We start from the raw sequence: 57,671 nt of genomic DNA on the forward strand, positions 1-57,671 counted from the left end.
CGGACCTTCCGTGACATCGCCGATTGCATAGATGGATGGAACGGATGACTGCATGTTTCCATTCACCTGAATAAAACCTTCATCTGTTTGCTCCACTCCGAACCGGTCGATGCCAAGTTCTTTCACATTCGGCCTTCTGCTGCCTGCGGCAAACAAATGAGTGCCTTCGAGCGATTCCTCTTTTCCGCCGGCACGAACGGTTACATGAACGCCATTCGCTGTTTCTTCAGCGGATTGGATCGAAGCCTCTTTAACTACTTGAATTTTTTTCTTTTTCAACAGGCGGTTCAGTTCTTTATTGACCGATTCATCAAACGGAAAATCGGCTGTGTTTTCAAGCAGCACACTTACTTGTGCACCGAGCGCGGCGAAGCTTGTCGCCACTTCAAGTGAAATATAATCGTTGCCGTAGACGAGTAAATGCTTCGGCATGTCTGTTAAGCTAAAAATTTCATGCGACAACAAGACGCGGCTGCTTCCTGCCAGCATTCCTTTCGGCCATACCGGTGAGCTTCCTGTCGCAATAATCGCCTGTTTAAAAACGTAAATATCAAACTGGTGGCCATTTTCAACGCCGATGCGGTCTTCCGCGATAAAACCGGCTTTTCCTTGGATAACTTCAACTTTATTCGCTTTGCAAAGGGATTCGACGCCTTTTCTGAGCTGCTCGGTCACTTTCGCTTTGTACGAAACAAGCTGTCCTAAATTGAACGTGCCTTCCACAGCAGGCAAACCGAGTTCCTGTAAGTGGCTCATTTCCGACTTTTTCTTGGCCGCGTATGTAAATACTTTGGACGGAATGCACCCTTTATTTAAGCAGACGCCGCCAAGATCGGCCTGTTCAATCAATGTAACCGGCAAGCCGAGCTGCGCGGCCCGGATGGCTGCACTGTAGCCGCCCGGGCCGCCGCCGATGATTACAAGCTCTCTTTCTTGACTGATTTCCCCAACAACCATTTATATCATCTCCAGCATCAGTTTGTTCGGCTGTTCAATTAAACTCGCAAACCGGTTCGTAAACGCGACAGCGGTCGCACCGTCAGCGACGCGGTGGTCAAATGACATCGACAGCGTCATCACATGACCGATGACAATTTCATCGTTTTCATTGACGATCGGCCTTTTTTTCGTTTTATGAAACGCGACGAGCGCCGTTTCTGGATAGTTAATGATCGGTGTCGCGCCGATGCTGCCGAGCGGGCCGACGTTGCTGATCGTGAACGTACTATTTCGAATATCAGCCGGTTTCAGCTCGCCATTTTTTGCTTTTTCATTCAATCGTTTCATGTCGTTATGAATCTCTTTGATCGATTTTTTATCAGCATCATGCACAACCGGTACTATCAAGCCGTCTTCTGTATCTGTCGCAAGGCCGATGTGATACTCTTTCTTCAGTAAAATTTTATCGTTTTCTTCATCGAGTTCCGCATTGAACACCGGAAAGTCTTTCAGCGCAATTACGAGCGCTTTCACGAAAAATGCCGGCACAGAGACAGAGACACCTGCCGCTTTCAATTCTTCACGCAGCTTCAGCAAGTTCGTCATATTTACTTCTTCAAAATGAGTGACGTGTGGAATCGTAAACAAGGATTTCGTCATCTTTTTTGCAATTTGCTTGCGCATGCCTCGGAACGGAATTTCGTCCGGCGCAGCTGTTTGTCTCAAAGCCCGTTCATCACTCACCGCTTGTTTTTCCGGTACGGCTGTGTCTGCCTGCGGCTCTTGTTCACCTCGTAAGAAACGGTACACATCTTCTTCCGTCACTCGTCCGGACGGGTCCATTGGCGTCACATCTTCAATATCGATATTGTTGTCACGGGCAATTTTGCGTGTAAACGGCGTGGCCAGCACGCGGTTAAAAGAAGAAGCAAATGCTCTTTTCACTGTTTTCTTTTCAGCTGCCGCTTCTGTTTTCACTTGTTCATTTCGTTTCGGCTCGTCTTCGCTTGCTGCCGCGCCGCCTTCCGCTTCAATATAAAGCAGCGTCGTACCGACTTGAACAGTTGTACCTGTATCAACGACAATTTCTTTAATCGTCCCAGTGCCCGGCGAAGGCAGCTCGGCGACCATTTTGTCAGTCTGCACTTCTACAAGTGGCTGGTCTGCTGTTACCCGGTCCCCTTTTTTCACAAGGTAATGGAGAATTTCCCCTTCGGTCATTCCTTCCCCGATATCATGCAGCTTCACTTCCAACACATCATTTCCCCCTTTATAGAAAAGCTCAAGCACCTTGATCGGCCTCGACAAGCAAATGTTCTTTCACCAAAGAAGTCGTTCTTTGACTTCATTGGTGAAAGGTTATTTGACCTCGAGAGGCTAGGTGCTGGAGCTAGACATTTAGAAAAGCGCAAGCACCTCGGTCAGCCCCGACAAGCAAATGTTCTTATCCCAATGTCTAGTTGCAGGCGCTAGCGTGTACGCGGATTTCGCTCTCTCTGTCGGAGTCTGAAAAGCGCCTCCTCGTCAAGAGCTATAAATCCGCTATCACGCTAATCGAGCGCCTTCCTCTTTTCTATAAAGAAGTCGTTCTTTGACTTCATTGGGGTAAGGTTATTTGACCTCGAGGGGCTAGGTGCTGGAGCTGGACCTTTAAAAATGAACAACTTTTTCGATGCCTTGCACAACGCGCGCCGGCGTCGGTAAATAGTGATCTTCTAAAGCGAACAGCGGCACTGGCACGTCAAAGCCTGTCACTCTCTCGATCGGCGCCCGCAAGTATAAGAAAGAGGTGTCATTAATAATTGATACGATATCGTTGCCGAGACCGCCTGTGGAATGTGCTTCGTGCACGATGACGGCTCTGCCTGTTTTTTGCACAGATTCAGCGATGATGTCGCGGTCAAGCGGATACAGCGTCCGCAAATCAATGATTTCGCAGCTGATGCCTTTTTTCTCTGCCTGTTCTGCCGCTTTTTCAACGACTGGAATCATCGCGCCCCAGGCAATGAGTGTGACGTCTGTTCCTTCTTTTACTTTTTTCCCTTTACCGATTTCAACAGTGTATTTACCAGCCGGGACATCTTCCCGTTTTGCGCGGTAATTTCTCATCGTTTCTAAAAACAATACTGGATCCGGATCTTCCATCGCCGCGATCAGTAAGCCTTTCGCATCATACGGACTGGACGGGCAAACGACTTTCAGCCCCGGCATATGAGTGAACAATGCTTCTGTGCTGTCGGAGTGTACTTCCGGCGCGCGGATGCCTGCTCCGTACGGCGCCCGGATGACCATCGGCACGGTGAAATGCCCCATCGTTCTCATGCGAATGCGGGACACGTGCGTCATAATTTGCTCGTAAGCGGGATAAATGAAGCCGAGAAACTGCATTTCTGCTACCGGTTTGAAACCGTTAACGGCAAGGCCGATCGACGTGCCAATAATGCCCGCTTCTGAAAGCGGTGTATCAATCACGCGGTCTGCGCCGAATCGTTCCTGCAATCCTTCTGTGGCGCGGAACACTCCGCCGTTTTTCCCGATGTCTTCTCCGAGAATCAGTGTCTTTTCATCTAATTCAAGCATCGTTTTCATGCCGTCATTGACTGCCTGCACCATCGTTAACAATTGAGTGGTTTCTTTTGTTTGCGGTATATCTCTTATTTCCATTGCCATCTTACTCCCCCCTCAAATGCGCAAGATATGATTCTTTCTGGTCAGCGAGCTGAGCCGGCAATTCTGCAAACACGTGATCGAATAAATCTTCGACGTTCGCTTTCGGGAATTTTTCCATCGCTTCGACAGCTGCTTCCACTTCTTCTTTCAATTGTTCCTGGATATCAGCGACCCACGCTTCGTCCCAGCAGCCGTAGTTTTTCATGAATCGTTCCAGACGAAGGAGCGGATCGACTACGTCTTTTCCTTGATCTTCCGGACGGTATTTCGACGGATCGTCCGCTGTCGTGTGTGCGCCTGTGCGCCATGTAACGGCTTCAATAAGCGTCGGGCCGTTGCCGCTGCGGGCATAGTCAAACGCTTTTTTCGTTTCAAAGTACACCGCGAAACAGTCATTGCCATCGATGCGTACACCCGGTATGCCGTAAGCGACTGATTTTTGGGCAATCGTTTCCGAGTTCATTTGTTTTTCAATCGGTACAGAAATCGCATAGCCGTTATTTTGGTTAAAAAAGACAACCGGTGCTTTAAAAATACTCGCGAAGTTTAGTCCTTCGTGAAAATCGCCTTCTGATGTGGCGCCGTCTCCGAAGAAAGCGATCGCTGCATTGTTCGTGCCTTTACGCTTTTCCGCCCAGGCCGCTCCTGCCGCCTGCGGAATTTGTGTCGCAATCGGCACTGCGGGCGGAAAAATCTTTTTCCCTTCCGGCGGCACGCAGCCTTCCACCCGGCCGTTCCAGTACAAATATGTTCTTATCATGTCGGCACCGTATGTCAAAGTTGCACCGTGGTCGCGGTATGTCGGGAACACCCAGTCATCCGCTCCGAGAGAGAGAGCACTGCCAACTTGGGACGCTTCCTGTCCTTCAAACGGTGCATACGTGCCGAGCCGTCCTTGGCGCTGCAGGCTGATTGCTTTTCTGTCGAACGTTCTAATTCTCGTCATATGGTAATAAAAATCACGAACAAGCTGCTCGTCAATTTTGTCTTTATAAGAAGAATCGATTAAATTTCCTTCGTCGTCGATCACTTTTTTCATTGGGTATTGAGTCTTCATGATCTTCCCCCCCAAGCGTAATTAGTTGCGAATATCCCACTTCGGCTTCATTGAAGAAGTATAAAAGCTGTTTCTTCTGCCTCTGTCGGCCATTCTTTTCTCGCACATTTTATTCGCTGCTTCCATCGTCGTCACCCGGTCAAGCTCCGCCTGCTGGTACACTTCTAAAATCGAATCGTAAATATGCTTCGTTTTCGCCAGCACTCTTTCTTTATTCACACCGTATAGTTCATCAGCCACTTGGATGAGCCCGCCGGAATTAATGATGTAATCCGGTGCGTGCAAGATGCCTTTTTCAGACAGCTGTCTGCCGTGGTCTTCCGTTAGAAGCTGGTTGTTCGCTGAACCTGCAATCGCTTTCACTTTAAACTGCTTGATTGTGTCATCGTTGACAACGCCGCCAAAGGCGCACGGGACGAAGATGTCTGCTTCCTGAGAGTAAATGTCATCGCTCGCGACAACTGTCACGGACCCGGACGTTGTTTTTGCTTTTTCCTGGATCGCATGCAAGCTTTCTTCATTAATATCTGTGACGAACAAGTCCGCCCCTTCTTCAAGCAGCCCCTCCGCCACTTTGTAACCAACTTTGCCAAGACCTTGAATCGCGTAAGTGACGCCCGATAAACCATCTTTGCCAAACAGCATTCTGTTCGTTGCTTTAATGCCGTACAGAACGCCCATTGCTGTTGGAATCGAGGAATCTCCACCGCCGCCATAAGCTTCCGGAACACCAACAATACGGTTCGTTTCTTTCATGGCGTGAATAAAATCATCCATCGTTGTCCCCATGTCTGTCCCCGTGTAAAAACGGCCGCCGAGAGAATCAACGAACTGGCCGAACGCGCGGAACAGTTCGGGTGATTTGTCTGTGCGCGGATCACCGATGATAACTGCTTTCCCGCCGCCGAAATCAACATCGGATGCGGCACACTTGTAGCTCATCCCTTTCGATAGGCGAAGTGCGTCCTCCAATGCTTCATCAAGGCTGTTGTAAGGCTGCATACGGCAGCCGCCAAGCGCCGGGCCGAGCGTTGTATCATGAATGGCGATGATCGCCCGCAAACCTGTCGCCGGGTCGTTGCAAAAGACGACTTGTTCATGTTCAGACATTTTATCGAATAGAACGAACTCTTCTGTGATTGATTTTTTTTCTACTAAACTCATTTTTGTTCCCCCTCATTGCTGATCTTCATTTTTGTAAGCCCTTTCAAAAAATAACAAAGACCTTTAAAGCAATTACGTTTAATATCGACCATTCCTTATTTAAAGGGATTTCTTCTACCTTAATTATAAAAGGCTAAACAAAAAATACATATACCAAAGTGGTTGAGTTTTCCGATCTGTCTTTACTTTTTGTATAGATTTTCGCGTGTTGCCTCCACTTTGTAAAGCGCTTTCATTTCTTAGTGTCTGCACTTAATTGCATAAAAAAATAAACCTCTAAACAGAGGTTTATTTATAGTGAAGGCCATTTATGTTTTTCATCGGTTGGCAAAATAATTTTCTCTGAAACAGGGGATTTTAACACGATAGACGTATGAATAATACCGAATTGGATCAAATAATCAATGAGCTTATTTAAGTGTTCCATGTCATTTACGGCTGCTTTCATTAAATAATTAACCGTCCCAGTCAATCGGTGACATTCAATAATATCAGGATGCTCATAAGCCATTTTCTCGAATTCATCATAAGGAACACTTACCTCACTTACTTGAATGAATAAAAGAATATGACGACCAACAGCAGCTGGAGATACTTGTGCACTTACTTTATCTATAATCCCTTTTTCCATAAGTCTAGTGAATCGCTCTGCCACGCTAGGCCGGCTAAGAGATAGTTTTTTTGATAAATCACTTAATGTGATTCTTCCGTCTTCTTGAAGAATTTTTAGCAGTTGAATATCTGTATGATCCATACTCTCACCTTCAAACTCTTTTATTAAGGCTGTTTTTGCAAACTTTGTTGCTATTTACCAAGTAGTGTGGTGTGGTTGATTTCCGCTCCAGTTGCTCGCTTTCCGCGGGGCGGGCGGTGAGCCTCCTCGGCGTAAACGCCTGTGGGGTCTCACCTGTCCAGCTATTCCCGCAGGAGTCTCGCACTTCTGCTTCAATCAACCTTCAACAGTTTTCGTTTTAAAAGCAACAATCTCTTAGAAAAGAGCCTTTATTAATTAACCGATTTACCCATATATTTTCAAAAACCGGGAAGCTTTTCTTTAAAGAAAGGCAATCCCGGACATTTTCAATATATTACTACATTGTATTCGTGAAAAAATAAAGAATACTTCCTGTACCTTAAAGAATACCGAGCACATCTAAGAAAACGATCACGATAATGACTGGCGCGAAATACTTAATTAATAGAAACCAGGCAGCAAAGATCTTTTTGCCAATCGATGACCCTTCGGAAATCTCTTCTATTAATCTTTGCTTGGAAATTTTCATCGGAACGAAAATGGCAATCAACAGTGCGCCAAGCGGCATTAACATATTGCTGACAAGGAAGTCGGCTGCATCAAAAATGGATTTATTAAAGATCGTTACGTCACTTAATACGCCGAATGACAAGGCGGAAGGAACGCCGACAAGAAAGATGAGCAATCCGATGATCCACGAGAATTTCATACGTTTACTGTCGTTTCCTTTGGATAGAACCGCTACGATAATTTCGAGCATCGAGAAAGCCGATGTTAAAGTTGCAAACAGGAACAGTACTAAAAAGGCGATTAAAAATATGACTCCAAATGGGATCTGGTTAAAGACTGTCGGCAAGACGTTGAATAATAATACCGGACCGGCATCTGGCTTTAGGCCATAAGCGAAAACAGCCGGGAAAATCGCCAAGCCAGCCAAAATGGCTACGAGCAGGTTCATTGTCACAATCGAAATAGCCGATTGCGGAATGCTTTCTTTTTTCGATAAGTACGAGCTGTACGTAACCATGACGGACACCCCGACGCTGAGTGCGAAGAAAGACTGCCCCATCGCAAATAGAACCGTTTCAGATGTGATTTTGGCTAAATCAGGCTTTAAGAAAAATTCAATTCCTTCCATTGATCCATCGAGCGTCACGGAGCGGAAAATGATCAAAAGGAATAAAATAAACAGCGCAGGCATCATAAACTGGCTTGCCTTCTCTATTCCTGCCGTTACTCCTTTTGATACGACGTAAATCGTGATGACCATAAAGATAAATTGGGCCAGCACGGAAACCACCGGATCAGTAATCGTCTCTCCGAACAGCGCGCCGTATTCCGCTTCCGACAAGCCGCTTAAATCCCCTGTGAAACTTTTGAAAATATAAATTAAAATCCAGCCGCCAACGACACTATAAAAAGATAATAACACGAAGCATGTAAATATCCCGAGACGGCCGATCAAATGCCACGAAGAGCCGGGGGCTAATTCTTTATAAGATTCAACCGCATCTTTCTGCGTACTTCTTCCAATAATAAATTCCCCAATTAAAAGCGGGAGTCCGACAAGCAGCGTAAACAAAATAAAAATTAAAAGAAAAATGCCTCCTCCGCTTGTCCCGGCCACATATGGAAACTTCCAAATGGCGCCGAGCCCGATCGCTGAACCCGCCGCGGCCAAGATAAAACCGAGTTTCGATGACCACTGTTCTTTTTGTTCCATTTCTTCACCTCACAAGTTTTTCATTAAAGAAAGCGCTTACATTGTTTTTCTTTTCTATTACAAGCTTAATATATAACGTTATTCTTACGTCATTTTATCAATCGGTAATAGTTGAGTCAACCGCGTTTTTAGAAAACTTTCATTTTTTAAAAATGACTGGATTTTGAAAGTAAAAAAAGAGCGCAGCTGAGGCGCCCTTCGTTAAACATTTTCCCAGTAAAATTTTCTTTAAGAAAACTTTTGTCCGAAAGCGGCTCACCGTTGCATAATAGCACAAGCCAGCTCTCTCAGGCAACCGCAAAATACTTCCTTTATTTTGCGGCTTTTGATTTAACCGCTTCCAACTCTGCCGCTGTACGGTTGATCTGCCCGCCCGCTTCTGTGATCATGCTGTCGAGCAATTCTTTCACAGTCGGGATATGGTCAATCAGTCCGGAAATTTGGCCGCTGTTAATGAAGCCATTTTCCATGTCGCCTTCGATGGCGCCTTTGACGTGTTGTTTTTCCGATGTCCATTCTGCATATTGCTCCAATGTCATGCCTGCTTTTTCCCGCTCGTCCAATGTTCTCGCGTACGGCGTGTTTAAAATTCGTCTGACGCGGCCAACGCTGCGGCCGATGATCATCGTTTCCGTGTCACCCGCTTCAACGAGATTTTGCTTGTACCGCTCGTGAAATGGTGCTTCCTGCGTAGCAATTAACCGCGTACCGATTTGCACACCGCTTGCGCCGAGCATGAGCGCGGCCGCAAGACCATGACCATCGCCTATGCCGCCGGCTGCCAACACCGGGACATTGACGTGCTTCACAATTTGTGGAATAAGCGTAAACGTCGTCAGCTCCAAATTGGAATTGATGCCGGCTGCTTCAAATCCTTCCGCCACGAGAATATCCGCACCGGCCGCTTCTGCTTTTTGCGCATGCTTCACAGAAGCGACCAGCGCAATAACAGTGATGCCATGCTCATGAAGCACCGGAATGAGCGGCGCCGGATTGCCGGCTGAAAGAGAAACGACCGGAATGTTATGTTTAATGACGAGTTCGATTAATTCTTTCGTATACGGCGACACACTAATCGCGATATTCACTGCAAAGTTTTTAGTCGTCCGCTGTTTTGTTTCTAAAATAATTTTTTCTACTTCATCCGGCGTCATCGTGCCGCAGCCGATCGTGCCGAGACCGCCCGCTTCTGACACCGCAGCTGTCAGCTGGGCATTGCTGATGTTGCCCATTCCCCCTTGGATGATCGGGTAGTCTATCTGAAGTTTCTCACAAATGTATTTCATGATTTCTCCTCCTCTTAATAAGAATGTTATAATAAATGAAAAAGAAAAACAATTGCGTTAATTTTAATGGAGGGGAAGAAATGATTGTCAATTACAAAGGAAAAAAAGCACAGTTGGATTCATCCGTTTTTGTTGCACCGAGCGCCCAATTAATTGGCGATGTACACGTCGGGGAAGAATCAACAATTTGGTTTAACGCCGTGCTTCGGGGAGATGAAGGCCCGATTACGATCGGGAAAAGATGCAGCATTCAAGACAACTCGACGATCCACTTATATGAAGGCGCACCCGTTGTCGTTGAAGATGAAGTCACCGTCGGGCACAACGTTATTTTGCACGGCTGCAAAGTCGGCAGACGCTCAATTATCGGCATGGGCTCGACGATTCTCGATCATGCGGAGATCGGAGAAGAATGCATCATCGGCGCCAACACATTAATTCCAAACGGCAAAAAAGTCCCGCCCCGCTCGCTCGTCGTCGGCTCGCCGGGAAAAGTCGTCCGCGAATTAACTGAAAAAGACTTGGAACTCATTCAACTGTCCATTGATTCTTACGTTCAAAAAGGATACGAATTCCGCGAAATTTTCGCCGATGAAAACAACTATAAATAAAATAAACAGAGGCTGCCCGACTTTTGGGCAGCCTCTTTCGTTTACTGGCCAGTAAACCAGATTTACGAGCCGAACACCCTTTTTACGGGGCAGCCTTTTGTAGTTCTCTAGTTAATAATCAGCGGATGATCCGCCGCGTCATATGATTTGTCTTTGCGGCGCATGTCGTTGTCTTCGCGGAATACTTCTTCAAAGAACTGGCTCGCCGGTTCAGCGAGCAGCTTGTAATACTGTTCGAACAAGAGCGCCGCATGGTTGCCGTTCCACATATCCGGCAGCAGTTCTTTCGGCAGGCCAGGATCAGTAAAGAGAAACTTGCGGTATTCATGAACGAGGTTCGTCCGTTCGACGAAGCACTCGGCGTCGGTCATTTGTCCGCTTGCCATCGTGCTTTGATGAACGATGTATTTCTTGCTGTAGATAGAAATAAACTCTTCATATTTCCCTTCGATTTCTTCGAGCGGCCAGCTTTTTTCGACGAGCGTTTTGTCAGCTTTCGGGCCTGTGTATTCCGCCAAGAAATAATCGACGTATGAACTGATATCATATCTTTCAACGAGCAGTCTGACTTCTTTTGCAAGATCGTTCGGTGTAATCCAGCAGCCGTTTGAAAAGCTGCCGAAGCCGCTCCATAAAAGTTCTTTACGCAGTTCATCACGAATTTGCCGTTTTTCTTCGGGGATCGCATACATGAGCATACGCCATTTGCCGTCCCATTCGTGCGGCATTAATTTAAAAATCCGGCGGGCCGCTTCTTCCATACGCACCTCTCCGCGCGGGGTCAAGAAATAATAGCTTTTATTCCCCTTTTTTTCGGACTGAATCCATCCTTGCTTTACCATTCTGGAAACGGCCACGCGCACCGACTGCTCGTTGTGGCCAAATTCCTTTAATAACCGGATTAAGCTGCCGATCCAAATTTTGTTGCCGTAATGGCGAATATAATCGCCGTAAATCGTAAAGATCATTGATTGTGTGTTCGCCATTTCTTCCCACTCTTTCTCTGTTCGTTCTTTATCTGTCTATCACGTACTTTCTCTTCTTTTATTATAACGTTAGATTGGAAAAAGCAAACTTATTTTCCTGAAAACTGCGGACTTCTTTTTTCACTGAATGCTTGCAGCGCCTCTAAGCGGTCTTCTGTCGGGATCGTTAATTCGTACGCTTTTGACTCAATCGCAAGCCCCGTCTGCATGTCCGTGTTCATCCCTTGCGTAATCGCGTATTTTGCTTGTTTAATAGCAACCGGGCCGTTTTTCATAATGTCAGCCGCAAGCTGTTCACAAGCAGAAAGGAGCTCTTCCTGCTTCACTACCTTCAAGACAACGCCAAGCTCCTGTCCTTCTTCCGCCGTGAATTTCTTCGCTGTGAAAATCAATTCCTTCGCCTTCATTTCACCGACTAACCGCGGCAAACGCTGCGTGCCGCCAGCGCCTGGAATGATCGCCCAGCTCGTTTCAGTCAGCCCCATTTTCACACCTTCTGCGGCAATTGGAAAGTCGCAGGCAATCATCAGTTCGAATCCGCCGCCAAGCGCATAGCCATTTACTGCGGCAATCGTCGGCTGTGGCAATGCGGCAATGCTGTTGAACACGTCTCTAATCGCTTTTACATTTCGTCTTACTTCTGTTTCCGTCAGCGTCTTCCGTTCTTTTAAATCGGCGCCGGCGCTGAAAGCTTTCTCGCCTGCTCCAGTAAAAATAACGACTTTCACTTCCGGATCCAGTGAAATCGCATCGGTTACTTCCTGCAGCTGCTTCAGTGTATCGTAATTAAAACAGTTTAACGCTTCCTTACGGTTGATTGTAACATAAGCAATATTGTTTTCTTTCGTATACAAAACAGTGGACATGATTCTCTCTCCTTTTATGGCAAAAGGCTGTCCAACACTTGCCGCTGCTCTTCCTCGGAAAAGAGCGCTGGCGCCTGAAGGACAGCCTGTTTTAAATAATTATTCGTTTACATTTTCAATAATAGCCGCAATTCCTTGGCCGACGCCGATACACATCGTCGCCAAACCGTATTTCTCATCGCGCTTTTTCATTTCATAAAGAAGCGTCGTTAAAATACGGGCACCGCTTGCTCCTAGCGGGTGGCCGAAAGCAATCGCTCCGCCGTTGACGTTTACTTTTGCCTGATCAAGCTCCAGTTGGCGCATGCACTCAAGCGCCTGGGAAGCGAACGCTTCATTTAATTCAACGAGGCCAAGATCCTCTGTTGTAAGGTTGGCGCGTTCCATTGCTTTTCTTGAAGCGTAAATCGGTCCAAGTCCCATAACGGCAGGTTCAAGCCCCGCTGTTGCACCCGTTACATATTTCGCTAATGGTTTTAAGTTTAATTCTTTCGCTTTTTCGGCACTCATCAGAAGCAATGCTGAAGCACCATCGTTTACGCCGGATGCGTTACCGGCTGTTACTGTGCCGCCTTCAAACAGCGGTTTCAGTTTGCCGAGCTTCTCAAGAGTCGTATCCGGACGTGGATGTTCATCTTGGTCAACGACGATTTCATTGCCTTTCCGGTCTTTGTATACAACTGGAACGATTTCATCCGCAAAGCGGTTTTCTTCCATTGCTTTTTTCGCGCGCTGCTGGCTTTCAAAAGCAAATTGATCTTGGTCTTCACGGGAGACGTTATGACGCTGGGCAACGTTTTCTGCTGTTTGCGGCATAGAATCTACGCCGTACATTTCTTTCAGCTTTTTATTCGTAAAGCGCCAGCCGATTGTTGTATCTTGCAGTTCCATGTTGCCGCGCGGGAAATCTTTATCAGGCTTGGCCATAACGAGCGGCGCACGTGTCATGCTTTCTGTTCCGCCCGCGATAAAGATATCTCCTTCGCCGACAGCAATCGCTCTTGCCGCGTACATCACTGCATCGAGGCCGGAACCGCACAGACGGTTAATCGTCGTGCCTGCGACTTCAACAGGAAGGCCTGCGAGCAGCCCGGACATTCTCGCTACGTTACGGTTGTCTTCGCCCGCTTGGTTCGCGTTGCCGAATATTACTTCTTCAATTTTTTCTGCCGGAAGATTCGGATTTCTTTCGACGAGTGCTTTAATGACAACTGCGCCAAGATCATCCGGACGTACGTCTTTTAATGCTCCTTTATATCTGCCAATAGGTGTGCGGACAGCATCTACAATGACTACTTCTCTCATTTTTTAATCAACTCGTCTTTCTTCGTATAGTCATACACACCTTTGCCGCTTTTACGTCCAAGCCGTCCTGCTTTAACATATTGTTCAAGAAGCGGGGCCGGGCGGTATTTCTCCCCAAGCTTTTCGTGCAAATATTTTAAGTTGTTCAACCGGGCGTCAAGACCAACAAGGTCGACAAGTTCAAATGGTCCCATCGGATAATTTAAGCCGAGCTTGATGGCTTTATCAATTTCTTCCGGTGTGCCAAGACCCTCTTGCAGCATGTAGAACGCTTCGTTGCCGACAAGTGCACTGATCCGGCTCGTGACGAATCCAGGGAATTCATTGATGACAACTGTTTCTTTGCCCATTTTAATAGCGACTTCTCTAATGATTTCAGCTGTTTCATCGCTCGTTTCCAAGCCGCGGATAATTTCGACGAGAGGCATTTTATGTACCGGATTGAAAAAATGCATCGCGATTGTTTTTTCCGGGCGCTTCGCAAACGAAGCAATTTCTGTTGGACTCATCGTGGATGTATTTGTCGCAAAGAAGCACTCTTCTGACGCATGCTCTTCAATCGTCTCAAATACTTGTTTTTTAATAGCTGCTTTTTCAGGAACGGCTTCAATAATTAAATCAGCGGCACCTGCTGCTTTTGCGAGATCGCTTTCATAATTTAAATTCGCGCGTGCTTTTTCAGCTGCTTCTGCTGAAATTTTGCCGCGTGAAAGGCCTTTTTCAAAGATAACGTCAATCTCTTGCTTTGCATTTTGCAAAGCGGATTCGTTGATGTCCACTACTGTCACTGAATATCCGCCGACTGCTCCGACGTAGGCAATGCCTCTGCCCATAACTCCGGAACCGACGACCACAATGCGGTTGATCATATGGATTCTCCCCCTTATGCGTGTAATGAAGACGGACAGATGGCTTCATGCCGTCTGTCCGTACTCATTTGTCAATTAAAGTCCGAATGGATTGATCGGACGGCTGCCGTAGTAAGACAGGATGCTCTTCGTTTCTGTGTAAAGATCAAGTGTTTCAATGCACAGCTCACGGCCGAATCCGGATTGTTTGTATCCGCCGAATGGTGTGCCCGGGAATGCCGAGAATGGGCAGTTGACCATGACGATACCTGCTTGAATTTGGTTCGCTACACGAGTTGCGCGCGCGCCGTCTTTTGACCAGACAGCAGAACCGAGACCAAATTCTGTATCATTAGCGAGTCTGATCGCTTCTTTTTCATCTTTAAATTTCATGATGACAACAACTGGCCCAAAGATTTCTTCTTTGACAACCGTCATGTCATGGTTGACGTTAGCAATGACAGTTGGCTCATACCAGAAACCATTTTCATGGCCTTCAGGCTTCACTTGTTTACCGCCGGCAAGAATTTCAGCGCCTTCTTTAATGGCAGATTGAACGTAGCCGTCGACAGTATCAAGCTGGCCTTGGTCAATGATCGCACCAACGTGTGTTTCTTTATCGAATGGATTGCCAAGCTTCAATTTTTTCGTTTTTTCAACAAATTTGCTGACGAACTCGTCATAAATGTCTTCATGAACGTACAGACGTGAACGTGCTTCACAAGATTGTCCTGTGTTGTAGAAAATACCGAATAGAGATCCATCTACTGCTGCATCGATATCTGCATCTTCAAATACGAGGTTAGGAGATTTGCCTCCAAGCTCAAGTGTCACACGTTTTAATGTTTGGGATGCTTTAGCCATGATATCTTTACCGATTGGCGTAGAACCTGTGAATGCTACTTTATCTACTTTCGGATGTTCAACTAAATAGTTCCCAACTTCTGAACCTGAACCAGGAATGATATTGACCACTCCGGCAGGAACGCCAGCTTCAAGACAGATTTCACCAAGAACAATGGCTGTAAGTGGTGTGACAGAAGCAGGTTTTACAATGACAGAACAGCCAACAACAATGGCCGGTGCTATTTTCCAAGCAGCCATCATTAACGGATAGTTCCATGGAATGATTTGCGCACATACACCAACTGGCTCTTTTTCTGTGTAGTTATGGAATTGGCCTGGTACATTATTTACTACTCCGCGGTGGCCAACGACCGCACCAGCGTAAAATTCAAAGTCTTCGATCGCTTGTGTAATTTGTCCTTGTGCTGCATGAAGAGATTTACCTGTATCGAGAATTTCTAATTCGACAAGCTCATTGAAACGAGAGCGCATGATGGCAGCAATTTTGTTTAACACTTGCGCACGGCGGCCGACCGGGTACTTTTTCCATTTGCCGTTGTCAAATGCGTCGCGTGCTGCTGCGATGGCGCTTTCTGTATCTTCTTTTGACGCTTTTGCTACTTCAGCTACTAGTTCTCCAGTTGCTGGATTGTACGTTTTAATTGTTGCGCCATTGCTGCTTTTTACTTTTTCACCGTTAATAATTAAATGATAAAAGTCGCGCTTGATCGCTTCTTGTTGAGTTTTCGTTTCTTGAGTTGTTGACATTTTTTCCACTCCCTTTATTTTCCTGAGAAAACAGGTTTTCTTTTTTGCATAAAAGCTTCGACGCCTTCGCGGTGATCAGCTGTTAATCCAGCCGTCCGCTGGCCTTGTGCTTCTAGTTCAAGGTAGTCTTCAAAAGAAAGCACTGAAGCGGCTTTTAATGATCTTTTAATTAAACCGATAGCTTTCGTTGGCATAACAGCCAGACGAGCCGCAAATGTACTCACTTCTTCTTCGAATGTTTCTGCCGGAATCATCCGGTTAGCAAGGCCGATGTCGACTGCTTCAGCAGCCGGCACTTTTTCTCCTAAGATAGATAGTTCCGCTGCTTTTGCCTGGCCGACGAGCTGCGCGAGAAAGTAGAGATTGCCAGAGTCCGGAATCAATCCAACATGGACGAAGGCGTTTACAAAACTAGCTTTCTCTGAAACGAGCCTGAAGTCACAAGCAAGCGCGAGGCTGAACCCTGCACCAGCGGCTACTCCATTGACTGCTGCGACAATCGGTTTTTCACATTGTCTAATTTGTTTGACCATCGGCCCGTAATGGTCTCTTAGCACTTGGCCGTGATCCATGTTTTCATCGACTTCTGACAAATCCTGGCCGGAACAAAACGCCCGTCCTTCGCCGATCATGACGATACAGCGAACTTCGTCGTCGGCTGAAGCAGCTTTCACCGCATCTTTAATTTCACGGTTCATTTGCGCGACGAACGCATTTAGTTTATCAGGTCTGTTTAAATAGAGCCAGGCGACTCCGTCTTTAACGTCATAGCGAATCGTTTCAAACATTCGACAAAGCCCCCTTACCTTCCTTTATAATTCGGTTTCCTTTTTTCAACGAACGCATTCATGCCTTCTTTTTGATCCTGTGAAGCGAAAAGCAGATAGAAATTTTTCCGCTCGTATTGCATGCCTTCATACAATGGATAATCGACGGCTTTGTTGACCGAATCTTTGATGAGCCTCACGGAAAGCGGCGGCTGTTTCGCGATTCTTGAGGCAAATTTCAAGGTTTCTTCCATTAACAATTCAGGTGCGACGATTTTGTTGATGACGCCGTGTGCTAGAGCGGCTTCCGCCGGAATGCGCTCTCCCGTCCACAGCCATTCAAGTGCTTTCGTCCTGCCGGCGAGCTTTGTTAGTCTTTGTGTGCCGCCTGCACCTGGCATGACACCGATCGACACTTCCGGGAAAGAGAACTCAGTTCCGCTTGCAGCGATCAAAATGTCACAGCACAGCGCAAGCTCAAAGCCGCCGCCGAATACAAATCCTTTAACCGCACCGATGATCGGCTTTTTAATTAAAGCGAGCCTGTCCCAGTCAGCAAACTGATTTAACAGCTCGAGGCGAATCGGATCATCTTCGGCCATTTCATCAATGTCGGCGCCTGCTGAAAAGGCGCGGCCTTTTCCCGTCAAGACGATGACGCGGACATTATCATCGCGGTCAAATGCTTCCATCGCTTCGACAATTTCGCCGACCATCTTGCGGTTCAATGAATTGAGCTGGCGGGGGCGGTTCAATTCGATGACCGCCGTGCCGCCTGTTACAGATGTTTCGATGAATTCAAAGCTGTTCATTACGCGTCCTCGCCGATCATCAACGTAACGAGGTCACCCGCAAATCCCATTAAGTCCTTTCCAGATGCTTTTCCTTCGTCTGAACGCAAACCTTGCTGCAATGCTTCCATGCTGTCATAAGTCATTTCGCACATTAGATAGTATTTTCCTTCGCCGCCCATTGGAGATCCAGTGATTTTCGTCACTTTCATTTCACGAAGACCCGGGATTTTTGCTGTAATCGGTCCATGCACATTGAAATAGTGCTCATCAAATTTCTCTTTATTTTCAGGATGTTTGTACAACGCGATTAATTTAGCCATTTTTTTCTCTCCCTTTATCTTTACATTAATGTAGAAACAGGTTTCATTGCTTCAAAGACGTTTTTACAGCTTTTGCAGTATAAAATGCTTCGGCAAGCGGTCGGCCCGAAAATGTTTTCCATCGTGACGTACGTCGATTCGCAGTACGGGCAATCAATATGCCAAGTGCCGTCTTCTTCAAAATGCTTCGGCGGCGGGGCAATACCGAACGCCCGCAAGCCTTTATGGCCGTTTTCTGAGATGCGGTCTGATGTCCATGGCGGGTGAAAAATAAACTCCACTTCAACTTCCGCAATTTCTGGCAATTCTTTTACCGCATTTACCGTATTCTTTTTAATAATTTCCAATGCCGGGCACCCTAAAAATGTCGGCAGAAGAACGATTTTTACGTTATTTCCTTCAGTGACAACTTCTTCTACCATACCAAGGTCAATAATGTTGACTGTATCAATTTCCGGGTCTTTTACATTCATGAGTGCCTCATATACTCGTTGATTAGCAGATTCTACAGTTGCAGTCATGTAAGGACACCTTCTTTCCGGTATTAGATTACCAAATAGCTACAGGATCCAGTCGGTACACTTCAGAAAGCGTGGACAGTGCTTCTGTTAAATCTTCTGAATGGTCGCCGTTTCGGCCATTTGCAGCCGGTGCTTCAGGAATTGCCGGCACTTCCATTCCGATTGATTCAAATACTGGTGCCATGTTCGCTTTCCATTTATCTTTCAACTCTTCTTCACTAGCGATTAAGCCATTGCTTTCAATTGCTTGTTTCGCGCTTCCATAGGAGAATACATCTCCGAAGTCTTTCATGACAAGTTCAATGGCGTCATTCATTTTCTTTTTCGCTTCATCTGTAGAGCTTAACAACTGCACAAACCATGTTTTCCAGTGCAGCATGTGGTAAAACAACTCCATGTTTACTTTCACAGCTGCTTCAGCCAGCGGAGTGTAAGAGCTTTGGCGCAGTGAATCGATTTTCACTTTTTTCGCCTGCGTGTAGAAATAGCTTCTGACGACTGCATAAGCCCAGTCGTATTGAGGTGTTTCCATGTAATAACCTTCACCGTTCACACGCTCAGTTAACACGCTGTTCTTTCTTTCTTGTACTGGGCGCAGGTGAGCGAGGTCATCCGCTTTCCCGAGTCCTAAGTCTTCAAGAAGAGTGTAATACATGGTGGCATGCCCCATGCTGTCCTGGCTGATAGAAGAAGAAGCGACGTCTTCCTCGATGTGTGGAGCAAGTCCGAGCCACTCAGAGCCGCGGTAAGAGAACAAGAAGTCATCGTCCGCCAGTTGAAATAAAAGATTTGTTACTGCTTCTTTATATTCCGGGCTTAATACGTTTTCTGTGCTGCTCATTTATCGTCGCCTCCCCATGACAAGATCTCTTTTTCATCCAGCATTTGCTGTTCGTAGTGACGCCACTTCTTCTTTAAGTAGCCGTACCCTTTCGTCGTGCGGTATTGTTTATTATCAAGCCGGCCGAGTGTTAATTTCTCTTCGGCGTCCATGCCTCTAATATGCTTTCTGTTCACAATCCAAATGTCTGCAACTGGCTCGCGGCGCATAAAGTTTTCCTGTGCCATCACAAGGGCCATATCTTCGTTCGGAGCAAGCAGACTGAACTGATGCTGGAATGCAGAGCTCGGTGTCCGCTTGCTGAATACTTCATATTCTTGATAAAATGTTTTTTCTGCCATTTTTCTTCTGCTCCTTTCTATTCGTTCAGTTTACTGTTGCTGCCAGTGCGTCGCGCACCCATGCGTTGTTTTCATAAGAAGATCTGCGCAAGTTCAAACGTGCCTGGGAACGAGGCCCTTGGTTTTTAATGATTTTTTTGAATTCTGACCAATCCGGCTGCTCGTAAACCCACGTTTTATTTTCTTCATCGTAATGCATCGTTGAATCCGGAATGGTTAACCCGAGCGATAAAATACGCGGAATATATTTATCAAAGAAATCTTGTCTTAATTGTTCATTTGTTTTTGTACGGATTTTATATTTAATCGTTACGTCTTGTTTAGATGTGCCTGTTGTGTCTTTGCTTGCTGGTCCGAAGAACATCAGCAATGCCTCCCACCAGCGGTTTAATGCGTCTTGAATCATCGCTTTTTGTTCATCTGTTCCTTCAGCAAGTGCCATAATGATCGCTTCGCCGTGCTGTGCATGGAATACTTCCTCTGCACAAATGCGCTGCAACGCTCTTGCATACGGGCCGTAAGAAGCACCGAGCATGTTCGTTTGCGTAATGATCGCGGCTCCGTCTACGAGCCAGCCGACAAGTCCGGCATCCGCCCATGTTTTTGTTTCCATATGGAAGACGTTGTGGAACTTCAAGTCGCCTTTAAACAAGTCTTGCATTAAGTCGCCGCGGTTTTTGCCGTATGGCTTTAACAAATCTTCTGCTACACGAAGGAGCAGCTGTCCGTGTCCCATCTCATCTTGCACTTTTGCCATGATGCCGAGCTTTCTGTGAAGAGACGGTGCTTTCGGTACCCATTCTTTCTCTGGAAGCGCTCCCATAATTTCACTGATCCCGTGCATGGAAATCAACTTCACTAAGGCCATGCGGTACTCTTCCGGCATCCAGTCATCGGCCTCGATTTTATCTCCTGCTTCGATCCGCTGGACAAATTGCTCTAACTTTTCCTCTTCAGTCATCGTTGACAGATTAGACATTGTCTGCTCCTCCTTTAATTCTATCTCAAGTTTTTAAAAAACGTGTATAACACTTTTATAACGTAATTATAATTTATTGTTATATATAATGCAAATATATTCTGATAATTTTCTTTAAAAAGTTTTTTCCAACTATCGTAAATACACATAAATAGAAGCGCCTGTCTGCCCGACAGGCGCTTCTATCATCACTTTATGATCATAAGCGTACTTTTATTATACTTTTTCTGCACATAATGGCTCGTCCGCCATTTTAATTGATTCAGTCGGACAGCCTTCGAGCGCATCCTCCAAGTCATCAATTAATTCTTCAGGCACTTCAGCTGTTCCTTCGTTATCATCAAGAATGACGTAAGCAAGGCCTTCATCATCGTAATCAAAAATGTCCGGCGCACTCGCTCCGCAAGCTCCACAGGCGATACAAGTTTCCTGATCGACAATGGTATATCTAGGCATGATGTTTGTTCACTCCTTTTATATTTTAGACAAGCTGTTTATTTAACGGCTGTTTCTTTTTTTTTGTCAGACTGGTCCATAATGGACGTGCTGTGAAGCGGCTGAACTTTCGCTTTTGGATCAATATATACTTTCGCGTTGCTGACAGCAGTTGGCGCTTCACCAAATCCGCTGGCGATTAACTTCACTTTTCCTTCATACGTACAAATATCTCCTGCTGCATAAATGCCTTCGATATTTGTCTCCATGCGGGAATTGACAACGATGCTGTTTTTCTCAATTTCAAGGCCCCAGTTTTTAATCGGGCCGAGGGAAGAAACAAAACCGTAAGTAACGACGACGTCATCCACGTCGACGACTTCTTTTTGCGTGCCTTTCACTTCTTGGAGCACGACTTGTTCGATTCGGTCTTCTCCGATTAATTCAGACGGCACGTACGGCGTCAAAATGTTCACGGAAGAATTTTTCATCGTTTCTACGCTGTGCTCATGTGCGCGGAATTTATCGCGGCGGTGAGCGATCGTTACTTTTTCCGCAATCGGCTCAAGCATAAGCGCCCAGTCAACCGCCGAGTCGCCGCCGCCGAATACTTGTACTTTTTTCCCCGCAAACTGATTTAAATCATTAATGAAATAATGAAGGTTTTTGCCTTCGTATTTTTCCGATCCTGCAAGTTCCAGCTTTCTCGGCTGGAAGGCTCCGTTGCCGGCAGTAATCACGATTGTTTTCGTAAAATGAGTGCCGGCATTCGTTGTCATTTTAAACACGCCGTCCGCCTGCTTCTCGATTTCCTGCACGGCTTCTTCCAGACACACAGTCGGATTGAATTGATCCATTTGCTCTTTTAAATTATCTACGAGTTCCTGCGCTCTTACTTTCGGGAAGCCGGCTACGTCGTAAATGTATTTTTCAGGGTACAGCGCGGACAGCTGCCCGCCAAGCTGCGGAAGGCTCTCGATGATCTTGCAAGACATTTGTCTCATTCCTGCATAAAAAGCAGTAAACAAGCCAACGGGCCCTCCTCCGATAATGGTGATGTCAAAGGTTTGTTGATTGTCAGACATTCTTTAGTTCCTCCTTCAATATAAGTGATTCTCTTATTATACGCCTACCGTATTAGAATTTCTCAAATCAACTACCCGAATCGCTTTTCCTTCTGATCTTGGAATCGCTTTTGGGATATTGAAGACGATGTCCATTGTGACTAAACAAGTGTTTTTCATTAAGTGCTGGATTTGTTTTTTCATTTTTTGAATTTGTGCATGGGTTAAATCTTCTGCAATTTCTTGATATAATTGGCTGCTCACTTCAACGTGAAGCTCTGCGCTGTCCATCGAGCCTTTTCTTACTAAGTGAATTTGATAATTTGGAACGAGTCCTTCTATTTGCAAAAGCACACGCTCAATTTCAGATGGGAAGACGTTTACGCCTCGAAGGATGATCATATCGTCTGTACGGCCTTTTACTCTCGACATTCTTACTGTCGTCCGTCCACATTTACATTTTTCTCTCGTAATTGACGCAATATCTCCTGTGCGATATCTGATTACTGGAAACGCTTCCTTTGTTAAGCTTGTGAAAACAAGTTCGCCGTCTTCTCCTTCAGCGACCGGCTGCAGTGTTTCCGGATCGATAACTTCAATGAAAAAGTGGTCTTCCTGGACGTGTAAGCCATCTTGCGCTTCATGGCATTCAATCGATACGCCAGGTCCCATAATTTCACTTAATCCGTAAATATCAACCGCTTTCAAATTAAACGTTTCTTCCAGCTTAGCACGCATTTCTTCCGACCAAGGTTCCGCTCCAAAGATGCCGTATTCGAGTGACGTCTCCCGCGGATCTAAGCCCATTTCCACCATTTTTTCAGCGATATTTAAAACATAAGACGGTGTGCCGGCAATGCCTCTTGGCTTAAAGTCTTGAATGAGTGTAATTTGTCTGTCTGTGTTGCCTCCGGAGATCGGAACGACGGCGGCACCTAATTCTTCTACTCCGTAATGAAGGCCAATTCCACCGGTGAATAATCCGTAGCCGTATGCGTTGTGGAAGATGTCAGATTTCTTTCCGCCAGCTGCCACAATCGAGCGCGCCACTACTTCTCCCCATACTTTAATATCATTTTTTGTATAGCCAACAACTGTTGGTTTTCCGCTCGTCCCTGAAGAACCGTGAATACGAACGACATCTTCCTGAGGTACAGCAAATAATCCAAACGGATAATTGTCACGCAAATCCTGCTTCTTCGTAAATGGAAGCTTCACGATGTGGTCAAGGCTAGTAATGTCTTCCGGGGTAATACCAAGCTCTTCAAATTTCTTTTTATAAAATTCAACATTTTCATATACTTTCTTCGCTGTCGTTTGAAGACGATTCAGCTGCAAGCTTTCCATTTCAGGACGTGCCATTGTTTCAATTTGTGGATTATACATGTGTACCCCTCCGTTACTTAATATGTCATATTCCCGCTAATAGGCTTTTAGAAAAGTGCGCATAACGATTTAAAAACGATAAATTACAATTCGGTAATATGTTTAAAGTTTAAAATCTCAAAAGCCGGTTGTCAATAATTAATTTCTGAAAATTCGTATTTGCCCGTTTCGTCTTTATATTCTTTTCTTTCAGATGCTTCTTTTTATAGTGGAAATATTCGATAAATTCCAGACAAAGCATGTAAACGCTACCAATTGTTCTTTTTGAGCGAACTCAGTATTTATATATATAAAGAAAAAAACATAACGAATTTACAGAAATATTCGAAATTTATATTTACATCTAGAATGGCCTGTGTTAATTTTATTTAAATGATTTATAAGCGCTTTCATATATGTCGTTTTTAAATCGTATGATTAATTTTTAGTTATTCAGATCGTAAGAAAGGAGGAAGGAAAACAGACGATCCACACATCTTTTATTGCAGCGAAACACATTGCTAAAGAACAATAGCATTCATCTTTTTATTTTAACATGTTTGATCAAGAAAGGAGCTAATTAAATGGGAGCTTTATCAAAAAAAGATACGGCGACATCTCGCCCTTCAGTTCATAAAACAAGTTACACTCATTTAACTCAACAACCGGAATTCCGTGCTCTTCTTAAGAAAAAGAAAGCATTCATTCTTCCGATGACGATCTTTTTTCTCGTATTTTATTTTCTGCTGCCGACTCTCGCTGCTTATACAAATATTTTGGAAGCGCATGCATTTGGCGGACTCACATGGGCCTGGGTGTATGCACTAGCACAATTTGTCGTCGTTTGGGTGGCCGGAGTTATCTACATTAAAAAAGCCCAAGGCTACGACAGCATGGCGGAAGATATTTTAGCTAAGCATAAGGAGGAATTGGACGCATGAGTGTGATGTCACTGGCCTTATTTCTAGCAATCATCTTTTTAACTCTCGTGATCACTTATCTTTCTTCTAAGAAAACGAAGAATGCGAGTGACTTCTATACGGCCGGCGGCGGATTGACTGCCTGGCAAAATGGCTTGGCTGTCGCTGGTGACTTTATGTCTGCCGCTTCTTTTCTTGGAATTACCGGCGCGATTGCTTTAGTCGGCTTTGATGGTTTTTATATGAGTATTGGCAACCTTGTTGCTTTCTTATTTTTGCTTTTTCTCGTATCAGAACCACTTCGAAATCTTGGTAAATACACACTTGCCGATATGATTACTGCCCGCTTTAATTCGAAAAAAGTTCGCGGTATGGCAGCGGTTAGTACACTTGTTATTTCAATCTTTTATATGATTGCCCAGCTTGTCGGCGCAGGCGGCTTGATCAAGCTTTTGCTCGGCATTGATTACTGGCTGTCTGTTCTTATTGTCGGTATCTTGATGACGATTTATGTGATTTTTGGCGGCATGACAGCGACGAGCTGGGTACAGATTACGAAAGCCGTACTGCTTCTCGTTGGATCATTTATTTTAACGTTTATCGTTTTTGCGAAATTTAATTTTAACGTCACACACATGTTTGAACATGTAAAAACAGCGACTCCGCTCGGAGATATGTTTTTACACCCTGGAAATAAATATACAGATGCGCTCGATATGATTTCATTTAATATGTCGCTCGTTCTCGGAGCCGCTGGCCTGCCTCACTTGCTCGTCCGCTTCTTCACAGTAAAAGACGCAGCGACTGCCCGCAAATCTGTTGTTTATTCGACTTGGTTCATCGGCGCCTTTTTCATTATGACGATTTTCCTTGGCTTCGGCGCAGCTGCGTTCGTCGGCTTTGATAAAATCGTTGCTGCCAACCCGGCAGGAAATATGGCTGCTCCATTGCTTGCCCAAACTGTAGGCGGCGAAATTTTATTCGCTTTTGTATCAGCTGTTGCTTTCGCTACGATTCTTGCGGTTGTTTCCGGGCTCGTATTAACGTCCGCTTCGGCATTCGCCCACGATATTTACGGTCAAATCATTAAAGGCGGAAAGGTCACGGAAAAAGAACAAGTATTAGTCGCACGCATCGCCTCAGTGAGTGTCGCGGTTGCATCGATCATCCTTGCGATCTTTGCGCAAACGCTAAATGTTGCTTTCTTGTCCGTTCTTGCACTCGGTATCGCAGCGAGCGCCAACTTACCAGTTATTTTATGCACGATTTATTGGAAGCGCTTTAACGCGACAGGAGCTATTACCGGTATGCTGGTCGGCCTTATCAGCTCGGTCGTGCTCGTGCTTTTAAGCCCGAACGTCTGGAATCCGGAACCGGGCGCAGCCATTTTCACGGGCGATCCGTTATTCGGCATGATGAACCCGACGATTTTCACTGTACCTCTAGGCTTCCTCGGCGCCTACTTAGGAACTGTACTGTCACGTGAAAAAGCAGATGAAGAAATATATGCGGAAGTGCTGTTCAAATCCAATACAGGCTATGGCATCAGCTCCGCTAAAGACCATTAAAAAGCAGGTGACTGAATTGACAAAACAATTGGACGAACTCGAAGTCCACGACACTCATTACGATCAAATTATCGAAACATTAAAACAAGAGCCGTATGCCAACCATTTAGGCATACAGTTAACAGCGCTCGGCAAAGGCACGGCTTCTGCCGAACTGCAAATTGAAGATCACATGCTAAATGCACACGGAACCGTTCATGGCGCCGTCATGTTCGCCATCGCTGATTACGTCTTTGCTGCAGCGAGCAACTCCTACGGCAAAATATCCGTCGGCTTATCGACTAACATGAACTTTATGGCTCCCGGCCGCAAAGGGGCTGTTTTAACCGCTTCAGCAGTGGAAGAAAAAAAGACGCGGCGAATTGCCTGGTACCGGATCACCGTTGAAAGCGAAGGAAACCTCCTGGCGACGATGGACGCCACGGTTTACCGGAAAGACCAATATTTCGTCCCAGTTGACGAATCTTAATAAAAAAGAGGCTGCCAATTTATGCTGGCAGCCTCTTTTCTAATTTGTTTAGGAAATTAGAAAACAATCTTAATGTGAATGTTTTTGCTAATGGAGCGGGTCTACGTCCAGCTTCAGCGCCTAGCCCCTCGAGGTCAAATAACCATTCCTCAATGAAGTCAAAAAGCAGACTTCTTTGGGGAAAGAACATTTGCTTGTCGGGGCTGACCAAGGCGCTTGCGCATTTGTTGTCCAGCTCCGCCTCCTTGGGGCTCGAGGTCATATGCCAATCTGGCTTACGGCAAAAAGCGCCGCTTCGCCAGATTGGCATATGCTTGTTGCCCCATGGCAGTCGGCTCCGCTTTTCTAATTAAAACACTTCCGTCCATTCTCCGCGCTTGGACAGCATGTAACGAGCGAGTTCTTTCGCCCCTTCCAGGCTGTGGCTCGCTGCCCATCCGCACTGCACTTCATTGCACGCAGGCACTTCTGTCGCTTCGAGCACGTCGTTCAATGTCGCTTCCACAATGCGCAAAACGTCTTCGTAATCTTCATGATTAATTACAGACATATAGTAGCCTGTCTGACATCCCATCGGACTAATATCCACGATTTTATCGGAATGGTTGCGGCTAAACTCGGCCATCATATGCTCGAGTGAATGAATCGCCGGCATGTCCATATGGTCTTTATTCGGCTGAGAAAAACGAAGGTCATATTTGTTAATTTTATCGCCATTTGCCCCTTCCACAACACCCGCCAGACGGATATAAGGCGCTTTTACTTTCGTATGGTCAAGGTTGAAGCTTTCCACATTCATTTGTTTTTGTTCAGACATCATGATCGCTCCTTCATAAAATAAATTACTTTCATTATACCAGTTATCCGATTCCTTTTGGGTTATTTCATCGCAGACAAGGCCGTTTGCTTCCAGCCGCCTTCCTCTTTATTGAATACCATGATCTGGCGCGTCGTTTCTTCAATTTCTTTTTCTGACTGTAAATCTTTCGTGACTGACTTCATCGCGACAAATATGTGGGCTTCTTTTTTCTTATCATCATATTTAATAATGGCCGTATGCAGCGGCTCCATCTTCGCATCAAATGTGTCAAACACCTTCTTCACATACAAACGCTCTTCCTCATAATCACGGTCTGTGTTTTTAGAAATCGTATCCATATACGCATCTAGATCTTTTCCATTAAACGCATCGACATGCCGGGTGAGCGTCTTCATTAACTCCTCTTTTTCCTTAGGAGGAATATTATCCGCTTCTTCAATCGGCCGAGTGACTGGCTGCTGCTCCGCCTCTTCCGTTGTTTGTATCTCGTCAGTCTTCTCTTTCTTCTCTTCCTTCGCTTCCTCATCACCGCAGCCGGCAAACAGAACAGCAGCCAGCAAAGCAAGTCCAATTAATCTAAATTTCAACGCCTTCACGTCCTTTCTGCCTTATTGTATGCCAAAATCCCTTTTCTCCTCAACTATCGAACCCCGGGAAAAAAAAAGAATAGTCATGCAGGCGCAAGTTTTATGCACAGTCACTTTGGTTTTGTGCGCAGCCTAAGGGAATTTGTGCGCGAGTTCGGCTTATTTATGCGCGAACAATACTTTTATGCACCGCAACTCGGAGTTTATGCACCGTCCCAAGGATTTGTGCACGAATAACCCAGTTTTCTGCGCAGATGTGCAGCATTTGTGCACAGACCGCAAAAATAGCCGCCCAAGGTACTTACCCTGGACGGCGCATTTTTCATTAATATGGATAGTACGGATAGTATGGATAGTATGGATAATATGGATAACCCCCTCCATAAAAATAAGGGCTGATCAAGCTTCCTGCCAGGCCGCCGAGGAAGCCGCCGAAGAACGGGCGCGGACGGAAGCCATAGCCGAAACCGTGGCCGAAAAATGGACGCGGACGAAAGCCGAAGCCATACGGCCGCTGACGCATCATCTCTTCCTCCGTCCAGTTGGTCATCGTATCATTCATTTCAGGATGCATATTAGTTCCCCCTTCAATTAAAAACTCCCTACATCCTATGTAAAAACCAATCAAAATGTCATTAAAAGAAAAGCGGAAGCGCCTGTTCTGCCCCGACAAGCAAATGTTCTTTCCCCAAAGAAGTCGTTCTTTGACTTCATTGGGGAAAGGTTATTTGACCTCGAGGGGCTAGGCGCTGCAGCTGGACAATAAAAAAACGGCAAGCATTAGCGCCTGCCGCTTAAGATTACCTAACTTCTACCCAGCCTTTTTTAATAGCGGTAACGACGGCTTGGGTACGGTCGTTAACATTCATTTTTTGCAAAATATTACTGACGTGATTCTTGACGGTTTTTTCGCTAATGTACAGCGCTTCGCCGATGCCACGGTTGCTTTTTCCGTCGGCGAGCAGCTGGAGAACTTCGCATTCGCGGCGAGTAAGCAAATGCAGCGGACGGCGCACTTCTGTTTGCTGGAACCCTTTTCCTTTGCCTTCGTCGTTAGCGAGGCGGCGGTAATCGGAAATCAAGTTATGCGTGACGCGCGGATGTAAATAAGAGCCGCCTTCAGACACGACTTTAACCGCTTCTATTAAAGCATCTGCATCCATTTCTTTCAACAAGTAGCCTCTTGCCCCTGATTTCAGGGCATGCGTGACATAGTTTTCATCATCGTGAATGGAAAGAATGATCACTTTCGTATCCGGGAATTTTTCTACGAGTCCGCGTGTCGCTTCCACGCCATTGACTTCCGGCATATTAATATCCATTAAAACAACATCCGGCTGATGACTTTCAATCAGCTCAACGGCATCTTTGCCATCATCCCCTTCAGCCAGTACATCAAACGATTCTTCAAACTCTAAAATTCGTTTAACCCCTTCACGGAATAATTGATGATCATCAATAATAACGATTTTCGTTGTCATTGGTTTTCCTCCCTTAATTCAACATCTACTCTACAATAGGAACGCGGATAATAACGAGTGTTCCTTCACTCGGCCTTGACTGGATGGATAAGTCTCCTTCCAACAGCTCAAGGCGTTCCTTCATTCCCATAATGCCGAATGAACTCGTTTTTTTCTCTCTTACATCAAATCCGCGGCCATTATCTTTAATCACGGCCAGCACATTGTGTTCTTTTATTTCCAACTTGACTGTAATCGCTGTTGCTTGCGAATGCTTTAACGCATTTTGTACCGATTCCTGAATCAGGCGGAACAAAGCGACTTCCAGTTTGGATGGAAGGCGTCTTTCGCTTCCCATATTTTTAAAATTAATTTTTGTCGATTGCTTTAATGATTGAATATGCTCTTCAACGGTTGCTAAATATTTTTTTATTGTTGGGACGAGACCTAGATCATCAAGGGCCATTGGACGCAAGTCGTAAATAATCCGCCGGACTTCATATAAAGCCGACCGAACCATTTGCTTTAAGCTGCGAATTTCTTTAAACGCTTCATCCACACCCCGTTCTCTGTACAGCCGCTCGATTAAATCGGACCTGAGCAAGACATTAGCCATCATTTGCGCAGGACCGTCATGAATTTCACGCGATAGCCGCTTGCGTTCTTCTTCTTGAGCCTCCATAATCTGCAGGCCAAATTCCTGCTTCAAACGGGCATCTTCCAACACTTCACCTATTTGTTTCATATCTTGTGTCAAATAATTCAGGACAACAGACACTTGCGAAACGAGATGCTCCGCTCGTTCAATCGTAGATTCAATCGTATGCAGACGGCGTTCCAGCTCATTTCTTCTTTCAACAAGCTGTTTTTCCTTTTGCCTCGAAACGAGCAATTTCATTTGCAAATCGTGGGCTTTCTCATATGTCTCACGGACTGATTCTTCAGAATATGTATGAAAATGCTTGCTCACTTCTGATAGCCGTTTTCTTGCCATTCTCACTTTTTCTTCTAAGTCATCCTGCTCGTCAATTAAGGCATGTACTTGTATGCGTACTTTTTCAAGTTCACCAATTAAAGCTTCATAATCGCGCCTGCTTTGCTCAGCAATAGTGAATATTTCCCCTTTACTCTGGTCCACTGCCACAATCATTTTCTTTAAAATTGTATCCAAAAGTGATGTATTTGTGTTTTTAGCAGCCATTCGGTGATCCCTTTCCCGACATTCCTATTTTACCTTTATTCCATCCATATCACTATGATGAGAATAGGCTTTGTGTAAAATCCCTCTGAAAGACCTGTAAAATTAAAAACAGAGCTCTGTCTTTAGGACATAAGCACTCTGGTTTTCATATACTTTTGACACGATTCGACGTGGTTTTCAAAGTTTCCTTACCATTTTAACCGGACTCTCTGTTGATCATACAACATTGAGGACGTATTCATTATACCACGCCTAAATTCCCCCTACATTAAAGTTTAATTACTATTACATTAAAAAGATTTCTTTCTTCACACACGCTGGACATATCACTTTGCTCTTTCCTCGTTTTTATATATCATAAGAATGATTAATACCCATTTTCTTGTTTATTAAACTCGAAAAATGAGTGATTTTTAAACTATTTATTTGGAGGAATGAATTGTGCTGCCTCATTATTATACAGTAAAAGGATATGGCGAAGAAGAAATCGTCATTCAAAAATCCCGTTTTATCGCCTATGTTAACCGCGCAGAAACCGAAGAAGAAGCACAGCAATTTATTGCTGATATTAAGAAAAAGAACTGGAACGCTACACATAACTGTTCCGCTTATATGATTGGCGAAAACAATCAAATCCAGAAAGCGAACGATGATGGGGAACCGAGCGGCACTGCCGGTTTGCCAATCCTTGAAGTGTTAAAAAAACGCGGTTTAAAGGATACAGTCGTCGTTGTTACCCGTTTTTTTGGCGGAATCAAGCTTGGTGCCGGCGGCTTAATCCGTGCATACGGAAAATCAACCTCTGAAGGAATCACAGCTACGGGCGTTGTCGAACGCCGTCTTATGCAAATCATGGAAACAACGATCGACTATACGTGGCTCGGCAAAATTGAAAATGAACTGCGGTCGTCTGTTTATGGAATTAAAGATATTCATTATCTCGATACGGTGATGGTGGAAACATTTGTCGAAGAAAGCCAAAAAGAAGCATTTGCTGCCTGGATGACAGAACTGACAAATGGCCAAGCTGTAATAAAAGAAGGTTCTCTTCTATATCAAGAGAATCTTGTCAAAACGTCGTAAATTTTTAAAAAATACCCAAAAAATTAAATTTACGGTTGTCGCATTTCATAGTAAAATGAAAGTTGGCTTTTGAAAAAACAACTATTTCAGCGGCTGCCCCCTTGCCGCATTAAATATTGAAGGAGACAAAACTATATGTTATCAGATAGACAGCGTATGCAAAGACGCAAAAGGAAAAAGCGCAAGCGCCGCATCGCGTTTTTTGTCCTACTGCCTATTATTTTTCTTACATTCACAGCGGCCGGCTACGGTGCCTTTTTATATAAAAAAGCAGAAACGATTTTCACGGGTTCCTATATGGATGACGGGCGCAAAAAATCAGACTTGCGAGATGCAAAAGTTCATCCGCTGAACGATAATATTTCGATTTTGTTTATCGGAATTGACGAAAGTGATGTGCGCACGAAAGAAGACAAGACACGTTCAGATGCTTTAATGCTCGCTACTTTAAATGTAAAAGATAAATCAATAAAGTTACTCAGTATTCCGCGTGACTCCTACGTGAATATTCCTGAAGTCGGCTACAAAACGAAAATTAACCACGCCCACGCACACGGAGGTCCGAAAGCGACGATTGATGCTGTTGAAGAATTAATGGAAGTCCCGGTTGATTATTATGTGCGCATGAATTTCTATGCGTTCATGGACGTTGTCGATGCACTCGACGGTATTAAAGCCAATGTGCCGTTTAAGTTGTCGGAAAAAGACTCCAATGATAAGCATAATGCCGTCAACCTCGAACCCGGTCTCCAGAACCTGAACGGCGAAGAAGCGCTGGCTCTGGCACGGACGCGATATTATGACAATGACATTGAACGAGGCAAACGCCAGCAGGAACTTTTACAGGCTGTCATAAAAAAAGCGGTCTCTGCCAATTCCATTACAAAATATGACGAAATTCTCGAAGCCGTCGGTACTAACATGAGAACAAATATGACATTCAGCGAAATGAAGTCATTAATCAACTATGGTAAATCAGGCAGCGTCCAATTTGAAACACTCACATTAAAAGGGGAAGACGACAAAATGGCGAACGGCGCCTATATTTACCGCCTCGACGACGAAGAACTCGAAGTCACCAAACGCAAACTCGCCCGTCACCTCGAACTAAACTAACAAAAAAACAGCATTCGAAAAGAATGCTGTTTTTTATGGGGTCAGTCCTTCAGCGCTTTAAAGCAGTGGGGGACTGACCCCCACCACTTTAAAGCACTAAAAAGCTGCCGGGTTTCCCCGGCAGCTTTTCATCGTCAAGGAAATTATGGATTTGCAGGGTGTGGATAATTTTGAGATTTTTGGATCGGCGTCCAGCTCCACCGCCTAGCCCCTCGAGGTCACAAGCCGAGCCTCCCAAAAAGGTAAAGAACACCTTTCAAGGAGGCTCGGCTTGTGCTTGTCGGGGCTGATCAAGGCGCTTGCGCTTTTGTTTTGTGTTTAATTCTTTTTTACACGGACGCGCATAAAGTTAAGAAGTGGTTTGTAATTGGAACTGACAAGGCCGATGCTTTCAACGAATAGTTCAATAGCGATGGCCAGCACCGCAATCATGATGAATGCTCCCCAGACGGTTGCCATGGAGAAAATAATGGCCGCGAGACCGAACATGGAGGCGATCGCATAAACAATGAACACTGTCTGCTTATGGGTATACCCCATGCGCAGCAAACAATGGTGAAGATGTGATTTATCCGGAGCCGATAAAGGCTGTTTGTTCACTTTTCTTCTGATGATCGCGAAGAATGTGTCGGAAATCGGCACACCAAGAATAATAATTGGAATAATCAGCGAGATAACTGTGACGTTTTTAAACCCGAGCAAGGAAAGCACAGCGATAATGTACCCGAGGAAAAGCGCGCCGGTATCCCCCATAAAAATCTTGGCCGGATGAAAATTGTAATGCAAAAAGCCGAGCGTGCTGCCTAATACGAGCAGCGCCATGCTCATAACGTAAATATCGCCTTTCATAAAGGCCATCAAGCTGATTGTCAACAGCGCAATCGACGACACACCGGCCGCGAGACCGTCCAGACCGTCAATCAAATTGATTGCATTCGTAATGCCGACAATCCAAAGAATGGTCAATGGAATGCTGAGAAAGCCGAATTCCATTTCACCGCCGAATGGTAATGTGATAAATTCCATTTGGACGCCGCCATAAAACACGACAACGAGAGCCGCAAGCAGCTGTCCGCCAAGTTTAACTTTCGCTGACAACTCAAACCGGTCATCAAGCACACCTGTCACAATAATGATAAAGCCTCCGATCACGATAGCCAGGTTATATTTCGACTCAGGCTGCAGAACAAATATGCCGATCATAAAGCTGATAAAAATAGCGAGACCGCCCATTCGCGGCATAATTCTCTCGTGGACTTTGCGGTAGTTCGGCTTATCCACTACACCAGTAGCAATTGCCAGCTTTTTAACAAGCGGTGTGATCGCCAGCGAAGCTAAAATACAAATCACAAAGGCAAGGAAAACCATGGAGTACCTCCTTCAAAATATAAACAGACAAATTGTGCATTTATTTTCAATCGTTCATTTCGCAAAAAAAAAAAAATACATATATAAAACGGCTTTCGCCCGCTCACCTTATCTTCTCTCATAAACTGATTTCACTTCAACATTATAATAGCTAATGAAGATAACTTCCATAGAAAACAAATAAAAAGGCCATTATTTTTCCTTTTTCCTGTTTTCACGACTTTTCAAACATATTCTTCCCCGCACTTTTTAACGAGGTTTTTCTTTATTTTGACAATCCCATAGATATATTAGTCATTCGATTCTTCTTTTGGTAAAATAAAATAATGATTTGATTATTATATATTTCACCTACTTGAATTTTCTCCAAGGGAGCGTAAAAATACATGATTTCGTTTTTTAAAAAGTTGGGCGATTCAAATGACCAGCGCTTAAAAAAGTATTACAAAATTATTCAACAAATAAATGCGCTGGAAACTGATTTTGAAAAACTGTCTGACGAAGAATTGGCGCAAAAGACGGTTATTTTTAAAGAAAGACTGGAGAACGGCGAAACGATCGATGATTTAAAGGCAGAGGCGTTTGCGGTTGTCCGCGAAGCCTCCAAACGTGTGCTTGGCATGCGGCATTATGATGTTCAGTTAATCGGCGGCCTCGTGCTGACGGAAGCCAATATTGCTGAAATGGCAACCGGTGAAGGAAAAACACTTGTTGCTTCGCTGCCAAGTTACTTGCGCGCTTTAGAAGGAAAAGGCGTGCACGTCATTACAGTTAATGATTATTTGGCAAGCCGCGACCGGGAAACGATCGGACCGCTTCATGAGTTTCTTGGGCTTACGGTTGGCCTTAATCTGCCTTTAATGAGTCCTGAAGAGAAGCAGCGGGCTTATCAGGCAGACATTACATACGGAGTCGGCACAGAGTTCGGCTTTGATTACTTACGTGACAATATGGTGTGGCATCCGACTCAGCGCACGCAGCGTCCGTATCATTTTGCCATCATTGACGAAGTAGACAGCGTATTGATTGATGAAGCGAAAACGCCGCTCATCATCGCGGGGAAAATGCCGGCAAGTGCAGACCTCCACGTGATTGGTGCCCGCGTTGCCAACCGCTTCGCGAAAGACGAGGATTACCATTTAGATGATGAAACGAAAGCCGTCAGCTTGACCGAGCAAGGCATTGAAAAAGTTGAAAAAGCATTCGGCATAGATAACCTCTATGAATTAGAGCACCAGACGCTGTACCATTATATGATTCAGGCCGTGCGCGCCCACGTGATGTTTGAGCGCGACGTTGATTACATCGTCAAAGACGGTAAAGTGCTGCTCGTTGATATGTTCACAGGCCGGACGATGGAAGGCCGGACGTTGAGCGACGGACTTCACCAGGCGATTGAAGCGAAAGAAGGCCTGGAAATTACGGATGAAAACAAAACACAAGCTTCGATTACGATTCAAAACTATTTCCGCATGTACCCTCACCTTTCCGGTATGACGGGCACAGCGAAAACAGAAGAAAAAGAATTTCAGCAAGTGTATAACATGCAAGTAGTCCAAATTCCAACGAACCGGCCAAAGCAGCGTGTCGATATGCCGGACAACATTTATGCTGATTCAGAAACGAAATACAAAGCGGTAACAGCAGAAGTAAAGAAAAGACATGCGTCCGGCCAGCCGGTCCTTGTCGGTACGACTTCTATTCTTCAATCTGAAAAAATAGCAGACTATTTCCGGGAAGCCGGTCTTTCTTTTGAGCTGTTAAACGCCAAAAGCGTTGAGCAGGAAGTCGAGTTAATTTCCAGAGCAGGCCAAAAAAATCACATTACAATAGCTACCAATATGGCCGGCCGCGGAACAGATATTCTTTTAGGCGACGGAGTGGCTGAGCTCGGCGGACTTTTCGTACTCGGAACAGAGCGGCATGAAAGCCGCCGAATCGATAATCAGCTCAAAGGACGCTCAGGACGTCAAGGAGATCCGGGTGCCAGCCAATTCTTTATCTCCTTGGAAGATACGATGTTCCGCCGCTTTGCAAAAGAAGAGTTGGAAAAGCTCTCTAAAAAACTGCAAACGAATGAACTTGGCATTGTTACGAATAAAAAAATGAATGAATTTGTGGATCGTGTCCAGCGCATTGTCGAAGGGGCTAACTTCTCGATGAGGGAATATAACTTAAAGCTCGATGATGTGATTAATGAGCAGCGCGGCATCATTTTTGGCCTTCGCAATAAAGCGGTAGACTTGGATGAGCATTTCGACCGGTTCCTTTCCATGCTGCAAGAAGCAGCCAGCGATGAAGTCGATCGGTTATGCCCTGAAGACGAATCTTCAGATGAATGGCAAGTAGACCAGCTCGCCGGAAACATAAGCGCTTTGCTTGGCGGCCGCCCTGTTCATTTACCTGAAGAAGTCACCAGCAGAAAAGAAGTGGATGGCGCGGTGCAGCGAGATGTTTCCGCTTATGTGGAGGAACTGACTTCCGGGCATCAGCCGGAATGGGATGAATACATTAAACGAATCATCCTCTCTACGATTGATCGTCTCTGGGTCAGTCATTTGGAAAATATGACACGGCTGAAAGAAGGCATTGGTCTTCGCTATTACCAGCAGGAAGATCCGATGAGAATTTATGCACGAGAAGGGCTGCAACTGTTTACAGACATGCATCACCAGCTCCAAAAAGAGATTGCCAGTCAATTTGGCCGACTCATTAAAGAATTAACTAAAAAGGAGTAGTGTTTATGTTCCCGTTTTTTAAAAAGAAAAAAACGAATACAAAAGAATTGAAAAACGATGGCCTTGAAAGCACCATCGCCTCCAGTGAACTGTCAGAAAGCGAAGCTGCGGAATCAGCGGAAGAAATAGAGACAGAGCTTTCTTTGCATCCGTCCGTCGATGTGCCAAAAGAACAATTGTATGTGCTGCGTTTTCTCAACAATGAACTGCCGCCGCTGAAAGCAAACCAGCTTTCCCTCTCAGGCATCGAATGGAACGAGCAGCCAGAAGGCCTGGCCGTAACCGCATTCGTCCGTAATTCCGTCGGTAAAGGGATTCAGCTCGGAGATATTCCTTTGCTGTTAATTAACGAGGAAAAGAAAATAAAAGCAAAGCACGGCTTTAACCTTGCTGAATTAGGAGAAATCCCGGCAAAAAGCAGCCGTCCATGGACGTTCGTTTTCCCGGCATCCTCCATTGAAAAAAATGTGGAACTTGCTAAAGAAAACTGGACGCTTGCCTTTGATTTAACGTCAAAAGAGCATAAGCTCGATTTAGCCGATTCATGGGAAGAGTCGTTGCCGGAAGTGGAAAAAGAAAAGCTGCAAAAAATCGTTGAACAGCTCGGCGCCCCTGGCAAAAACGAATTGAATTTCACCGGATTACAGGCGAAAACAGCGGAAGATGGCAAGTTTCATATCACCGTCTTGATCCGCAACGGCTACGATCGCAACCTCAACATTGAGAAGCTGCCGCTGCAAGTATTGGACAGCCGGAAAGAAGTTATTGCAGAAGGCCAATTTAATTTTGGCAGCTTAGAAATAAAAGCAAATACGACAAAACCGTGGTCCTTTATTTTCCAAAAAGAGCTTTTAAAAATAGAAGATCCAGACCTCTCTACTTGGAGTGTGCAAGTAAAAAATAACTAACGTGCCAGCTTTAAAGTGTAATATTATACGTACAAAAACAAAAGGCTGTCCCTAAATCAAAAGATAATTGATTTAGGGACAGCCTTGTTTTTATGATAGTGGCGCTATATGTGCACGGATTACATGAATTTCTGCACGTCCACATCCGATTTATGCACAGAAACTTCCGGGATACGCACACCGCCTAATAACAAAGAAAAGTTACACAAAAGAGGCTTTTGAAACAGGCCCCTTTCTCAATTACTTGCTTCGGAACACTTCCAGAATAGCCGAAACCGTTCTTTCACTGCCATCAGAAGGCCGGTTCAGTACTTTCGATTTGCTTGAGCCGATCATTCGGCCCGCCAAAGTCGTTGAACCGCCGCCATCCAGGTTTAGCGCTTCGTAGCCGCCCAGACTCTTCAAGTAATTGGCGAATTCTTGCAGCGTCATGCCCGGACGGCCTTTTTGGCGGCCGTCCACTGTTACAAAATAAACTTTCCTGCCGGATTTATCGACCATGACAGCAGAACGCGGCGCTCTCGTTCTCGCATTGGGACTCGTGGCAGCCATTGTCATCTCCGCTTTCCCTTTTTGAACAAGGAGCGGACCGCTTGCGAGCATGAAGCGGCTGTCCTTCCACTTCTCTTCGACATCAACTGTTAATGAAACCTGGTCACCCGGTTTCAACTGTTTTAAGAGCTTTGTTTTCTCGCCGTGCGCTGATAATACAAAGCCATTTTTCGGAATGACGGAACTTGAGCGCTCTCCGTACGTCCGAATATTAGTCACTTTCCCAGTCACTGCTTTGCCGAACTCAGCTCCCGGATCGAGCGGCTGATCAAGGTCGTCTACCGTTACTTCATAGCCGTACGGATTCGTTCTCGTATTCTCATATTTCATGCTTCTCGTATAAACGATCATTTCATCTTTTTCACGAGATTCATTATATCCTGTCATCGGAAGAGTCGTTTCTCCAAAACGGACCGTCACAGGCAAGTTTAATCGGTCAATGACCGCGGCCCCATTTTGCTTCATACCGAACGCTGCCGGCACATACATATAGTCAGTATTTTTGCCCGACACAGCTCCAAGGTTGTCCAGATGGCCGTTATTGGCAAGCATATAAGCTGGTTCCCTCGTACCAAAGTGGAAGAAGGATGCGTTGATCGCTGCCAGCTGTCTCTGCCCTGCCGGCATTTTGCGGTTGGACAGCGCGGATACTCTATCTAACTGGTAATACGGCGCAGGCAAATGATAAGAAATGCTGTGCCCTCTTTTCGTTAAATCGATACCAATGATATCGATCGACTGATACTTTCCATTGACTTTCGTATACAAATGTCTCCAATTGACGCCATTACTCAATGCTGTTGTTTTTGCCAGACTTTCTATAGGAAAAGCCAGCAGCAGGACGAGCATAAAAATGATCGGTCCTGTTTTTTTGTTAAGCAAAACCTAAATCCCCCTCTATCTCTTAGACTAGTACAATCATACCAAACCCAGAGATAATTTTGGCTATTTTTTACTAAAACTGTTCAAAACAAAGAAAAAAGCATCTGCTCACGAGGAGCAGATGCTTTCGGGCCATCCAACCGTTGCCACTTCATTATTGTCAAATTACAAAACAGAAAACTACATTTTTATTGTATCATATCTCCGTATTTTCACAAGAAAAATTTTCATCTAATGGATATAATATCTTTTACAGAAAGAAAATAGCTTCATTGTGTTCAAGTATTGATTATAGTATGATTAGTTCGCCGTTATTCGGGATTGTTTGTGGAGGAGATCGTTTTGATTTTTAATTCATTTGAGTTTATTTTTTTATTTCTTCCAATTGTTTTGCTCGTTTATTTTTTGTTAAATAAGTGGAACTTTACATGTGCAAAAGTTTGGCTTCTCGGCGGTTCTTTATTTTTTTACGGCTGGTGGAACCCGAGCTATTTGCCATTAATTATTTCTTCGCTTATCGTAAACTTCCTCGTTGGCAGTTCACTCGGCAAAGATCACTCTCCTTATAGGAGAAAGCTAATTTTAACATTGGGCATTATTTTTAACGTCAGCCTGCTCGGCTACTTTAAATATTATGATTTTTTTGTCGAAAATATTAATTTTTTATTTGATGAGTCTATCGCTTTAAAAAACTTGCTTTTGCCGCTCGCTATTTCTTTTTATACATTTCAGCAAATTGGCTATTTAGTAGATTCATACCGCGGAGAAACGAAAGGCTACAATTTTCTTAATTATTCTTTATTCGTCACTTTCTTCCCGCAGTTAATTGCCGGACCGATTGTCCACCATAGCCAAGTGATGGGGCAATTCCAGCAAAAAGAAAACCGCAGGCTCAATCCGCAAAACTTCGCCCTCGGGCTGCTTATTTTCAGCATCGGCTTGTTTAAAAAAGTGGCGATTGCTGACTCGTTCGCTATGTGGGCGAACAGAGGTTACGGGATGGCAGAAGGGTTGACGTTTGTCGACGGCTGGATGACTGCGTTCGCTTATACGTTCCAGCTTTATTTTGATTTCAGCGGCTATTCAGATATGGCCATTGGCGCAGGGCTGTTGTTTAACATCCGCTTGCCGAAAAACTTTCTCTCTCCTTATAAAGCGGTGAACATTCAAGATTTTTGGAGAAGGTGGCATATTACTCTTTCTACCTTCCTAACTCAATATATTTACATCCCTCTTGGCGGCAGCAGAAAAGGGCCGGCCAGGACGTATATAAATATATTGATTATTTTCTTCATCAGCGGTTTTTGGCACGGAGCCGGATGGACATTTATCGTCTGGGGCATGATGCATGGTGCGGCAAGCGTGATCAATCGTGCGTGGAAGAGAGCCGGGCGCTCTATGAATAAGTGGCTCGCCTGGTTAATTACCTTCAATTTTGTGAATATATCATGGGTATTTTTCCGGGCTCCTGACTTTGAAACTGCCATGCACGTATTAAAAAGCATGGCCGGGCTTAATGGTATATATTTGCCGAAGGAAGTCATAGAAGCCCTTCATATCCCTCTCGGAAGTCCGGTGCTGTTCAACTTTAAACTCGGCAGCCCGTTCGTGGAAGTACTGCTGTACACAATTGGCGGCTTTCTAATCGTTCTGTTTGCGAAAAACTCCATCGAATGGAGAGACGAATTTGAGCCTAAAAAGACAGTCGCATTTTACGCGTCCGTTCTTTTTCTTTATTCCGTTATGCAGCTGCAGCAAGTGACAGAATTTCTTTACTTTAACTTTTAGGGTGGATCGTCATGAAACAATCAAAGCAGTTTATCGTTATTTTCTTTCTTCCGGCCATTTTCATTTTAAGCGGAGTGGCCGGCTTCAACTATTATATGGATCCTTACTGGACATATGGCCATAACCATCCATACAATGACCATCAAATTTCCGTCGATGAACGGGAACAAAAAACGAACCAGATTTATTTCCAGTTTTTCTCATACGACACGATCATTCTCGGCAGCAGCCGGACAACGTATGTGAATCAAAATATGTTCAAAGGAATGAAAGCCTACAATTACGCGGTAAACAACATGTCAATTCGTGAATATGATACTTTTTTGCAGTTTGCGAAAAACCAAAATGAACAAAAAGTGAAGCGAGTCATTATCGGCATGGATTTTTTTAAATCGAGCGTTCAGGAAAGCGAACAGTCTATTTCGCTTAAAAATTATGAAGCGAAAATACAAGAACCTTTTTACCGCGCGAGGAACTTAATTTCTATTGATATATTTAATTACTCTTTGCAAAATTTCCGTATGTCAAAGAATAATAAAGTGTCGGAACTGCGCGTCTATGATCGCTACAACGTCGCCCGCGCCAAAACAACAAGCGCATCTGAAAGGCTGGAAAATACCGAAGAAAAAATTGAGCGGTTTCGCGATGAGTTTTACGGAAAAAGTTACCAATATAACCCTAAATATAAAGAGTATTTATCGATTTTCAAGCAGCGGCATCCGGACGTAGAATTTATCATTTTTACGACTCCGATTTCCGCCAAGCTATTTCAAACAATGATCGACGAAGGTCAGCTGGATGATTACCAGCGATGGCTGCGCGATGTGACCACAGTGTTCGGCGGCGTCTATAACTTTATGTATCCAAATGAAGTCACATTGGACATTAACAACTACTTTGACGGCCACCACTTCTATCCCCACGTCGGCGATAAAATTGCTGACCGTATTTTGCAAGGGCCAAATGTGAAAAACAGCTCGTTCGGTGTTTACATTACAAACGAAAACATCGACGAACACTTGAAAGAAGTCGAACGGCTGGCGAAAGAATAAGAGACAAAACTCCACGGGGGCCCCGCGGAGTTTTTTTAGTTTGAAGCTGGCGATCTTGGAGCGTTGTTCGTCATTTTGACCGTGTTGTTCACGAATTGCCACATAGATTTTACAAACTCAAAAAAGAAGGCAGAGTACCCCTGCCTTCTTTTTTGATCAATTAGTAGAATCGTTTAAAACTGTCGAACCGTTGTTTAAAGTAAGAGTTGTCGAGACTCGTGATCGTGATGCCCTGCGAGGAGCTGGCTTGGATAAATTGATTGCCGCCAAGGTAAATGCCCATGTGCGAAATCCCTTTTTTGTACGTGTTAACAAAGAAGACCAGATCGCCGGCTTTCGGTTGATCGACTTCATAAGAGCGGCTGTAGTAGCCTTCTGTGTTCGTTCTCGGAATGCTCTTTCCTGCTTTGTTAAAGACATAATGGATGAAGCCGCTGCAGTCAAAGCCGGACGGCTTAGAGCCTCCCCAGACGTACGGGATGCCAAGGTGCTTTTTTGACTCAGCGATCAAGCCCTCAATTGAAAAAGAAGGTATGGAAGTTACCGGAGTGCTGGTCGATATCTCGCTTCCGTTCGTTCCCCCATTTATCACCTTCAACTTTTGTCCGGCAAAAATGGTATCTGACGTTAAACTATTCAACCGCTTTAACTCGGCGACACTCATGTTATGCACAATGGCAATTAAGCTTAATGAGTCGCCGCTTTTTACTGTATACATGCCCGATGCGGCCGGCGTCGTTACCGAGGTGGATGGCTTAGAAGGCGCTGGCGTCACCGTAGATGGCCCGCCGCTTACTTTTAATTTTTGCCCGGCAAAAATGGTATCCGATGTTAAACTGTTCAGCTGCTTTAACCCAGCGATATCCATGTTGTGGTTTTTCGCAATTACGCTTAATGAGTCGCCGCTTTTCACTGTATACATATCCGATGCGGCCGGCGTCGTTACCGGAGTAGATGGCTTAGAAGGCGCCGGCGTCACCGTAGACGGTTCGCCGCTTACTTTTAATTTTTGCCCGACAAAAATGGTATCCGATGTTAAACTGTTCAGCTGCTTCAACTCGGCGATACTCATTTTGTAGTTTTTCGCAATTACGCTTAACGAGTCGCCGCTTTTCACTGTGTACGTTCCTGACGTGGCTGGCGTTGACACAGGAACAGATGGTTTGTCCGGTACCGGCATTGCTGCAGCTGGTGTGCCGCTTACGTTTAACGTTTGCCCGGCATAAATTAAATGGGAATTCAATCCGTTCAGCTCCTGCAGCTGAGCAACACTCATTTTATACGCTTTCGCAATGGCGCTTAACGAATCACCACTTTTTACCGCATATGTACCGGACGCTGCGGGCGTTTTCACCGAAGCGGCAGGGGAATTCACTGTTGACGCCGGCTGGCCGCTTACTTTCAGTGTTTGGCCGGCATAAATGGTAAAGTCACCCAACCCGTTCAACTCTTGCAGTTGGGCCACACTCATTTTATACGCTTTTGCAATGGCGCTCAATGAATCGCCGCTCTGAACTTTGTACGTTCCTGAAGCGGACGCTTGTTTGACTGGCGCCGGCAAAGCAGGCTGAGCCGCCTTCGTGTGGGCTTCAGCATTCGGAAGAGGCCGCTGAATGACGAGGGCCTTACCTTCAGCTGCTTTCCCGCTTACTTTCAGCTTTTGCCCCGAAATAATCTCATGCCCCTTTAACCCGTTCAGCTGCTGCAGTTCAGCTTCTTCTATTTGATAAAGCTTAGCAATCGAATAAAGCGTATCTCCAGCCTGCACTGTATACGTGCCTTCGGATTCAGCAGCAGCTGGCTGAGAAACGTTTAAAATCTGATTCACCTGCAGCTGCTCACTGTTCAGACTATTCAAACTCTTCAACTCATTGATATCCATATGATATTGTTCGGCGATGCTGTACAATGTTTCACCGGGTTTGACGGTATGCTGTTCAGCCGCATGCGCCAAAGTGGCCGCCCCGGTGGAAAAAACGGCTGTTGTCGACAAAGCAAAAATAGTTTTTTTCATCTCAAACTCCTTACTGCCCAAGAAAAATCTGTTTTCTTTTTTATATCGGTTATGTATAGGGTCTTTTTTACTTAAATAGACTTCTTTCTACATGTATTTCTCCATGAAATTCAAATTACCTTCTTTAATTTGAAAAACCGCCAGGAAAAAACATGAAATTCGCTTTTTCCCGGCGGTTGTCGACTTTATGAACTTGTTTCTTTCCATTTCAAAAAGATTTGCTTGCTTACGCCTATGGCTGCTTTGCTTCCTCCAGCTTCTTCTACATTCTCCATCATCAAAGCCATAATAAAAGCAGGATTTTGCTGGTCGTAAGCAACAAAGAGCCCGTTTTCTTTTCCGGTTGTTCCTTTTTCCGCTTTTAGCTCAGCCGTTCCAGTTTTGCCGGCGATAGCAAAGCCAGGCAAGTCGGCTGCTTTTGCCGTCCCTTTTTGTACGACGAGCCGCAAGTCTTGTTTCAACAAATCAGCCGACTCTTTGGAGACGAGATCTTTTTTCCATACTTCCGGCTTCTCGCCTGCATAGAGCTGCGGCTTCATCATGCTGCCGTCGTTCACGATCGCCCCGTAGGCAGAGGCGAGGTGAAGCATACTTGAAAGCACTTCTCCCTGACCGTAACCCGTGTCGCTCAGAAGAACTTCTTTGTCAAGCGTACCACTGTTGGAAATTTGCGAAGCACGGACCGGGTAGGCAAACGGAAGCTTTTCCCCATAACCAAACGATTTCAAGCCTTCTGTCATCTTTTCCTTGCCCGCTTCGAGTGCAGTCTGGGCAAAATAAATATTATCGGAATGAATGAGCGCTTCCCGCAAGTTTACCGGTTGCCCCAAATCTGTTACCCGCGTTACCGAGTAGCTGCCCCATGAAGCATCTTTCTGCCAATGCAGTCCTGTGATCGGCCGTTCTTTCGACGGGTTGAGTGTGCCGGCTTTTAACGCAATGGCAGCGGTAATCGGTTTAATCGTCGAACCTGGTGAATAAGCAGCGGCAAATCGGTTCAAAAGCGGTTTCGCTGGATTGCTTTCAAGCTCTTTGTAGCGGCTGGCTGACACGCCAAGGACAAATTCATTCGGATCAAATGCAGGCGAGCTCGCCAGCGCCAATACTTCTCCTGTTTTTGGATGGACGGCCGCCGCTGTTCCTGGCTGGCCTTTTAATTGCTCATAGATCGTTTGCTGCAATTCGGCATCAATCGCGATTTTGATGTCTTTGCCGTTTACAGGAGCCGTTTCAGCGATTGTCACCGGCTCCCCTTTTGCTTTTGTAATATAAATCTTTTTACCGTCTTTCTCTCTTAATTCGTCTTCGAGCAGCTGCTCCAGCCCCCGTTTGCCTATTTTATCTTGAGCGCTGTATCCTTTTGATTTCAGCTTTTCCAGCTCTTCGCCGTTAATGTCACCGATATAGCCGGTTAAGTGCCCAAGCGCTTCTTTATACGGGTATTCACGCATTGAAATTTCTTCTGCCGCAAACCCTGGAATAGCTTTAAGCTGCTTTAATTTTTCTTCATCATAGATAGAAAGTTTTTTCAGCGGCACGAAATGTCCGGGCTGCACCCAGCTTTGCTTCAGCTGTTGATCGATAAATTCGGTTGTCACGCCGAGCAGATCAGCTAGTTTACCTTTTGCGGCCGCATCATTATCCAATGCGCCGGCTTGTACACCTGCCATGAAGCCGCGGCCATTAATGGCCAGCGAATGACCGTTGCGGTCAAAAATCTGTCCCCGCTTGCCTTGAAGTGTTTCGAGACGGATTTTATCGCCTGCCTCCATGCCAGGGAAAATATAAGATGCGTCCCAGTCAATAAACCATTGTTCTTCTTTATCCTTTTCTTCCCTTTTTAAGACCGCTTCCTTTTCAAAAGAAACGGGTCCGGCGAGCGTGTCCATTTCTACTTTGATTGGAATGACCGCTTTTTCAGCCTTTTTCCAGTCTTTTTCTTCCTCCGCAAGCAGAGTCACTTTTACATTTTTCACTTCTAAATCCTTGTAAATCGTTTTATAACGGTCAACGTAATCTTTTTCCTTCACCTTTTCTTTACTGGAAGGAGCCACATAGCTTTTATACATCTCTTCGAATTTCTTCTTATTCCACAGCTTTACGTATTCATTTAACCGTTCTTCTGGAGATGGCAGTTTGTTGCAGCCCGCCAGGCTTACTATCAGCACGAGCAGCCCGATTAAAAACAAATATTTCCGCATCGTTTCACCGCTTTCCCAAAAATATTCAAATCTACTCAAAACGAAGCAATTTAAATAATAGCTCGGAGGAACTCCTCTTCAACTGAGGTATTCTCTTTATTTTCACCTAGAGACTCATTTCCTCTAGCCAGTAAGCGAAACTTTCCACGAACAATTGCTTGTCGCTTCCAATTCCACTCCACTGTATACGTAGGATTTTCCACCCCTACATAGCCCAAGCGTGGCAATAACTTTCTTGCTTTTTTACCAATGTTAACTGCGCTGTTTATATCACGATACATTTTCGTTTTACACTTTGGACACGTAAATACTCTAACATCGGGTTCTTTATTTTCCATATAACCACAAGCGCAACATTCTTTCGTGGTGTTATATTCATCCACTTTTGTATAGTGTTTGTTGTTTTTTTCTTGAACCCATTCTAGTATGGTCCTAAACTGTCCTATTGGCGTTTGATTTAACATCGCACGTTTCATGGAACCGTATTTCGCCACATCTGGAGTAGGCACATAGTCACCAATTAAAATGTGGTCATATCTTTTACTAAAGTAATGAGCATAACTGTATAAGACTTGCTTAATTTGTTCTCGCCTTGTCATATGAGCCCGCTCTAATGCACGATTTAAATAACTCCAGCGTTTACTAGGCTTCCAATAACTTGATGTTGATGTTACAACTAATTTTGAATAGATCGAGCATTTATCTCGTTTTGATTTTAATTGGTCAATTCGTTTATCCCAATATCTTAAAGTAGAAGATAAAGCTTTCAATTCATATGATTTTCCCTCATGATCCATTCCAACTGCTAAATTCTTGTGGTTGGGGTCAAAAACAATGAAGCTGTTTTCTTTCACTTTAACTGCTTCGGTTATTTTTTCAACGGTAAAAACAGCGTAATAACCATTTAAATCTTTTGTGATGCGTAAAGTTTTAACTTTTTCATCTTCGTCTAATTGAAAAGCTTCTTTCAAGCCAATTACTATTTCTATTTGCCTTTTAGCCTTTTTATCGGTTTCTTTTGCTTTTCTATGTTCTTCCTCAGTTAATTTGCCCAATGTGATTCTAAGCCTATTTTCACCCAACAACTTAAAGCCTTTGTTCGGCTCATCGTAAAAAAGAGAAAACCATTTCCTTTTCCAAGAACGGTATGTTGGTTTTTGGTTATCTAACTCCGGATCAAAAAATCGATCATATGCTTCTTTTAAACGAAGAGCTGCATTTTTCAAAGGCGAGGAATGAACTTTATATAAAAATGGATGTTTCTCTTTTATTTTAGGAACTTCGTTTCGTAAATTTCTACCGTTTAGAAATTTTCTCTTCTTTCCATTTTTATAGTCTTCCTCTACTGCTTCAAAAAGTTGATTGTACAACCAGTTACACATTTTAGATTGACCATCCAACACCGATTCGATTTCTTTTGAAGTTTCTAATTTTATTTTCCGATTAAATATCATCAGTTTTCACCTCCTTAAGAAAAATTTACCAAACACACGTTTGTGTAATCAAGTGAAAACTCCTATCTGTAAAGAAAACAAAAAACCTATTCATAAATTAGTAGTTATTATATGGATTTAATAATTTTTATTAACATTGTTTTTTAGCCCTTGAATTTGATTTTTGCAGTCCTCTGAAAAACCGGTCTCCACTGGAAACTATTTATAGACAACGCCGGACACTTAAGTGCCCAGCGCTGGTTTTTTCGCATGAGAAACGTAACTATGTAACACCATGCCAATGACGATCAAGACCATGCCAGCGAGAGAAACCGGAGCTGGCAAAGGAGCAGCGAGCAAAATCATTTCGCCGGCGACCGCAAACAGCACTTCGATTGATTGCGTCGCTTCTACCGCTCCTAGTTTTTGCATATTCCCTCTTACAAGGTCCGTTGCCGCAAAAAATAAGACGGTCGCAAACACGCCGGAAAAAAGTGCGACGAGTCCGGATTGAACGACTTGGTTTTTGCTCGGCAAGCCGGCAGTGTATATCGCTGCTCCCGATAAAACCAACCAAAACGGCAAACTCGCCAGTGTCATCCCGAGCACACGCTGGTAGGCATCAAGCCGGTTCGAACACACATCCATCATTTTACGGTTGCCGAGCGGATAGGCGAAAGAAGCCACAATGATTGGTACGATACATAAAAAAACGGCTTGCAACGACAGCTGCCGTGCGTGTTCCATTTGCATAAGAGCGACGCCGGCGAGGATGATGAGCGACATCGCGAGTCCTCTGTACGGAATTTTCCCTCTCACTCTTTTCGGCCCATTCGCTGTTTGAATCGTTATGTAAAAAAGCGGCACGAGCAGCGAACCCGAAATAATCGTAATTTGCCATGTACCGGCGATGAGCCAGCCTGGTCCGTACGCAGCCGCAAAACAAAGCGGCGCATAAAACAAGCCAAAGCCGACAACACTCCACAGCAGCCAGGCGGACGGTTTTTTTTTCATTTCGTCAAACAGCGGACGCAGCCCTTTTCGGCCGGCAACAATCAAAACGAGCAACGGCACCATAAAGAAATAACGCAAGGAAGCGCTCCACATCCAGCTGCCTCCTTCTGCTTCCATGAGCCGGTTTAAAACGAATGTAAAAGCAAAGAAAAATGCGGAAAGCACACCTAACACGATCGGTCTCATTAACAAAATACCCCCAGTAACAGTGAATCCCTTCTGTCTTCACTATAGCGTATAGCCGTTTTCACCCGCAATGATAAATTTTTCGACTCAGCTTTGGGCGGCGTGCATATTCCCGGATTTCTCGTGCATAAATCAAGTGTTGCTGTGCAGAAATTCGTGTCATTCGTGCACAATGTCAAGCGAGCGGTGCAGAAATCCAGCTGTCGCGCATATTTTAGTCGTTTTCGTGCATAAAGCCATCAGAGCCGCGCATAAACTCCAATCGCCTGCGCACAACGCAGCGCCGATCGATTTTATTTACTTGAAAAAGGCTGCCCAAAAGTCAGTGAATAACTGACTTTTGGGACAGCCCTTCTTCGCATTCATTACGCCCAGTAAGCTAGTGAGCGCTTTTTCAGCATTTCACGGTTTTGCTCTGTTGTTTTTGTGAGCACTTCTTCTGTTGCCAAGTCGATGATCACGCCGTATTTGCGGATGAGATCCAATTGATCGATTTCGCCGCTGCGGTATTTAGCGAGGACGCTTTCCACGCCTTCTTCCAGCCAGCCGGCACGCGACTGGCGGATCATTGTTCTTTCCGCTTTTGTCGCTTCTTCATCGATTTCAAATAAATCTATTTCTCTATCAATTTCGCGAATAATGACACCGTAGTCTTTTTTCGCACGTTCAATGGAGACGTACTCATCGATGACGTCTTCAAGCACCGCTTGCGGGTCGCGCTCAAGCGGATCACCGAGGCCTCCTCCGCCCGCGGAAGGTCTTGTAAACGTATCGCCTTTTTTCACTTTCACGTTTGAGAAAATCGTGCCTAAAAATTGGCCGTCTTCTTTATCTTTATTTAACCAAGCCCCGTGCGGCGTAGATGGCAGTCCGCCGAAAATGCCCCATGTCACCGAACGGGACCGGTCACAGCAATACGACATGACGGTATCGTTTGCCTCTGTTAATATGCCGCCTTTTTCCACACCACAGCCGCCGCGGAATCTTCCCGGTCCTGCGGAATCCGTTACGATTTCATGCTTCGTCGTAATTACCGGGGAAAGCCGCTCTTGGCCTTCGCAAGGCTGGATGCTGAGTCCAACGCCGAATACCGGTGAAAGTGCGTTTGCGCCGTCTCGTTTATTACGGCCGCCATGTCCACCCGCCATCCAGTCGTACCACATAAAGTAGTTGTCATAGCCTGGGCGCTTGTCCCAGCCGCCGATTAATAGATACTCTAAGTTGAATGAGCAGGCAAGAGCGCGCTCCGGCATGACGTGAGACCATAATTCAAAGCAGGCGTTCATAATTTTTTCGTACGCGCCTGAACAAAATCCTGTTACAGCGACAGGCCAGGCGGCATTAACGACTGAATTTTCAGGCAGGTCGACGTGTACGACACGATAGAAACCGGAGTTTAATGGAATGTCCGGGAAAAATGTTTTCGTTCCGGCATAAGCGGCTGACATCGAAGAGCCAAACGCTGAGTTCAAGAAACAGCCGATGTAATCATGCGATCCCGCTAAATCATAAAAGATTTCATCGCCTTTAATCGTCATTTTTACTTTAATTGGAATGAGACCATCGCCCGCTGTTGGATCCATATCAATGTAATCCGTTGTTTCCCACTCGCCATCAGGCAGAGCAGCCACTTTTGCCCGCGCCAGGCGCTCAACGTAATCCTGCACTTCCGCAAAAGCGGTTAGAATTGTATCGAGGCCATATTTTTCAACGAGAGCGATCAGCTGTGTTTCACCCGTTTTCGTTGCTTCTGCTTGTGAACGCAAATCACCGAGGCGTTCTTCCGGCACACGCATGTTGGAAACGAGAACGTTGGCGACATCGTGTAAATACTCGCCTTTGCTCCAAATGCGCAGCGGCGGAATCCGCAATCCTTCGCCGTAATGATCTTTTGAATTGACGTCGAATGAACCCGGCACGGAACCACCCATATCTGCCCAGTGGCCATTCAGCTGCATGAATGCAATCAGCTTGCCGCTGTGAAACACCGGCCTGATCACCCGCGTATCGTTGAAGTGTGTGCCGCCGCGGTATGGATCATTGACGATAAAGACGTCGCCTGGATGTATGTCATCTCCGAAATCTTCAATGACGGCTTTTGCTGTTAAATGAAGCGTACCGACGTGAACAGAAATGTCTTGCGTCCCTTGCATGACCGTATTCCCTTCTGCATCACATAAAGCGGAACTGAAATCACGGTTATAAATAACGAAAGAATAACAAGTTCTCAGTACTTGCTCGGACATTTGGTCAACCAAGTTGACGAATCCATTTTTTAACACCTCAAATGTAACAGGATCTAATTGGCTTTCAAATACTTTGCTCATGCTCCCACCCCTTTTAGTTAGCTAATGTTGGTACCGTTTCTGCTGCTTCTTTCCCGCCGTTTTCATTTTTCTTTGCAAATGACATAATAATGTTGCGGTATTCATCTACTTTTACCGTGCAGCCAGGCGGCACAACAATCGTTGAGTCAAGCTGGTCGATAATTGCCGGACCGGCAAATTCAGAAAGAACAGGAATTTTGACACGGTCATAAATCGCTGTTTCTGTAAAGCCCCCCGCTTCTTCAAAATACACGTCACGCGTTTCTTTCAACGCTTCCTCAAGTGTTCCTGACGGCTCTTCTTTATTGAATTCCGGCTTTTGCACTGTGCCGATCGCTTCGACGCGCAAGCCGTAAATTTCAATGCCTTTCGTGTTGTCTGTAAAAGCAAACTCCCGCTCATGCTCCTTATGGAAACGCTCGACCGCGTATTCAAGCGAATGCAGCGGACGGTCCACCGAAACTGACAGCGTTCTCCACTGCCCGACGTAACGCATATCAACGTAGCGGATCAAGTTCATATTTTCCGATGCAATGCCTTCTTCTTCAAGCAGGCCGATCGCTTCTTTTTCCATTTCGATAAATTCTTTTTCCAAATCTTCTTTTTGAATATCTTCTACATTCGTTAAAAATGTTTTCGTGACATCGTGGCGCACATCGACTAATAAACAGCCCATTGCCGCTGCTACACCCGGGTGAGCCGGTACGATGACGTTTGGAATTTCCATTTCTTTCGCCAGCTCAGCTCCGTGCAGCGCACCTGCTCCGCCAAATGCAACGAGAGCGAAATCACGCGGATCGTACCCGCGGCGCACAGAGATGAGACGAAGGGCGTCGCACATGTTAGCATTCGCTACTTTCACGATCGCATCTGCTGCTTCGTGTACATTGTAATTTAATTTAGAGGCTACCGTGTTTTCGATCGCTTGCAATGACGCTTCTTTGTCCAATGTCATTTGTCCGTCGAGAAGCTTCGTGCCTAAACGGCCAAGCACAACGTTCGCATCCGTATTCGTCGGTTCTGTTCCACCGAGTTTGTAGCAGGCAGGTCCCGGCACAGCTCCAGCACTTTGCGGGCCATTGCGCAAGGAACCGCCTTCATCGATCCACGACAAGCTTCCGCCCCCGGCACCGATCGTTAAAATTTCAATGCTCGGGAAGCCGATCGGGTAGCCGTATTCAATGTACCAGTCTTTCGTGACGCGCAAATCGTTGTCATACATTAATGAAATGTCGGTGCTTGTTCCACCCATATCCAGCCCGATGGCATTTTTAAAGCCGCACATGTTGGCAATATGCTTGCTCGCAATAGCGCCGGCCGCAATCCCGGAGCTTGCCAGGCGGGCAGCATAGCGGGGAACAGTTTCAGATGTCATAACGCCTCCGCCGGAATGAAGGACAAGAATGTCGCCATTGTAGCCGACTTCTTTCATTTCTTTTTCGAGTACTTTAATGTACTTACTGATCGTCGGCCCAAGCACCGCGTTCACGATTGTCGTGCTCATGCGCTCATGTTCGAAAATTTCCGGCAGCGTGTCAGAAGACGTACAAATGTACACATCTGGCATTTCCTCCTGGAAAATTTCTTTCACGCGCTTTTCATTATCACCGTTCACGTAAGCGTTCATAAAGCAGATCGCAATCGATTCCACTTGGCGCCTTTTTAAAATTCTAGCAAGCTCGCGCACTTCCGCTTCATTTACTTCTGTGATCATCTCACCCGAATAGTCGACGCGTTCCGTTAATTCAAACCGGTCGCGGCGCTTAATGTAAGGCTCTGCTACATCATTGTAAGCATCCCATAAATCAAGCTTCGTCCCGCGGCGGATTTCTGTGACATCACGGAAGCCTTTCGTCGTGACTAGCGCGGCTTTCGGCAGTTTTCTTTCGATCAAAGCATTCGTACCCACAGTCGTTCCGTGGGAGAACATCGCAATTTGATCTCCCGTCAGCTTCGCTTTCGCAATGCCATTCATCATTCCTTTTTCGGGATTTCCCGGCGTGGAAGACGTTTTTGTTACGTAGATTTCCCCTGTTTTTTCATCAAATACAAACACATCCGTAAATGTGCCCCCAACATCGACAGCTACATGATATTTACTCACTTGATCGCCTCCAGTGTTTTATTTTAAACATGTCTGTTTAATGTAAAAGTTGAACTTCTTCCTTCCATGCGCTTTCCGGCACCACCTCCTAAAAATGAACAAATGCGGAAGCGCCTCGATCAGCCTTAGGCAAAAATGTTCTTTCCTCAATGTCTAGCTGCAGGCGCAAGCGCGTACGCTGATTTCGCTCTCTCTGCCGGAGTCAAAGAACGACTCCTCGTCGAGAGCTATAAATCCGCTATCGCGCTGACCGATCGCCTTTCGCTTTTCTATAAAGAAGTCTGCCTTTTGACTTCATTGAGGAAAGGTTATTTGACCTCGAGGGCTAGGCGCTGAAGCTGGACAGTATGAAAAGCGGAGCCGACTGCTATGGGGCGACAAGCATATGCCAATCTGGCGAAGCGGCGCTTTTTGCCGCACAGCCAGATTGGCATATGACCTCGAGCCCCAAGGAGGCGGAGCTAGACAAAGACCCGCTTCATTAACAAAGTTATCCACCATATGATTATTTAGTAGTTTTCTAATAACTTAAAACTGAATATTCAGAACCAGGAACTCACAGCAAGCGCCTGCTAAGCTTGCTGGATCATACTTTTTACTTTTTCGATAAGCTGTTCTTGTTCCCGGCGCAATTGAAACGCCTGATCGACTGTGACCGCATGAAAGCGGACTTTGGACTGCGGCTTTGCCTGTGCAAGAAGGCTTAAATCAGTACTGATAACGGTGCCGGTCGTAACAAAACCCCCGCCGCCTGTTCCGTCATTTAGCAAAATGATTAACTCTTCTTCGTTCGGGACAATCACACCGCCGATTGGATAAGGAATATCGACTATATTGCCAGGGCTGTTGCCTGATCCGAACGGAGCGTCTTCTTTTACGTAACGGACGCGGCCCCCATGCAGCCGGTAAGCGACTCGGTTAGACTGTGTGTGAATCGTCCACTCCTTGTTGAGCAGGCCCGTCAATCCTTCATCACTAATACGGTCACTTGTAATACCCAAAACGAGATGAAGATCAAGTTCCCGGGAAAAAGCAGGCAGTGCTTCTTCCGGTACGCGTTTCCCGACTTGCCGGAGCACTCCCGGCAGCGGTTCATTAAGCGGAAGGAAGTCCCCTTTTAGGAGCATCCGTCCAAGTACACCGGTAAATCCACTGGCAAAACAGGCGGAGCGGCTTCCGAGCATTTCCGGAGTAGCGAGCCCGCCGGAGACAGCAAGATAAGTGAAGACCCCTTCTCGAATGTTCCCGACTGCCAGCACATCTCCCGGCGAAACGGCCGCCGGCTGCCAGAGCGGCAGTTTTTCTCCGTTCAATGTGGCGTCCGCCGGCGCGCCGGTCAGTACGATAACCGTTTTTTTCTGGAATTCAATGACCGGACCTTTCATCATCATTTCCAAGCCAGCATAATGGCGCGGATTGCCGAGCAGCACATTGCCTAACAGGAACGAATATTTATCCGCGGCGCCTGCCGGCGGGACGCCCATATGATAGAAGCCAAATCGGCCCGCGTCCTGAATGGTTGACTTTAATCCTGGTTCAAGTATGTGCAGCACGGCTTAAAACCCCTCCATCAACTGTGATATATAAGTAGTCCCTTTTTCGTCATACTGTTCAACGGAAAATTGGACGGGCTTGATTTTATATTCGTACGTGCGCTTTTTTACTTCTTCGCGGATGTTGTAAAATTCTGCTTCAGTGATGGGGCGATATTTCCATAAATCACCAGGTTTGGCCAAGAAAAACGAATCGTGAAAAACGGACAGGCTCTGACCCGGATCATATACCGGAACAGCCGATAGGCCGATCAGCTGGTAGCTTCCAGTTGATTCTGTCGGATACACAACGGTAAAAGCTCCTCCCACTCCGACGGCTTCGCCCGGGGTATATGCCCGCGGACTCTTATATTTCGGCGCCTGGATGACTTTATCATTCCGTACTCCGAGCGGAAATCCCCAAGCGGTACCCGGTTTAAAACCGAGCGATGTAATAAAATACGGCGTGGAAGAATGAGCAGAAATAAAAGCGTCCTTATCCGTAAATCCGTTCGCTTTCATGACAAATGTAAAATCATCGCCGCCTGCTTCCGGCTGTAAGTGCTGATACTTTTTCATTGTTTTTTCCGTTATGGTGTCGTTATACCAAACTGGAATTTCAATGATCCGGCTGCTGAAATTCAACTCGGACCGGTCACTTTTTTGCTGGTCAATTTCCTGCAAATAATCGAGTAAATGATAAGGAGAGATCTCATTAGGGTCGTAGCGGATTAAATAAGACGCATTGCCGGGATAAATTTCAATCATGCCCGGAATGTCGCGGTTTCTCAGCTCATTTGTAATAGAAATGGCTTTAAAATTGCTTTCAATTCTCATGTCTTTTGAAATTTCCGCGTAAATATATTCATCTCCGCAAAAATCAAATCTCGTTTCCGGGAAAATTAACAAGTTGATCTCTCCTTCATTTCAATGCCTTCTTCATTCTTCGGCTGATCGTCGATGCACTGACCCCAAGCACACTTGACGCTTTGGCTGCTGTCCCATATTTGCCAACAGCAAGCCGGATTAACTGATCTTCCACTTCTTCAACGGCTTCTTTTAGCGGCATGATTCCGCGGACGGTTAAATGGGCCGATTCTTCTGTTTCTGTATTCCAAACAGCTCGGAACACATCGTCTCCGGAAATCACTTCTTTCCTGCCCATCACCACGAGCCGCTCCATCACATTTTGCAATTCCCTAATGTTTCCTGGCCACTGATAGCTTTCCAGCAACTGCAGCCCTTCTCTTGAAAACTTTTTCTCTTTTTTATAGGCTGCGTTTAACTCGTCGAGAAAGTAAAGAGCGAGCGGCGCAATATCTTCTTTCCGTTTTCGCAGCGGCGGGATTTGCAGCGGAATGACGTGCAGCCGGTAAAACAAATCTTCACGAAAGGTTTGTGCTGTCACCATCTTTCTCAAGTTCCTGTTCGTTGCGGCAAGCACCCGCACATTCACTTTGATCGGTACTAAACCGCCAACCCGGACAATTTCACGCTCCTGCAGCACCCGCAAAAGCTTCACTTGCATATGAAGCGGGATTTCAGATATTTCATCAAGAAAAATCGTGCCGCCGTCCGCTGCTTCAAACAACCCTTTCTTTTTCTCAACGGCACTCGTAAAGGCACCTTTTTCATGTCCAAACAATTCACTTTCCAGCAGGTTTTCAGGAATCGCTCCGCAGTTAATCGTGACAAACGTTTCATTTGAGCGCTGGCTGTACGAGTGAATCCGGCTGGCGATTACTTCTTTCCCGGCCCCTGATTCCCCGCTGATCAAAACAGTTGAATCTGTTTCTGCTACTTCTTTTATCTTTTCTACGAGCTCTGTCATTACTAGCGAGCGGTACACTAAATTTTTCATAAAATTCGGCGTGTCCCGGTTTTCATCTTCCGGTTTCTTTTTCTGTAATGGTTCTTCAGTGCTTACGTCACGGGACAAGACGATAATCTTTTCCAATTCACCTTTTTTAAACACCGGCGCAGCTGTGGATAAAATGTTTATATTTTGCTTGTTGCTTTGTGCCGCGCTGACCCGGTGCTGCTCTTTCAAGCATAAGTCCACAATATTCGGCTCAAACAGTCCTTTAGCTTCAAGGTCATATACATTTAACCGGATCAATTCTTCTTTTGAATACGGTCTCCAAAATTCTTGCAGGAACGCACCGGCGACACTTGTAATCTCTCCAGAAGGCTGAATGACTAAAATTTGTTCATTAGAAGCGGCATAAATAGCTTGCAGCTCTTCACTCAATTCGCGGACAAATTGCAGTTCACTTACGGCTTTTTCCAGATGCTCCTGCAAGTAAAATACATGGACGATACCTTGTGCCTGCCCGTTATGGTACACTGGCGAAAAATGACCAGTCATTTTTTTAAAATTAAACGAGCTGTCTACACCAAACTTTTTGTCACCTGCCAAAATAGCCTCCATCTCCACGTCAGCCGCGAGAATGTTTTTATAACTTCTGCCGGCAAGAATGGAGCGCGGCAATCCTAAAATCTGGCCGGCCGTTTCATTCATGAAATTTACTTCAAACTGCTGATTCGTCGTTACGATGCCAATTTCGGCGCTGTTTAAACCGTGATTCAAAAACTCCAACTGCAGCCGGGTAAGCGTATCTTTCGCTTCTTGAATCGTAATATAGCCTACCGCTTCGTTTTGTTCATTTACGCCGGCGACGATATGGCAATTGTGACAAAATTCCACCCATCCGGTCTCCCGGACAAGCAGCAAGTCTTTTTCAAAGTCAATTGGCTGAGTCAGTGAAGAAGCGTCAGTCACTTGTTTCAACAAATCAGCAAGCGTCAGATACCCAACAAGCTTTTCTTTTTCGTAAATAAAAGCCACGCGGCTCTCTTCCCGGGCAAGCAAGTCGATTACATCTTGAACCGTTGCCTGACTTGACACCCTCGGCGGCAAAGGCAATAAAATCTCCTGCCATTTCCATCTCATGTCTGCTTATCCCCTTTCGATCCTATCGCAGGGAAAGAAAAGAACCTTCTGTCTGGCGGATTGCTTCTACGTGAATGCGTTTACATTTATTTTTATATAAGCAAGTATCGTGCCAAATAAAAAGAATCGATGAAACAAAAGTAAA

General features: G+C 45.3%; 50 protein-coding genes (1 of these 50 cut by a window edge). 11 read left to right on the forward strand and 39 right to left on the reverse strand.

All coding sequences use genetic code 11. The features are described 5' to 3' along the window. The 8 genes from lpdA to F9802_RS10280 all read right to left on the reverse strand — a co-directional run. A protein-coding gene (gene lpdA, locus F9802_RS10240; RefSeq protein WP_152151585.1) for a dihydrolipoyl dehydrogenase crosses the window boundary here: on the reverse strand, positions 1–957 show its 5' portion. It extends 480 nt beyond the left edge of the window; the window shows 957 of its 1,437 coding nt (coding positions 1–957); the start codon lies at positions 955–957; its stop codon lies off the left edge, out of view. Beyond that, positions 958–2,196, reverse strand: coding sequence for a dihydrolipoamide acetyltransferase family protein (locus F9802_RS10245; RefSeq protein WP_152151587.1), 1,239 nt, complete (start codon positions 2,194–2,196; stop codon positions 958–960). Between the two features lie 393 nt (positions 2,197–2,589). Then, positions 2,590–3,609, reverse strand: a complete 1,020-nt coding sequence (locus F9802_RS10250) for an alpha-ketoacid dehydrogenase subunit beta (RefSeq protein ID WP_152151589.1) — start codon at positions 3,607–3,609, stop codon at positions 2,590–2,592. A gap of 1 nt (position 3,610) precedes the next feature. Next, positions 3,611–4,666 carry a pyruvate dehydrogenase (acetyl-transferring) E1 component subunit alpha gene (gene pdhA / locus F9802_RS10255; protein ID WP_152151591.1) on the reverse strand — a complete coding sequence of 352 codons (1,056 nt, stop codon included), beginning with the start codon at positions 4,664–4,666 and terminating at the stop codon, positions 3,611–3,613. Positions 4,667–4,687: 21 nt separating this feature from the next. Continuing rightward, positions 4,688–5,830, reverse strand: a complete 1,143-nt coding sequence (locus F9802_RS10260; RefSeq protein ID WP_152151593.1) for a Leu/Phe/Val dehydrogenase — start codon at positions 5,828–5,830, stop codon at positions 4,688–4,690. Positions 5,831–6,122: 292 nt separating this feature from the next. Continuing rightward, positions 6,123–6,584 (reverse strand): Lrp/AsnC family transcriptional regulator, encoded by a 462-nt coding sequence (locus F9802_RS10265; RefSeq protein WP_152151595.1) that lies wholly within the window; start codon positions 6,582–6,584, stop codon positions 6,123–6,125. A gap of 379 nt (positions 6,585–6,963) precedes the next feature. Continuing rightward, positions 6,964–8,307 (reverse strand): sodium-dependent transporter, encoded by a 1,344-nt coding sequence (locus F9802_RS10275; RefSeq protein WP_152151600.1) that lies wholly within the window; start codon positions 8,305–8,307, stop codon positions 6,964–6,966. 311 nt (positions 8,308–8,618) lie between these two features. Further along, positions 8,619–9,593, reverse strand: a complete 975-nt coding sequence (locus F9802_RS10280; protein ID WP_152151602.1) for an NAD(P)H-dependent flavin oxidoreductase — start codon at positions 9,591–9,593, stop codon at positions 8,619–8,621. 80 nt (positions 9,594–9,673) lie between these two features. On the opposite strand from F9802_RS10280, the gene F9802_RS10285 reads away from it, so the two are divergent. Further along, the gene (locus tag F9802_RS10285) at positions 9,674–10,204 is read left to right on the forward strand and encodes a gamma carbonic anhydrase family protein (protein WP_152151604.1); all 531 of its coding nucleotides are present in this window, start codon (positions 9,674–9,676) and stop codon (positions 10,202–10,204) included. Positions 10,205–10,311: 107 nt separating this feature from the next. Here the strand turns inward: F9802_RS10285 and paaX are convergent, their stop codons facing one another. The 15 genes from paaX to F9802_RS10360 all read right to left on the reverse strand — a co-directional run bounded on the left by paaX (position 10,312) and on the right by F9802_RS10360 (position 23,271). Further along, entirely contained in the window at positions 10,312–11,190 is an 879-nt protein-coding gene (gene paaX / locus F9802_RS10290) for a phenylacetic acid degradation operon negative regulatory protein PaaX (protein ID WP_152151606.1), read from the reverse strand. A gap of 89 nt (positions 11,191–11,279) precedes the next feature. Next, positions 11,280–12,056, reverse strand: a complete 777-nt coding sequence (locus F9802_RS10295; RefSeq protein ID WP_152151608.1) for an enoyl-CoA hydratase-related protein — start codon at positions 12,054–12,056, stop codon at positions 11,280–11,282. Positions 12,057–12,155: 99 nt separating this feature from the next. Then, positions 12,156–13,361, reverse strand: a complete 1,206-nt coding sequence (locus tag F9802_RS10300; protein ID WP_152151610.1) for a 3-oxoadipyl-CoA thiolase — start codon at positions 13,359–13,361, stop codon at positions 12,156–12,158. Further along, positions 13,358–14,230 (reverse strand): 3-hydroxyacyl-CoA dehydrogenase, encoded by an 873-nt coding sequence (locus F9802_RS10305; protein ID WP_152151612.1) that lies wholly within the window; start codon positions 14,228–14,230, stop codon positions 13,358–13,360. Before F9802_RS10305 ends, F9802_RS10300 begins: the two co-directional genes overlap by 4 nt. A 75-nt stretch (positions 14,231–14,305) precedes the next feature. Beyond that, on the reverse strand, positions 14,306–15,823 hold the full coding sequence (locus F9802_RS10310) for an aldehyde dehydrogenase family protein (protein ID WP_152151614.1): 1,518 nt from the start codon (positions 15,821–15,823) through the stop codon (positions 14,306–14,308). 14 nt (positions 15,824–15,837) lie between these two features. Then, positions 15,838–16,611 carry an enoyl-CoA hydratase-related protein gene (locus F9802_RS10315; protein ID WP_152151616.1) on the reverse strand — a complete coding sequence of 258 codons (774 nt, stop codon included), beginning with the start codon at positions 16,609–16,611 and terminating at the stop codon, positions 15,838–15,840. A gap of 14 nt (positions 16,612–16,625) precedes the next feature. After that, on the reverse strand, positions 16,626–17,402 hold the full coding sequence (locus tag F9802_RS10320) for an enoyl-CoA hydratase/isomerase family protein (RefSeq protein ID WP_152151618.1): 777 nt from the start codon (positions 17,400–17,402) through the stop codon (positions 16,626–16,628). Further along, the gene (locus F9802_RS10325; protein WP_152151620.1) at positions 17,402–17,704 is read right to left on the reverse strand and encodes an EthD family reductase; all 303 of its coding nucleotides are present in this window, start codon (positions 17,702–17,704) and stop codon (positions 17,402–17,404) included. The genes F9802_RS10320 and F9802_RS10325 overlap by 1 nt, the downstream gene beginning before the upstream one ends. A gap of 20 nt (positions 17,705–17,724) precedes the next feature. Further along, positions 17,725–18,225, reverse strand: coding sequence for a 1,2-phenylacetyl-CoA epoxidase subunit PaaD (paaD, locus tag F9802_RS10330; protein ID WP_152151622.1), 501 nt, complete (start codon positions 18,223–18,225; stop codon positions 17,725–17,727). A gap of 28 nt (positions 18,226–18,253) precedes the next feature. After that, complete coding sequence (gene paaC, locus F9802_RS10335; RefSeq protein WP_152151624.1) at positions 18,254–19,066, reverse strand: 1,2-phenylacetyl-CoA epoxidase subunit PaaC; 813 nt, start codon at positions 19,064–19,066, stop codon at positions 18,254–18,256. Next, positions 19,063–19,407, reverse strand: coding sequence for a 1,2-phenylacetyl-CoA epoxidase subunit PaaB (gene paaB, locus F9802_RS10340; protein WP_152151626.1), 345 nt, complete (start codon positions 19,405–19,407; stop codon positions 19,063–19,065). The genes paaC and paaB overlap by 4 nt, the downstream gene beginning before the upstream one ends. Before the next feature lie 25 nt (positions 19,408–19,432). Continuing rightward, positions 19,433–20,386, reverse strand: coding sequence for a 1,2-phenylacetyl-CoA epoxidase subunit PaaA (gene paaA, locus F9802_RS10345; protein ID WP_152151628.1), 954 nt, complete (start codon positions 20,384–20,386; stop codon positions 19,433–19,435). 216 nt (positions 20,387–20,602) lie between these two features. Continuing rightward, positions 20,603–20,842 (reverse strand): ferredoxin, encoded by a 240-nt coding sequence (locus F9802_RS10350; protein WP_152151630.1) that lies wholly within the window; start codon positions 20,840–20,842, stop codon positions 20,603–20,605. 38 nt (positions 20,843–20,880) lie between these two features. Next, a complete protein-coding gene (locus tag F9802_RS10355) occupies positions 20,881–21,906 on the reverse strand; it encodes an NAD(P)/FAD-dependent oxidoreductase (protein ID WP_152151632.1) in 1,026 nt (341 codons plus the stop codon). 36 nt (positions 21,907–21,942) lie between these two features. Further along, positions 21,943–23,271 (reverse strand): phenylacetate--CoA ligase family protein, encoded by a 1,329-nt coding sequence (locus F9802_RS10360; protein WP_152151634.1) that lies wholly within the window; start codon positions 23,269–23,271, stop codon positions 21,943–21,945. Positions 23,272–23,834: 563 nt separating this feature from the next. Here F9802_RS10360 and F9802_RS10365 point away from each other — a divergent pair. From F9802_RS10365 to F9802_RS19650, 4 genes are all read left to right on the forward strand, one after another. Continuing rightward, positions 23,835–24,191: a DUF485 domain-containing protein gene (locus F9802_RS10365; protein WP_152151636.1), complete on the forward strand. Its 357-nt coding sequence runs from the start codon at positions 23,835–23,837 to the stop codon at positions 24,189–24,191. Further along, positions 24,188–25,738 (forward strand): solute symporter family protein, encoded by a 1,551-nt coding sequence (locus F9802_RS10370; RefSeq protein WP_152151638.1) that lies wholly within the window; start codon positions 24,188–24,190, stop codon positions 25,736–25,738. Before F9802_RS10365 ends, F9802_RS10370 begins: the two co-directional genes overlap by 4 nt. 16 nt (positions 25,739–25,754) lie before the next feature. Further along, complete coding sequence (locus tag F9802_RS10375; protein WP_225435290.1) at positions 25,755–26,207, forward strand: PaaI family thioesterase; 453 nt, start codon at positions 25,755–25,757, stop codon at positions 26,205–26,207. A 175-nt stretch (positions 26,208–26,382) separates the two neighbouring features. After that, a complete protein-coding gene (locus F9802_RS19650) occupies positions 26,383–26,556 on the forward strand; it encodes a hypothetical protein (protein WP_191991861.1) in 174 nt (57 codons plus the stop codon). Here the strand turns inward: F9802_RS19650 and F9802_RS10380 are convergent, their stop codons facing one another. From F9802_RS10380 to F9802_RS10400, 5 genes are all read right to left on the reverse strand, one after another. After that, positions 26,557–27,024: an S-ribosylhomocysteine lyase gene (locus F9802_RS10380; RefSeq protein WP_152151640.1), complete on the reverse strand. Its 468-nt coding sequence runs from the start codon at positions 27,022–27,024 to the stop codon at positions 26,557–26,559. It lies immediately after the preceding gene. 62 nt (positions 27,025–27,086) lie between these two features. Next, the gene (locus F9802_RS10385; protein WP_152151642.1) at positions 27,087–27,614 is read right to left on the reverse strand and encodes a hypothetical protein; all 528 of its coding nucleotides are present in this window, start codon (positions 27,612–27,614) and stop codon (positions 27,087–27,089) included. A 325-nt stretch (positions 27,615–27,939) separates the two neighbouring features. Beyond that, positions 27,940–28,188, reverse strand: a complete 249-nt coding sequence (locus F9802_RS10390) for a hypothetical protein (RefSeq protein ID WP_225435292.1) — start codon at positions 28,186–28,188, stop codon at positions 27,940–27,942. A 226-nt stretch (positions 28,189–28,414) separates the two neighbouring features. Further along, complete coding sequence (locus F9802_RS10395; RefSeq protein WP_152151644.1) at positions 28,415–29,095, reverse strand: response regulator; 681 nt, start codon at positions 29,093–29,095, stop codon at positions 28,415–28,417. Positions 29,096–29,120: 25 nt separating this feature from the next. Beyond that, entirely contained in the window at positions 29,121–30,275 is a 1,155-nt protein-coding gene (locus F9802_RS10400; protein WP_152151646.1) for a sensor histidine kinase, read from the reverse strand. Between the two features lie 441 nt (positions 30,276–30,716). On the opposite strand from F9802_RS10400, the gene F9802_RS10405 reads away from it, so the two are divergent. Both F9802_RS10405 and F9802_RS10410 read left to right on the forward strand, forming a co-directional pair. Further along, the gene (locus F9802_RS10405) at positions 30,717–31,358 is read left to right on the forward strand and encodes a YigZ family protein (RefSeq protein WP_152151649.1); all 642 of its coding nucleotides are present in this window, start codon (positions 30,717–30,719) and stop codon (positions 31,356–31,358) included. 135 nt (positions 31,359–31,493) lie between these two features. Next, positions 31,494–32,474 carry an LCP family protein gene (locus F9802_RS10410; protein WP_152151651.1) on the forward strand — a complete coding sequence of 327 codons (981 nt, stop codon included), beginning with the start codon at positions 31,494–31,496 and terminating at the stop codon, positions 32,472–32,474. Between the two features lie 318 nt (positions 32,475–32,792). On the opposite strand, the gene F9802_RS10415 is transcribed toward F9802_RS10410, so the two are convergent. Next, on the reverse strand, positions 32,793–33,842 hold the full coding sequence (locus F9802_RS10415) for a glycosyltransferase family 4 protein (RefSeq protein ID WP_152151653.1): 1,050 nt from the start codon (positions 33,840–33,842) through the stop codon (positions 32,793–32,795). 386 nt (positions 33,843–34,228) lie between these two features. Here F9802_RS10415 and secA2 point away from each other — a divergent pair, with 386 nt between their 5' ends. Both secA2 and F9802_RS10425 read left to right on the forward strand, forming a co-directional pair. After that, the gene (gene secA2 / locus F9802_RS10420) at positions 34,229–36,580 is read left to right on the forward strand and encodes an accessory Sec system translocase SecA2 (RefSeq protein WP_152151655.1); all 2,352 of its coding nucleotides are present in this window, start codon (positions 34,229–34,231) and stop codon (positions 36,578–36,580) included. A 5-nt stretch (positions 36,581–36,585) separates the two neighbouring features. Then, on the forward strand, positions 36,586–37,488 hold the full coding sequence (locus F9802_RS10425) for an accessory Sec system S-layer assembly protein (RefSeq protein ID WP_152151657.1): 903 nt from the start codon (positions 36,586–36,588) through the stop codon (positions 37,486–37,488). A gap of 240 nt (positions 37,489–37,728) precedes the next feature. Here F9802_RS10425 and F9802_RS10430 read toward each other — a convergent pair whose 3' ends face one another. Next, complete coding sequence (locus F9802_RS10430) at positions 37,729–38,922, reverse strand: phosphodiester glycosidase family protein (RefSeq protein ID WP_152151659.1); 1,194 nt, start codon at positions 38,920–38,922, stop codon at positions 37,729–37,731. Between the two features lie 342 nt (positions 38,923–39,264). Between F9802_RS10430 and F9802_RS10435 the strand changes: the two genes are divergently transcribed. Beyond that, positions 39,265–40,710, forward strand: coding sequence for an MBOAT family O-acyltransferase (locus F9802_RS10435; RefSeq protein ID WP_152151661.1), 1,446 nt, complete (start codon positions 39,265–39,267; stop codon positions 40,708–40,710). A gap of 11 nt (positions 40,711–40,721) precedes the next feature. Beyond that, complete coding sequence (locus tag F9802_RS10440) at positions 40,722–41,762, forward strand: hypothetical protein (protein ID WP_152151663.1); 1,041 nt, start codon at positions 40,722–40,724, stop codon at positions 41,760–41,762. Between the two features lie 160 nt (positions 41,763–41,922). Here the strand turns inward: F9802_RS10440 and F9802_RS10445 are convergent, their stop codons facing one another. The 9 genes from F9802_RS10445 to F9802_RS10485 all read right to left on the reverse strand — a co-directional run bounded on the left by F9802_RS10445 (position 41,923) and on the right by F9802_RS10485 (position 57,526). Next, the gene (locus F9802_RS10445; protein WP_152151665.1) at positions 41,923–43,776 is read right to left on the reverse strand and encodes a C40 family peptidase; all 1,854 of its coding nucleotides are present in this window, start codon (positions 43,774–43,776) and stop codon (positions 41,923–41,925) included. Positions 43,777–43,961: 185 nt separating this feature from the next. Next, positions 43,962–45,977 (reverse strand): penicillin-binding transpeptidase domain-containing protein, encoded by a 2,016-nt coding sequence (locus F9802_RS10450; protein ID WP_152151667.1) that lies wholly within the window; start codon positions 45,975–45,977, stop codon positions 43,962–43,964. 50 nt (positions 45,978–46,027) lie between these two features. Further along, the gene (locus F9802_RS10455) at positions 46,028–47,431 is read right to left on the reverse strand and encodes an RNA-guided endonuclease InsQ/TnpB family protein (RefSeq protein WP_225435294.1); all 1,404 of its coding nucleotides are present in this window, start codon (positions 47,429–47,431) and stop codon (positions 46,028–46,030) included. 222 nt (positions 47,432–47,653) lie between these two features. Next, positions 47,654–48,610, reverse strand: coding sequence for a DMT family transporter (locus F9802_RS10460; RefSeq protein WP_152151669.1), 957 nt, complete (start codon positions 48,608–48,610; stop codon positions 47,654–47,656). A gap of 365 nt (positions 48,611–48,975) precedes the next feature. Continuing rightward, positions 48,976–50,937 (reverse strand): hydantoinase B/oxoprolinase family protein, encoded by a 1,962-nt coding sequence (locus tag F9802_RS10465; RefSeq protein ID WP_152151671.1) that lies wholly within the window; start codon positions 50,935–50,937, stop codon positions 48,976–48,978. A gap of 13 nt (positions 50,938–50,950) precedes the next feature. Continuing rightward, a complete protein-coding gene (locus tag F9802_RS10470; protein WP_152151673.1) occupies positions 50,951–53,041 on the reverse strand; it encodes a hydantoinase/oxoprolinase family protein in 2,091 nt (696 codons plus the stop codon). Between the two features lie 572 nt (positions 53,042–53,613). After that, complete coding sequence (locus F9802_RS10475; RefSeq protein WP_152151675.1) at positions 53,614–54,594, reverse strand: 5-oxoprolinase subunit C family protein; 981 nt, start codon at positions 54,592–54,594, stop codon at positions 53,614–53,616. A gap of 3 nt (positions 54,595–54,597) precedes the next feature. Continuing rightward, positions 54,598–55,482, reverse strand: a complete 885-nt coding sequence (locus F9802_RS10480; RefSeq protein WP_152151677.1) for a 5-oxoprolinase subunit B family protein — start codon at positions 55,480–55,482, stop codon at positions 54,598–54,600. Positions 55,483–55,495: 13 nt separating this feature from the next. After that, positions 55,496–57,526 (reverse strand): sigma 54-interacting transcriptional regulator, encoded by a 2,031-nt coding sequence (locus F9802_RS10485; RefSeq protein ID WP_152151679.1) that lies wholly within the window; start codon positions 57,524–57,526, stop codon positions 55,496–55,498. Positions 57,527–57,671: the final 145 nt, after the last annotated feature.

This window comes from Bacillus aerolatus, assembly GCF_009183655.1.
Classification (GTDB): Bacteria; Bacillota; Bacilli; order Bacillales; family Domibacillaceae; genus Pseudobacillus; species Pseudobacillus aerolatus.

Bases quoted from the DNA above. Each gene is read 5' to 3' on its own strand.
- secA2 (WP_152151655.1), top strand. From the start codon at position 34,229: ATGATTTCGTTTTTTAAAAAGTTGGGCGATTCAAATGACCAGCGCTTA.
- F9802_RS10390 (WP_225435292.1), bottom strand. From the start codon at position 28,188: ATGCATCCTGAAATGAATGATACGATGACCAACTGGACGGAGGAAGAG.
- F9802_RS10415 (WP_152151653.1), bottom strand. From the start codon at position 33,842: ATGGTTTTCCTTGCCTTTGTGATTTGTATTTTAGCTTCGCTGGCGATC.
- F9802_RS10425 (WP_152151657.1), top strand. From the start codon at position 36,586: ATGTTCCCGTTTTTTAAAAAGAAAAAAACGAATACAAAAGAATTGAAA.
- F9802_RS10395 (WP_152151644.1), bottom strand. From the start codon at position 29,095: ATGACAACGAAAATCGTTATTATTGATGATCATCAATTATTCCGTGAA.
- F9802_RS10350 (WP_152151630.1), bottom strand. From the start codon at position 20,842: ATGCCTAGATATACCATTGTCGATCAGGAAACTTGTATCGCCTGTGGA.
- paaA (WP_152151628.1), bottom strand. From the start codon at position 20,386: ATGTCTAATCTGTCAACGATGACTGAAGAGGAAAAGTTAGAGCAATTT.
- F9802_RS10275 (WP_152151600.1), bottom strand. From the start codon at position 8,307: ATGGAACAAAAAGAACAGTGGTCATCGAAACTCGGTTTTATCTTGGCC.
- F9802_RS10370 (WP_152151638.1), top strand. From the start codon at position 24,188: ATGAGTGTGATGTCACTGGCCTTATTTCTAGCAATCATCTTTTTAACT.
- F9802_RS10285 (WP_152151604.1), top strand. From the start codon at position 9,674: ATGATTGTCAATTACAAAGGAAAAAAAGCACAGTTGGATTCATCCGTT.
- F9802_RS10260 (WP_152151593.1), bottom strand. From the start codon at position 5,830: ATGAGTTTAGTAGAAAAAAAATCAATCACAGAAGAGTTCGTTCTATTC.
- F9802_RS10355 (WP_152151632.1), bottom strand. From the start codon at position 21,906: ATGTCTGACAATCAACAAACCTTTGACATCACCATTATCGGAGGAGGG.
- F9802_RS10280 (WP_152151602.1), bottom strand. From the start codon at position 9,593: ATGAAATACATTTGTGAGAAACTTCAGATAGACTACCCGATCATCCAA.
- F9802_RS10445 (WP_152151665.1), bottom strand. From the start codon at position 43,776: ATGAAAAAAACTATTTTTGCTTTGTCGACAACAGCCGTTTTTTCCACC.
- F9802_RS10410 (WP_152151651.1), top strand. From the start codon at position 31,494: ATGTTATCAGATAGACAGCGTATGCAAAGACGCAAAAGGAAAAAGCGC.
- F9802_RS10310 (WP_152151614.1), bottom strand. From the start codon at position 15,823: ATGTCAACAACTCAAGAAACGAAAACTCAACAAGAAGCGATCAAGCGC.
- F9802_RS10400 (WP_152151646.1), bottom strand. From the start codon at position 30,275: ATGGCTGCTAAAAACACAAATACATCACTTTTGGATACAATTTTAAAG.
- paaC (WP_152151624.1), bottom strand. From the start codon at position 19,066: ATGAGCAGCACAGAAAACGTATTAAGCCCGGAATATAAAGAAGCAGTA.
- F9802_RS10455 (WP_225435294.1), bottom strand. From the start codon at position 47,431: ATGATATTTAATCGGAAAATAAAATTAGAAACTTCAAAAGAAATCGAA.
- F9802_RS10360 (WP_152151634.1), bottom strand. From the start codon at position 23,271: ATGTATAATCCACAAATTGAAACAATGGCACGTCCTGAAATGGAAAGC.
- paaD (WP_152151622.1), bottom strand. From the start codon at position 18,225: ATGACTGCAACTGTAGAATCTGCTAATCAACGAGTATATGAGGCACTC.
- F9802_RS10320 (WP_152151618.1), bottom strand. From the start codon at position 17,402: ATGAACAGCTTTGAATTCATCGAAACATCTGTAACAGGCGGCACGGCG.
- pdhA (WP_152151591.1), bottom strand. From the start codon at position 4,666: ATGAAGACTCAATACCCAATGAAAAAAGTGATCGACGACGAAGGAAAT.
- F9802_RS10485 (WP_152151679.1), bottom strand. From the start codon at position 57,526: ATGAGATGGAAATGGCAGGAGATTTTATTGCCTTTGCCGCCGAGGGTG.
- F9802_RS10305 (WP_152151612.1), bottom strand. From the start codon at position 14,230: ATGATCAACCGCATTGTGGTCGTCGGTTCCGGAGTTATGGGCAGAGGC.
- F9802_RS10365 (WP_152151636.1), top strand. From the start codon at position 23,835: ATGGGAGCTTTATCAAAAAAAGATACGGCGACATCTCGCCCTTCAGTT.
- F9802_RS10295 (WP_152151608.1), bottom strand. From the start codon at position 12,056: ATGTCCACTGTTTTGTATACGAAAGAAAACAATATTGCTTATGTTACA.
- F9802_RS10265 (WP_152151595.1), bottom strand. From the start codon at position 6,584: ATGGATCATACAGATATTCAACTGCTAAAAATTCTTCAAGAAGACGGA.
- F9802_RS10380 (WP_152151640.1), bottom strand. From the start codon at position 27,024: ATGTCTGAACAAAAACAAATGAATGTGGAAAGCTTCAACCTTGACCAT.
- F9802_RS10325 (WP_152151620.1), bottom strand. From the start codon at position 17,704: ATGGCTAAATTAATCGCGTTGTACAAACATCCTGAAAATAAAGAGAAA.
- F9802_RS10460 (WP_152151669.1), bottom strand. From the start codon at position 48,610: ATGAGACCGATCGTGTTAGGTGTGCTTTCCGCATTTTTCTTTGCTTTT.
- F9802_RS10440 (WP_152151663.1), top strand. From the start codon at position 40,722: ATGAAACAATCAAAGCAGTTTATCGTTATTTTCTTTCTTCCGGCCATT.
- F9802_RS10315 (WP_152151616.1), bottom strand. From the start codon at position 16,611: ATGTTTGAAACGATTCGCTATGACGTTAAAGACGGAGTCGCCTGGCTC.
- F9802_RS10250 (WP_152151589.1), bottom strand. From the start codon at position 3,609: ATGGCAATGGAAATAAGAGATATACCGCAAACAAAAGAAACCACTCAA.
- F9802_RS10450 (WP_152151667.1), bottom strand. From the start codon at position 45,977: ATGCGGAAATATTTGTTTTTAATCGGGCTGCTCGTGCTGATAGTAAGC.
- paaX (WP_152151606.1), bottom strand. From the start codon at position 11,190: ATGGCGAACACACAATCAATGATCTTTACGATTTACGGCGATTATATT.
- F9802_RS10300 (WP_152151610.1), bottom strand. From the start codon at position 13,361: ATGAGAGAAGTAGTCATTGTAGATGCTGTCCGCACACCTATTGGCAGA.
- F9802_RS10465 (WP_152151671.1), bottom strand. From the start codon at position 50,937: ATGAGCAAAGTATTTGAAAGCCAATTAGATCCTGTTACATTTGAGGTG.
- paaB (WP_152151626.1), bottom strand. From the start codon at position 19,407: ATGGCAGAAAAAACATTTTATCAAGAATATGAAGTATTCAGCAAGCGG.